Below are 57,671 nucleotides of genomic sequence, written 5' to 3' on the forward strand. Positions count from 1 at the left end.
GCTGCCGGTCGGGGCACTCGGTTGTAGTTAGAAGCCATGCTGTAATTGTATGCCCCTGTAGCCGCAACGGCTAGGATATCTCCGGCCCGACAATCTGGCAATTTGGCATCTTTAATCAGAACATCGCCTGATTCGCAGTGTTTCCCAGCAATTGTCACTGTTTCCGTTAAGGGAGCAGACATTTTGCCGGCTGCGAGGACTCGATAAACTGATTGATAGGTAATAGGACGCGGATTGTCCGACATCCCGCCATCGACAGCTATATACGTCCGCATTTCCGGAATGACTTTTTTAGAGCCAACGGTATAAGCTGTAACGCAAGCTGTACCCACGAGCGATCGACCAGGTTCGCAAAGCAATTTAGGCAAGGGCAATTGCTGCCGCTCGCAAGCTGCTACCACTGCCTTGCAAATCGTACGAGCCCAATCTTCAATGCTAGGAGGATCGTCCGCTTCAGTATAGCGAATGCCCAACCCACCGCCAATATTAATTTCTGTTGCTGGCAAACCATAACTCTGTGCTTTAGTCAAGGCCTGAACTATGACTTCGGCTAAATCGTCATGGGGTTGCAGTTCAAAAATCTGAGAGCCGATGTGAGCGTGTACTCCCACGCAAAATAACGACGGCTGTTGGCTGATGAAAGTAAATACTCGATCGAGCGAATTAGGATCGAAGCCAAATTTACTGTCGATTTGACCCGTCTGAATGTACTCGTGGGTGTGACACTCAATTCCAGGAGTAAACCGCACCATAATTCGTGTCGGCCCACCGGTTTTGCTGCTGACACCCAATTCTCCCAACTCTGCTAGAGTTTCTAAATCCCGCCAATTGTCGGCTACGGTAATGCAGCCGCTTTCTACAGCTAGGTGTAGTTCCTCGCGGGACTTGTTGTTACCGTGGAAGTAGATTTTGTCGGGGCTGACGCCGGCTTGCAGTGCAGTGTGGATTTCTCCGGCGGATACGACATCTATGCCTAAACCTTCCGAAGCTGCGATCGCGCAAACTGCCAAACAACTCCAAGCTTTAGAAGCATAGAGCACTTGAGATTCGCCCGGATAGTAACGCTTAAAAGCATCCCGGTACTGGGTACAAGTCGCCCGTAGCGTTTCTTCGTCTAAAATGTACAACGGCGAGCCAAATTGCTCCACCAAAGCTGTCACCTCGCAGCCTCCGATTTCCAACCGATCGCTGCTGTTAACACTGGCTGTCAGCGGTAACAGTTCTTGATTGGGCGATCGATTTTGCAGGGCCGACTTCGACTCAGACAGATACTTAAGTCCCGATTCGACCCCGAAAGATTGAGTTGATACCATCGCGCAATAACTATCCTAGGTTATTAGTCAGCAGTCATTAATCAGCAGTCAGCAGTCGGCAGTCATTAATCAGCAGTCATTGGTCGTTGGCAGTAGACTAATGTCTGGAGACTTGTGAGTCATGACTCAAAACTAGCAACAAACAGCTAATCGCTACTGTGTTTTCCAGTGTACAATTTACAGCCGTGCGTTTTCTACAAATTAAACATCTCGCCGCCGAAGACCTCAACAGTGCAGTCGAACTCGATCGCCTCTGTTTTGGCGGACTGTGGACTTTAGAAGGCTATGGGCGCGAGTTAGGCAGTCCTAACAGCGATTTACTGGGTTTGTGGGTATCCGAAACCGAGGTCGGCAAATCAGAAAGATTCGACAGCGAACTCGAGTCGATCGAGCCGAACAGCATTCTCAACTCAAAACCGCTGAGTGTTGAGAGCTCCTCGCCAGCAACTCCGAACTCAACACTTACCCCAACCCTGATCGGTTTGGGTTGCCTGTGGGCAATTTTAGAAGAAGCTCATATTACAATTTTGGCAATTCATCCTCGCTTTCAAGGTCAGGGTTTAGGACAAGCTCTGCTTTGGGATTTACTAAAAAAGGCTCACTATAGACAATTAGAACGGGCAACCTTAGAAGTGCGGGAATCTAATTTAGCCGCAGTTTCTCTTTACCAAAAATTTGGGTTTAAAGAGGCAGGACGGCGGAAACGGTACTACGAAGACACCGGAGAAGATGCTCTGGTAATGTGGCGCAGCGGCATAGAGAAACCAGAATTTCAGCAATATTTAGCAGTTGAGAAAGTGCAAATTTGCGATCGGCTGCATCAGAAAAACTGGCAGTTGGCGATCGATAGTTTTGAATTTTGAATTTTGAGCAGCCTACTTTGGGGATTCCATTTATGCTAAGAATTGAATTTATTCAAGCTGTATTTAAAAATACAGTTAATTAGCCAAAAGTCTGAATTTTACAGCAGATTCCACGTTTATGAAGTACCCCGCCTATCGTTATATCCCCGTAGGGACACGGCGAAAGCCTTTGTCCCTACACTTCATCAACCTGGAATACGCTGTATCTGTTCCCTAGAACGATAGCCAAACTTTTCAGCCTACTGAATGTATGACGATTAGACATCTCCGAAAATTCAACTTTGGCCCCTATGCTACAATGATTTTAGACTACTTGTTAGAGAGGTATATTGTTTAAAAAATATAATTAAAGAATAATCTTTAACCATTAGTAGCGCTCGCATTTCAGTAAGCCAAAGCTTTTCTCCTCAAGGGGTCGTCACCATTTTAGTAGAAAAGCAGACCTCAAAGTCATAAAAAATTTGGCATCAATTTATTTATTTCTGACCCCATCTTCCAGAGACTTATACTTCGACCCATCAGGCATAACAGCACCTGCGAGCAAAGCACCACTCAGGTCAGAAATGCTAACTTTAGCACCTTTTAGATTTGCACCACTTAGGTAGGCACTCTTCAGGTTAGCACCACTCAAACTAGCATTCGTCAAATTGACGCCGCTCATATTTGCGTTACTCAAGTCCGCACAAATTAAATTAGCGCCGCTGAGGTTGGCACTACTGAGATTAACCTGACTCAAGCGAGCAAAACTCAGGTTGGCATCACTGAGATTAGCACCACTCAATTTAGCCTGACTGAGGTTAGCATTATTGAGGTTAGCATGGCTCAGATTGGCATTACTGAGATCCGCTTCACTCAATTTGGTTTCACTTAGATTGGCCCGAGAGAGATTAATAGCTACTAACTCTGCACCAATAGCATCTACACCTCTAAGAGAAACACCATCCTCATTCAAATCTTGGAGTGCCAGAACTCTTGCATAGCTAACTTTTACGCCGTGCGCTGCATCAACTGTACTCCAAGCTTGGTAATGAAATTGCTTCCTGCGATCCGGCGCTTCCTTAATGAATAAAATTAAAGCAACGACCATACTAAGAGCATCAACACTCTGCAAAATCTCTCCAATCAGAGAATTATCATCTGCTGCCACATAAATTATGATGAACAGAACTGCTGAAACACTAGCCACTAACCAGGCGGGTTGTGTCCAAAAATTATCAATGAATTTTCCTAAAATTCCTTTGAGAACTTCACCCAAGCGCTGAATGAGTGATTGATCCTGAAATTTTTGATAACTATCAGTTATGTTCGAGAGGGTTTTTTGGAGAATTTCACCATCCAACTGAATTGATACTAAAGGCTTTTTCTGTTGCTCGGTTTGCGGCGCGATCGGCTTAGAGTCGTTCAGTAATTGTGTCTTTGATTCTTGTGGCTGATGGTGGGTGACATCTTTTTGATCTGGGACAACCTTTGGTGAAGAATCTGCACCTGCGCCTTTTAACATCAAACCTGTAATTGCTCTGTAGGCATCTGTCCAGGCCAGCTTTACTTCGGGAGTCCAATCTTCTTGGAGAGACTGCTCAAAAGACATCAGCAGTGCGTCTCCAACTGGCCCATAATATTTGGGAATTACCCCATAGCCGATGTGTCTGCCTCCCAAGGCGTTGAGAACTGGCCCTAAAGCTTCGGGAGAGCGGAGATTTTCTACTACCAATACCAAAGCATTTATCAGCTTTTTCTGTTGTTTTTCTAGCTCAATATTGGCAAACAGTGGTTTAAACTCTGGGTGAGCGATGAAGAGGTTTTCGTAGAAGCTAGCGGCAAATTCATCAGCACGAGGTTTGACTTTCTCGAAACTGCTTTCCAGTATCTCTACAGCTAACTCTGGCTCTTTTTCGGGAACTGGTTCTAGTTGGTGATGAGCTGCTAGAGTTACCTTTTTTTCGGGGATTATCTCTGTTTCTAATTGAACTTCTTCCGGCGTAGTTTCTACACCTGCGCCTTGTAACATCAAAGCAGTAATTGCATTGTAGGCATCTGTCCAGGCCAGCTTTACTTCGGGAGTCCAATCTTCTTGGAGATACTGCTCAAAAGCACTTAGTAGTGCTTCTCCAACTGGACGGTAATATTTGGGAATTACTCCATAACCGATGTGTCTGCCTCCCAGTGCGTTGAGAACTGGCGCTAAAGCCTCTGGAGAACGGAGATTTTCTACTACTAAAACCAGAGCACTTATGAGCTTTTTCTGTTGCTTTGCCATATCAGTTGTGGCAAACAGCGGTTTCAACTCTGGGTGATATGTAAACAATTTTTCGTAGAAGCTAGCGGCAAATTCATCAGCACGAGGTTTGATTTTCTCGAAACTTTGCTCTAAAAGTTCAACATTTAAAGACATATTGTTGTTTCTCTCTTGAAAGTTGACGATCCCTTGTCTTTAGACAAAGTTTTTTAACTATCCGGATCTGATGAATGCTTTTGATAGAGTGTGTGGAACCTGAGAGTTTCTTTGCTGACGCTAGGGCCAGATATTACAAACTTAAATTTTCCAACTCTTGCCGCAGGGTAGCCATAAACTCCTCTGCATCGTTGATGCCCATTTCTCCTAAAGCTTTCCACTCTTCACTGGTGTAATCTAAATCTAGTCCCATCACGTCTTGAGTCCAATAGGGCAAATTAGATGGGTTTTCCATTAGGTCACAGGTTATTTTTAAGATTTCTGTTCCGGTCGTCTTTTGTCTAGCTTTTGTCGCCAAGCAAAAGGAGAGCAATTTAGCCAAATTACTTTGTGGTGGAATGGCTATTAGAAATGCCATATTTTGTGCGAGTACAAACTTGTCTAACTTCATTGGATATTTTCTTCTTGCTAGATTTAAGGTACTCACGTAAGTATTTTTTTCGATCGATGAAAGCAACAGGACTTACGCTGCCTTCCTTCTATTATTATACTATCTATAGTAGTAACGTGCTTCAGACGCACCCTACAAGTAGAGTCTGTGCGTAAGTCCTCACAATTTATATTACCTCCAAATCCAAATTTTTTTCTTCTCTACCTCGAATTGTTACAGTTGTTTATCATACCAATCGTTTTGGTAAATTTTATCTGAATTAGAGTTGAGGTGGGGATTACAAGTGAGAAACTCTTCAATGTCGTATTTGATTGTGTTGCAAATAGCATCAAGAGGCAAGTCGTTCGTATCGTAGCCAAACGGGTTTTCTATTTCCAGACCAATTTCTTCAATGCCAAGTAACGTAAAAGTAATCAAACTAACAAATATGCCTGTCCCCCATCCCAAATCTTTAACTAGCTGAAAAGGTAATAACAGGCAGTAAATTAATAACAGTTGCTTGAGATGAATGGAATAAGCTAGGGGGAGGGGCGTTCTTAAAATGCGTTCGCAGTGTCCTACAGACTCCATCATACTCTTCACAGTAGTTTGCAGAAAAACTACATGACTGTAATGTAAGACAGCGTTACCACGTTGATACTGCTGTTGTAGATAATCTGCTATCCAAAAGACTATCTGTAGCGGTGGATTGTGGATCGTCTTTAGCTGCAAATACTGAGATTGAGACATCAATTCTTCTAATTCGCTATTTACAGGTTCTGATCTAAGATACAATTTACACGCTACGGGGAAAGCAGCTACCAGGCGAATGAGTGCAATTCTTTTGGCTCGATCTTCTGGTTCAACGTCGTTCATCATTGCCCCAATTTGCCAAACCATGTTACGGGCGTCGTTGGCTAAATTTCCCCATAACCTACGACCTTCCCAAAACCGTTCGTAAGCGGTATTAGTTCGGAAAACCAGTAATAAGCCTAAGACGATGCTGGGAATAATACTTCCTAAAATAGGTTGGGATACAGGGAGTTTGAAATAGTAAAGTACAGAAACAATAAAACTAAACAGACCAAACCCAATAACTCGTTGATAAATGGCTAAAATAACTGAGCCTCTGAACTGGAAAGCAAGTTTAAACCAGTTTTGAGTTTTTGTTTTCATAATTACACAACTTTATTTTTAATAAAACTATATTTTATTAAGTTTATTTGAGGAGTCAACTAGATGATTAGTTGTATTTCCCGGATAATAAATTAATGATTATCGTCATCCCTAAAAGCACCGCTTGCGCCACGCAAGTAGTGGCGCAAGCTAACAGCCTTACTCTTGCATTCCTGCATACAGCAGTCGGACAAATAAGCGGACACCATCATCATTTTTTAATGTTGCATATGATGGAGCTTCACTGTTACCGATAGCGCGCAAATCGGAGAGAAGTTCTGGATGGAATTGGCAAGTAAACGAGCGTCGAATTTTCTTAGTTTCAAAATCTTTGTAGTTAATGCAGGTTGCTGAACATTCTGTAACTATTTCACCATCTTCCTCTGCTGTTGAACAAAGAATTTCAATGGCGTCGGGCAGTTGTATTAGCCAACTCAGAGAACTACCAGCGATGATGTGCCGATAGGGAACGATAGCGTCATGAATACTGCGGAAAGCCCAGTTGGCAAACAATATTGCTTCTTCGTTGACTTCATCCGAATGAAACATCGAAATTGATACTCTGGCCTCATATTGAATTGTTGTGTCAATCACGCCTTCATGGCTGTCGGCTGTGACATCATGAGCATGGATAATTTCCCAAGGAATACCTAAAGTATCGCCGTCTGGAGACTGATAAGGCAACAACACACGATCGCCAACTTCTTTGAATTCATTCCGCGTCACGGCAAAATGCTCGTCATTCCAGCCATTCGCAACCACTCGTCCATCACGCTTTTTGACTGGGAGTGTCTTGCCCATTGCTTCAATGCGCTGGCAGACTTCTTGCAACGATCTGAGTGCTTTACTCTCCTTATCGCGTTCTAAAGATGTCATATCGAGGACTTGTTTGACTGCACGCCGGATGAGTCGGATGTGACATTCAGCAGCTAGTTGGTGTCCTACACAGATAAAGATGGCGGGGGCGCTGGTGGGCGATCGCGAAATCAGCAATTTTTCCACTAATGCAAACATATCCTCTCGCGGACACGCCGGACTTGTCCAGGTGGAGGCATCGTATGTGGATGGATCGCCACCTTCGACTACCACTGCATAACCAGAGTTAATTGCGGGAACAACTATTTCTGGATCGAGGACTCCGGTTGACCAAACAGGTAGTAATACTGAGTCCATATCGGCGACTTTCTGAGCAATGTAGGCGACATTTTTGGAAGCCCGAACATCTTCGCCAAGAGCGTTAAGGCCTACGTGTTCCCAAGGTTCGATGATGGTTATACAGTTGCGTAACAAATTGGGATGCAACAGTAGAAACTCCAAGTCTGACTGTGAATTAATCACTTTTTCTAAAGGCTTGGCGTGTCCCCACTCAAAAATGCCGTCGCTGGCAAATAGTTGTTTTTCTACCAACGGGCCTTCTGAGTTTCTATCGGCTAAAAAACGACCTAACAAAATATGTGCTGATTCAAAATCCGATCGACCTTCATGCAAGTAGCCAGAAGTGAGTCGCCAATCGGTTGTGGTGGTTTGATTATTAAATTTGATAGCTTCTACCATTTTTTGTCGAGACTTTGTAATCCGAAAGTAATAAGTTGATTGGTCACATTATGTCTTTATTCCATATTATTCTTGGAATTTTAACCAGTTAGTCAGAGCAATAGCTGTTGATGTAACAGCAGATCCCACCCTGGCCAGGAAAATTACAATCAGACAGGAATCTGGCGATCCCCTTGATAATAAACATTACCATAGTCGTCGAGGTTAAGGAAGTAATCGGTGGCGACTAAGCGCTTATCGTCTTCGGTTAGCTATATCAAATGCGCTCCAGCGTTTGCCTCCAGGTTGCCGATGACTAATATTCCAGCGATAGTATTTCGGGTCAAGCGTGGGATTTTTGCCAGAGAGCGTTTCCTCGGTAAATGTAAATAAAAGGGTAGAGTTGGTTTTCGGTTGTGAAATTTCCTAGGTTTTGTGCCTTGACTACCCCTACCCTAAGCAAAGATATTATGGCTTATTGAGCCAAAGTTTAGATTTGATCAACGTTAAGGTTCGCAACCAACCCATAGGTCACACTACGAGAACTGTTTCACCGCGTTCCAAGTGCGGTACAATTTTGTCTTCGTAGAACCTGGCAGGGCGAGAGTAAACTTGGGCAATCTTTTCGCCAGCCGGAGGTGCTTCGTTATGTGAATGCAACATTTCCTCGAACCCTTCGTAGCCAAGTGCTAGACGCAGCAAATTTAGGTTACGACCCGCAAAAATGCCAAAGGATTTCTCGCTAATTCGATGATCTATCTCAACGGGGGTATTTGGCGACTTTAGTGCTTGACTTTCAGCAAGGGGGATTTCACAGGTTTGCCGTGCGCGTCTCATGTGGGAGACATATACTGCATCAAACTTTGTACCTTTTTTCTTCAGGTCAACACCTGCACGGCGTGCCTGCAATCGGCCAAAGGATGTGAGGTCAACATCCAGAACTCCTGCAAAAATATTGCGTTCGTTACTGGTACTTTCACCGTGCCGAATAAAGTAGACACGTCCTAGCTGTTCTGCATTGAATTCTTTTGGTGAAGCTGCAGAAGTTGTTGTAGCTGCATCGTGGAATTTACTTGTAACTTCGATCGATCCATTTTCGGTACTTTCTACCTGGTCATCTAAGTTTCTAGTGTTCATTATTTACTTTCACTACGCCTTAAACAGGATTTAGATTGTTTTCCACGATTGAAGTTTCAGACTTTTAAGTCAGACGAGTTAACGACCCAAGCACTGTGCTACGAAAGCCTGGTCTTGAACCGTGCTGAGTATAGTCTGAGCCAAACTTCTCGGAGTGTAGCAACACTCACTAATTGCTCAGGAGCGATCACACAACTGACAACATGAAAAATACCCAAATATTCAACGGATCAGGGGTAATATTTTTAGATAAAGAAAGCCCAGCTCGCTCTCCCTCTCCTACACCAACAGATTCTTGAGATGGGCAGCAGCTTAAGAGTGAGTTTAGGGGATAGATCGTGCATCTAACTAATAAGTTTTGTGCAAAACCCGGCCTGTACTTCGAGAATTATCACTTTTGCACCTGCATGACAGCCAAAAAGATTGTGCTAGAATCCATCAATACGTAGTCGTAGGTTGGGCACAGGCCGAGAAGAGCAATCTTCTTGCAGTCTAGGGGAGGTTGTAGGTCAGCCACCATTTGGGTCTTCCCAGTTGAAAGCCACCCTGCAACATGAGCCTGGAATCTGCAACCGCAGCCGAGTGCGGCAGATCGGTTGGGAGTGTCGCGCTAGAATAAGCAGTACGAGTAGGGAGACGGCAATGCCGTGTCGCTACGAGAACACAAACGCTCCTTAAGTGCGAGCGTGACCTCGAAACGGGCACATAGCAGCAGGTGATGGGAATAAATCATGTTTGAACGCTTCACAGAAAAAGCAATAAAAGTAATCATGTTGGCCCAGGAAGAAGCTCGCCGCCTGGGTCACAACTTCGTAGGGACAGAACAGATCCTCCTGGGTCTGATCGGAGAAGGAACCGGGGTTGCAGCTAAAGTCCTCAAATCAATGGGGGTCAACCTCAAAGACGCTCGGATTGAAGTGGAAAAAATTATCGGCCGCGGCTCTGGTTTCGTAGCAGTCGAAATTCCGTTCACTCCCCGCGCCAAGCGGGTTCTAGAACTATCCCTAGAAGAAGCTCGTCAACTCGGACACAACTATATCGGCACCGAACACCTGCTGCTAGGCCTGATCCGCGAAGGTGAAGGAGTAGCGGCCAGAGTCTTAGAAAACCTGGGAGTAGACTTGTCGAAAGTCCGTACCCAAGTGATTCGGATGCTGGGAGAAACCGCAGAAGTCGCAGCCACTGGCGGCGGCGCTCGCACCAAAACCCCAACCCTCGACGAATTCGGCGCCAACCTCACTCAAATGGCGGTCGATGGCAAACTAGACCCAGTAGTCGGACGCCAAAAAGAAATCGAACGGGTAATTCAAATCCTCGGTCGCCGCACCAAAAATAACCCGGTGCTCATCGGCGAACCCGGAGTCGGCAAAACCGCGATCGCCGAAGGTCTCGCCCAGCGGATCGCTAACAACGACATCCCAGATATCCTGGAAGAAAAGCGCGTCGTTACCCTCGACATCGGCTTGCTGGTTGCCGGGACGAAATACCGGGGCGAATTTGAAGAACGCCTCAAAAAAATCATGGACGAAATCCGCACCGCGGGTAACGTGATTTTGGTGATTGACGAAGTACACACTTTGATCGGTGCAGGTGCTGCTGAAGGGGCGATCGACGCAGCCAACATTCTCAAGCCAGCCTTGGCAAGAGGCGAGCTCCAGTGTATCGGTGCTACCACCCTAGACGAGTACCGCAAGCACATCGAGCGCGATGCAGCCCTAGAACGGCGCTTCCAGCCCGTCATGGTCGGCGAACCCACCGTTGACGAGACGATCGAGATTCTCTTCGGCTTGCGAGAACGCTACGAACAGCACCACAAGCTGAAAATCTTGGATACAGCCCTCGAAGCTGCAGCCAAACTCTCTCACCGGTACATCTCCGATCGCTTCCTCCCAGACAAAGCAATTGACTTGGTAGACGAAGCTGGTTCTAGAGTCCGCTTGATCAACTCCCAACTGCCCCCCGCAGCCAAAGAACTTGACAAAGAACTGCGCCAAGTCCTGAAAGATAAAGACGAAGCGGTGCGTTCTCAAGACTTTGACAAAGCGGGCGAATTGCGCGATCGAGAAATGACGATCAAAGCCGAAATTCGCGCTATTTCCCAAGCCAAAAAAACCGACTCGGCCCGCACCGGCGAAACCGACCCATCGCCAGTAGTCACCGAAGAAGATATCGCTCAAATCGTGGCAAGCTGGACGGGCGTACCGGTTAACAAACTGACCGAATCCGAATCCGAAAAGCTGCTGCACATGGAAGATACCTTGCACCAGCGCTTGATCGGCCAGGAAGAAGCAGTGAAAGCCGTTTCCCGCGCCATCCGCCGCGCTCGCGTTGGTTTGAAAAATCCCAACCGCCCGATCGCCAGTTTCATCTTCTCCGGGCCCACCGGCGTCGGCAAAACCGAACTCACCAAAGCCCTAGCCGGCTACTTCTTCGGTTCCGAAGACGCGATGATTCGGCTGGATATGTCGGAGTACATGGAACGGCATACCGTCTCCAAACTCATCGGTTCTCCTCCGGGCTACGTCGGCTACAACGAAGGCGGCCAACTCACAGAAGCAGTCCGTCGCCGTCCTTACACCGTGGTGCTGTTCGACGAAATCGAAAAAGCCCACCCCGATGTCTTCAATATGCTTTTGCAAATATTGGAAGACGGCCGTTTAACTGATGCCAAAGGTCGCACCGTAGACTTCAAAAATACGCTGCTGATTATGACCTCTAACATCGGTTCTAAGGTGATTGAAAAAGGTGGCGGTGGTCTCGGTTTCGAGTTCAGCGACAACCAAGCCGATGCTAATTACAACCGCATTCGTTCTTTGGTTAACGAAGAACTCAAAAACTACTTCCGCCCCGAATTCCTCAACCGACTCGACGAAATTATCGTCTTCCGCCAGTTGAACAAGGAAGAAGTCAAGGAAATCGCGGTCATCATGCTCAAAGAAGTGTTCGGTCGTTTGACAGAACAGGGAATCACCCTGGAAGTCACCGAAAAATTCAAAGAACGGCTGGTAGAAGAAGGCTACAACCCCAGCTACGGAGCCCGACCCCTGCGCCGCGCCATCATGCGCTTGCTGGAAGACAGTTTGGCTGAGGAAATCCTTTCTGGCCGCATCAAAGACGGCGACACCGCTGTTGTGGATGTGGGCGAGGACGGAATTGTTAAGGTGCTGCAAGGTCAAAAGCGGGAATTGCTGCCCCAAGGCGCTGAATAAGATTGAGTAAGTGCGATCGCGAGTGAAGTTTGGAAATAACCAATCTCGCAGTCGCAAACAACTCAAAATCCTCAAATAAAAAAGGTAGAGAATTTAAATTCTCTGCCTTTTTTATGAGTTAATATCAAGAGGAGAGTTATGGCATAAATCTTTGATTGATAGGAAAACCACAGATGCAACGCAGATGCAACGCAGATGCTTTTCAAGATTGTTTGCGACTGCCTGCACTGCACGTCTAGTAATTAACAGTGACATACTTCAATGGTAAGCTGTATTGCATTTAAATTGTATATTTTGGGCGGGTTCGCGTGCCCAGCCCGCTCATGGTTTGATTATTTTTTGAGATGCAATTTAAATGCTGAGCGAGCTTAATCAGATAATTAATGGCAACTATTTAGCGAGGACTTTCATGACATCTGAAAAAAATAAGTTGGGTACACAAGTAGCAGAAAATCCGCCTGAAAGCTGGTGGCAGAAAGCGTGGAAGTCGCAGCGAGAAAATCTTCAGATAGTGATTATTGCTTTGAGTTTAGCAATAGTGATTCGATCCGTGGTCGCGGAACCGCGCTACATACCCTCAGATTCTATGGTACCCACTTTGCACGTGGGCGATCGCGTCGTAGTCGAAAAACTCTCCTACTACCTCGAACCTCCAAAAACTGGCGACATCGTAGTATTTACTCCCCCGGAAAAGTTGCAAGAAGAAGGCTTTACCCAAGACCAAGCATTCATCAAGCGGATAATTGGCTTACCGGGTCAAACCGTCGCCGTTAAAAAAGGTTTAGTTTATCTCAACGACAAACCCCTCGTCGAAAAATATATTGCCGAACCTCCTAAATATCAGTGGGGGCCTTATCGCGTCCCAGAAAATGAATACTTTGTGATGGGAGACAACCGCAACAACAGCAACGACTCCAGCAGGTGGGGATTTTTACCTAAGCAGAACATCATTGGCCGCGCTGTAGTGCGGTTTTGGCCTCTAGAACGCATCGGGGAAGTTTGAAGTCAGTTGACAGTTGACTGTTGACAGTTGACTGTTGACTGTTGTCATCGCAAGCTCAATGCCCCATTTCCAATGCCCAATCCCCAATGCCCCATTCCCATGCCTAATCCTGTACGGAAATTTCTACTTATTCTTGTGCCTTAAGGGGTAGGGACTTCCTCCGGCAACTGATAAAATGGTACAAAAAGCAGCGGGATTTCTCGCCTAGATCAAAATTAGTAGAATATTAAAAAATTAGGAAAGCTATGGGATTTTTTGATTCAGAAATTGTTCAGCAAGAAGCCAAGCTGTTGTTTGAAGACTATCAATCTCTCATCAAACTAGGTGGCAATTACGGGAAATTCGATCGCGAAGGCAAGAAAATGTTCATCGCTCAGATGGAATCAATGATGGAGCGCTACCGTATTTTTATGAAGCGCTTTGAGCTTTCTGAGGACTTTATGGCTCAGATGACTGTAGAGCAGTTAAAAACACAGCTCAATCAATTTGGCATCACGCCCCAGCAGATGTTTGAGCAAATGAACTCAACGCTGGAGCGCATGAAATCTGAGCTGGAAAAACAGTCTTAGTGTCAGAAGTCAGAAGTGAAGAAGGAAGAAGGAAGAAGGAAGAAGGAAGAAAAAGAAAGTATTCCCAATGCCCAATGCCCAATGCCCAATGACTAATGACTAATGACTGATAATTAAGGCCGCTCAAAAGATGAAGCAGGTTTGAAACTTTCTGCGGGAACGCCTTCCAAAGCTTGGCTCATAAAATCACGCCAAACAGGGGCGACAATAGTACCACCAGTAGCACCGTAGCTCATCGGTCTATAATTGTCGTTGCCCATCCAAACAGCCACCGACAACTGCGGTACGTAACCCACAAACCAGATATCCCGTTCTGAAGAAGTTGTACCAGTTTTCCCAGCAGCCGGCCGCCCAAGTTGAGCAGCCCTTGCCGTTCCGCTGGTAATTACCCCTTGCAGGGAGCTGTTGACAGATGCCGCAGCCCAGGAATTGAGAACTAATTTGGGTTTAGGCGTATTGTCGAGCAAGACGTTGCCGCTGCTGTCAGTTACTTGCACGATAAAGGTGGTGTCAGAATGCCAGCCGTTGTTGGCGAAGGTAGCAAAAGCTCCGGCCATTTCTAAAGGAGTCAAGTCAACGGCACCCAAGGGCAAAGAAACCACCGGTTCCATCGGACTTCTGATGCCGAGTACGCGGCAAATCTCAATCACTTTATTCAATCCGACTTCTTGGCCAAGCTTGACGGCGGGAATGTTGAGAGAGACTTCCAAAGCTCTGCGGATGCTGACTGCACCGGAGAAGCCGCCGCCGTAGTTTTGAGGGTAGTAGTAGCCGTCGCCGTCGCGGTAGCCGACAGGGGAGTCGTAGACAACTGAATCCGGGGAGTATTTGCCACTAGCAAAGGCAGCGTAGTAGATAAAAGGCTTAAAAGAAGATCCGGGCTGGCGGCGTGCTTGAATGGCGCGGTTGAACTGACTCTTTTCGTAATCGACGCCGCCGACCATTGCTTTGACGAAGTGGGTGCGGGGATCGACGGCGGCTAGGGCAATTTGACCTTCCTCGCGATCGTAAAACAGCCCTTGGTAGTAAAGCCGATTGTGCCACGCTTTGACTGTTTCTTCGGCTATGCGCTGCATTTTGAGGTCGATCGTGGTTTGAACGCGCATTCCTCCCTTAACCACGGCATCTCGCCCGAAACGCCTAGTCAGTTCCTGGACTACGGCTTGTGTTACGTAAGGAACTTGAGAGCCGCCAAAAGAGGTAATTTTGCCGAGCTTAATTTTTTCCCGGCGGGCTGCTGTCTCTTGAGCCGGCGTAATCCATTTAAGATCCTTCATTCGGTTTAAAACGATTTCCTGCCGCTCTTTTGCCAACTTGTAATTGACGAAAGGACTGTATTCTTCGGGGGCAGAAATTAAGCCGGCCAGCATCGCTGCTTCTGAAAGAGTCAAATTACCTGCTGACTTGTTGAAATAGCTTCGAGAGGCTGTCTCTACGCCGTACAAGTTGTGACCTAAGTAGATTTGATTCAGGTATAGTTGCAGAATTTGGTCTTTGTTGAGAATTTGCTCCAAGCGGATAGACATTACCGCTTCAGCTACCTTGCGGCTGAATTTTGACTGGGGAGATAGAAACAGGTTCTTGACTAGCTGCATAGTCATAGTCGAGCCGCCTTCAACGGTTCTCCCTTTCTCTAGGTTGACTATGAGAGCTCGGGCTATCCCGCCGGGGTTGATACCTTTGTGGGTGAAAAAGTTGCTATCTTCGATCGCCAGAACAGCTCGTTTCAGGTTCGGGGAGATTTGGTTAAGGGGTACGACATCCCGGTTGGCTTCGTCGTGGATGCTGGCTAGGGGCTTGCCGTTGATGTCGTAAATGTGCGTAGTTTCTGTGGGAGAGTAGGTTTGCAAGATGCGAACATCTGGCAAATTGCGGAAGCTGATCGCTAAGCCAACCAGTCCACCAGCGACTACGGAACTGGCAAGCATTGTCATGCTGAGTATGGTTCCGGCGGTCACTTTACTGACTGACTGAACAAACTCGAATACGGGGGCTGAGTTTTCCGTGTTATTGCGGACTGCGTTGGTTGACACGTGGATTTCACTTCCTCACTCGATTTGGGGTTTAAGACTTTTAATTTTAGATGCGAACCCTAGAGACTGTCAGCTAATGAAAGCCGGTCAGCTTTGGGATTATAGTAGCTTGATAGTTATGTTTTTATGCGTCAACCAGTGAGTGTAACTAATTCTGCTGCACTTTGGCAAAATATGATGGACGATCGCTCCCCGATGATAACTCCTAACCTTTCAGCGCTTTACCGCGGCGTCAGCGAGATTTTTCCAGATCGACCTGATTCTAGCAACCCTGACGAAAATTTAGCCCAACTGCTGGCAAAAGTCGATCGACCGTTGCGCGTCAAACTCGGAATTGACCCGACAGGGAGTGACATTCACTTGGGCCACAGCATTTGCGTCCGCAAGCTGCGAGCTTTTCAGGATGCCGGTCACACAGCCGTACTGCTGATCGGAGATTTTACCGCAAGAATTGGCGATCCGACAGGGAAATCCGAGATGCGAACCCAGTTGACGGCCGAACAAGTGGCGGAAAATGCCAAGACTTATTTAGACCAAGTGCGTCCGATTCTAGATTTTGACACACCCGGGCGTTTGGAAGTTCGCTATAACTCCGAGTGGTTGTCAAAATTGGACTTGGCGAAGATTTTGGAACTGCTGGGGACGATGACGGTGCAGCAGATGCTCGCTAAAGAGGGATTTGATAACAGGATGCAGCAGGAAAATCCAATTTATCTGCATGAGTTTCTGTATCCACTAATGCAGGGTTACGATTCGGTGGCTTTGGAAGCGGATGTTGAGTTGGGGGGAACTGACCAAAAGTTTAATCTTGCGGTGGGAAGAGATTTGCAGCGACATTTTGGGATGAAACCGCAGTTTGGTTTGCTGATGCCGATTTTGATCGGGACTGACGGGGTGCAAAAGATGTCGAAATCCTTGGGCAATTATGTGGGTTTGTCGGAAGACCCGCTGACTATGTATTCTAAGTTGGAGAAAATTGCTGATAGTTCGATCGCCCAATATTTTGAACTATTGACAGATTTGCCACTTGATGAATTGCCAGAAAATCCGCGAGAAAAACAGAAACTTTTGGCTGTGGACGTGGTGCGCCAGTATCGCGGTTCGGAAGCGGCCGATCGCGCACAACAAGATGCAATTGCGCTGGTTAAAGGTGCCGCGGGACAAGCTGATGCAGTGCCCGAGTTTTCTTTAGCAAGTGTGCAGTTTCCGGCTAAGTTGTTTTATATTCTGAGTGCTAGCGGGCTTTGTAAAAGTAGCGGCGATGCCAGGAAGTTGATGCAGGGCGGCGGGGTGAAGTTGGAGGGCGATCGGGTTTCTGATGTTAATCTTACTTTTGAATCACCTGCTGATTTAGGCGGTAAGGTTTTGCAGGTTGGAAAGAATAAGTTTGTGCGATTGGTGTCTTGAATCTCTTTTTTAACTGCAGATGAATACTGAAGATGAACCCTGATGAACGCTGATAATCGAATTATTGTTGCTTTGGATGTTTCGAGTCAAGAAGAGGCGATCGCACTTCTTGACAAACTGCCTGATGTATCTTTCTGGAAAGTGGGTTTGGAACTGTTTGTGAGTTCCGGGCCGGGGATTTTGGAAATTTTAAAACAGCGGCAAAAACGGATTTTTCTGGATTTGAAGTTTCACGATATCCCGAATACTGTGGCTGGTGCTTGTCGTGCTGCTGCTAAGTATAATGTGGATTTATTGACTATCCATTCTACTTGTGGTAAAGATGCTTTGAAAGCGGCACAGTTGGCTTTGACTGAAGGGGCGGCGGCTGTGGATAAACCGAGTCCTAAGTTGATTGCTATTACTCTGTTAACGAGTTTGAATTCGCGACAGTTGGCTTTTGAGTTGAAAATACCTTTGGAGTTGCCGGAATATGCTTTGCACATGGCATTGTTGGCTAAGGAAACGGGTTTAGCTGGGGCTGTTTGTTCTCCGCAAGAAGTGGAACAGTTGCGGATGAGTTGCGGGGATGATTTTCTGTTAGTTTGTCCCGGTGTGCGTCCGAAATGGGCCGATGGAGGCGATCAAAAGCGATCGATGACTCCAAAGGCTGCTTTGAAAGCTGGTGCGGATTATCTGGTGATTGGGCGGCCGATTACTGCTGCGGACGATCCGGTGGCGGCTTTTGCGCGTATTTGTGAAGAGTTGGGATAAAAATAGGAATGTGTTTTTTAACCGCAGATCAACGCCGATGAACGCCGATGGAATTTTATCTACGTTCATCTGTGTTTATCTGCTGATATCTGCGGTTGCAACTCCGACTTTGGCAGTTAATTTGGTGACAAATCATGCTAACAGTATAAATGCCAGTCGGTATGATTTGTTAGTGCGCTCGCCCTGTCCCGCTGATTTAGAAACTTTGGTCGATCGCCTGTTGCAAGATTTGCCGAGTTATGCTAATCGCGTAATTGTGCGATCGCACTTTTCTCCTAACACTAATACACGGCCCGGTTACGCGCTGCCTCAAATAATTTTAGCGGGGCGCCCGGAGTTTGAACCGTTACCTTTAAATTTTGAAGATGCGCTTCCTGACAATGCCAGTCAAGTTTTTATTACTACTTTGGAACGGCAGTATCGCGGGGGAAAACGAGTCGAGATTCAGCAGTATCATTGGTTATTTTTAACTAAAACGGAAAACGGTTGGGAATTGGCAAAAATTGTTTCTCGGTTTGGTGCGGTGGCGGATGTTCGTCCGCTGTTGCCACCAGAGGACGAGAGAAGCGCAATTGCTGAGGCGATTCGTTTGTGGTTGCGAGATTGTCGTGCAAAATGAGAAGTGTAAAGGGCTAAGAAGTCCTCGCGGCAACACAAGCCACCCGAAAACCGATGTTGTTGTTGCGGGTAGACGGCTGATACCAGTGGCGAAAGGCCGCACGACAGTACCCCGGATTGCTGTACCACGAACCACCGCGCAAGAGCCGAGCTTTGTTATCATTTTTAGATTGGACTAATAAATCAAGATAATTTTTATAACGATGATCATTGCTATTCTCATCCCATACGCTGCCATCAGTCGGTGCTCCGTGATAGCTATCATGCCAGGGGTCAGCGCACCATTCGTAAACATTGCCGTGCATATCGTATAAACCAAAAGCATTGGCGGGAAAACTGCCTACATCTGTAGTTTGTTCTCTATACTTACCCTTTAGTGAATTATGGTAAGAATAGTTGCCGTTATAGTTCACCTGATCAGTAGTAATTGTTTGACCAAAATAGAACGGTGTAGTCGTACCAGCGCGACAAGCATATTCCCATTCTGCCTCACTGGGTAAGCGATAATTGTGTCCGGTATTTTTAGAAAATCTGGCACAAAATTCCACAGCATTGTACCAAGAAACTTGTTCTACTGGTCGATTATTACCTTTGAATCTAAAGGGGTCTGGGTTGAGCTCATATTGAATCTTTGGCAATTTAGCTACAGCTTTCCACTGTGCTTGAGTAATAGCAAATTTACCCATGAAGAAAGGTTTAATTGTTACCCGATGTTGCGGCTTTTCGTTATCAAAGCTTTGTGCTTCAGTTTCTGGCGCACCCATTGTGAAAGTTCCACCGGGAATAGCAATCATTTCCAAATTTACGCCATTACCCAAGTCTTCAGTAAAGGATTTCAACTGAGAAGCCTTTGGTTGAGATTTAGCTGATATTTGAGTTGGTGGTACTGGTGGTAAAGGCTGAAAAGGTTTTGCTTGTGGTGGCGCTGATATTTTAGTAGGTACTACTGGTGAAGGCTGAACAGGTTTTGCTTGCGGTGGAGGTGCTGATTTTTGAGTAGGCGATACTGAGACTGGATTAAGAGCTTGCAATACTTCTGCTGCTGATTGATAACGCGCACCCACTGGAAACAATAGCATTTTATCTAATACTTTCCCCAATTCATTGCTGATGGAAACTGCCTGATTTCTCCATACCCATTGCATTTGCATCGGGTCAAAAAGTTCGTCAACCGAAGTTCCATTTTTTTCTTCCAGCAAACACTCGGTTAATAACCTAATGCACGTTACACCAAGACTGTAGAGATCACTCGCTGGAAAAACATGACCTTGCATTTGCTCCGGTGGCGCATAACCAGGAGTACCCGTCACAGTTGCCACTCTAGTTAAAACAGTACCGCTCAATTCCTTGGCAACTCCAAAGTCAATCAAGACTAAAGAACCGTGATTATTTCTAATGATATTTTCCGGCTTAATATCTCGGTGAATTACATTTTGCTTATGCACAAAATCTAATATCGGTAGCAATTCTGTTAGTAATTGCTTAATCTGTTTTTCGCTAAACTTTCCCTGCTGCTGTAATTGTTTTAATAAATCCTCACCGTCAATAAATTCTTGTACTAGATAGAAGCGTTTATCTTGTTCAAAAAATGCCAATAAATCAGGGATTTGAGGATGTTTCCCTAAGTCTCGCAGTCTCACCGCTTCTTGTTTGAATAACTCTGTCGCTTTCTGGATGGCAGCACTCCCTTGTAGTTGGGGGAGAAATTGTTTGATGACACAGATTGTATCGAGTCGATGTTCGTCTACGGCTTTGAATGTACGGCCGAAACCTCCTTCGGAAATGTATTTGACTGCGCGGTATCTGTCTCCGAGTAGCAGTTTGTTGCCGCAGCGTTGGCAGAATTTTGTGATGGGTGGGTTTTGATGCTGGCAGTCGGGATTAAGACATTGACTCATAAAATTTTCTGGTTTGACTATTTTAAGACTAACACAATTTACCTATTGTAATACAAGTTCCCAACCAGCTATGATTAGACGATTAGACCCTCGATCACCCCTAGCCCCCCTTAAAAAGGGGGAGACAAGAGTGAGCATCAAAGTTCCCCTTTTTAAGGGGGATTTAGGGGGATCGAGACTCGGGTAAAAGCGAGATTTATCATGTTCTCTTTAACTTACTGTTTGAAATTCATCTAATTTGGCTTTTATTGCCTGCATATCTTGCCACATAAACCATTTTGGTGTCTCCGGTTCACGGGAAGGATTTCGCAGCAAGTAAGACGGGTGAAAAATTGGCATACACAAACGATTTTCCCATTCAATCCATTGACCTCTAATTTTACTAATTGGCCGCTTGTCGCTTAGCAAACCTTTGAGGGCTGTTGCACCGGTTAATAAAATAATTTTGGGGTCTAAGATGCGAATTTGTTCGAGCAAGTAAGGTTTGCAAGCTTCGATTTCTTTTGCTGTCGGAGGGCGGTTGTTGGGAGGGCGACATTTGATGACGTTGGCAATGAATACGTCGGTTTCTGCACTCAATCCCACGGATTCTAAAATCTTATCTAACAGTTGGCCCGATCGCCCGACGAAGGGCAATCCGGTTTCATCTTCGTTTTGTCCGGGCGCTTCTCCCACAATCAAAATTGAGGCTTGAGGATTGCCGCGCCCGATGACAGCGTGAGTGCGCGTATTGCCCAATTCGCAGCGGTAGCAGCGGTTGCAGTGCTCGCCGATTTGTTCCATATTTTGATAAGTGCCGGGAGGGATGGGAATTTTGGCATTTGCTGGTATTGAGTCTGTTTGGAAAGTGGCACTTTGATTGTTGTCAAAAAGGCTGAGTTGCAAGTCGCTGGACATACATTTTACAATTAGGGAGAGATTTTGGAGTCTAGAGTTTATAGTTTAGATCGGGTTTGGTGATTTGAGATTGGCTAGGTGCTTGTATGGGATGCTGTCGATTCCCTACGGGATAGCTACGCTTCACGCACAATCTCCAATTAACACAGGCACAATCTCCAATTTTTTGGTTGAGCTCGTACAGGCAAAAATATGTTCTCTAACCCGTTTTTTGACGATCGCGCCGATGCTGGCGAAAAACTGGCCGAGGCAGTTCTGGGCGAGCTCGGCAAGTTGAATTTAACGACACAGAAGGCGGTGAAACCGATTGTTTACGCCTTGCCGCGGGGGGGTTTGCCTGTTGCTGTGCCGATTGCGCGCCGCTTGGGCTGTCCTTTGGATGTGGTTGTCGCCAAGAAAATTACTCGCCCAGATAATTTAGAATTGGCGATCGGGGCTGCAACTGCTGACGGTCACGTCCTCTGGGAAAAGCAAAAGCAGCACAATTTACGCTTGCAAAAATCAGCCCTGCCCCGGGCTCAAAATAATGCTCAATCTCTGCTGGCAGATTTGTCTCCTGGACGCCCAAATATCAGCGCGGCTGGGGCTTTGGCGATTTTGGTAGATGACGGCATTGCTACGGGGATGACGATGGCTGTGGCGGCTAAGGCTTTGCAGTCGCAGCAACCGATGGCTTTGTGGATTTGCGCGCCTGTCGCCCCGGCAGATTTGATGGGATTTTTGGCCGGAATGGGCGATAAGGTGATCGTCCTGGAGACTCCTCACCCTTTTTACAGTGTCAGCCGCTTTTATGGGCAATTTCCGCAGGTTGAGACGGCGGAGGCTTTAAGGTGTTTGCAGCAACAAACAGAATGGCGATCATAGGTTAAGCTAGAAGGCTAAATCCAAAAGCTTGATCGCTAAAACATGAGACCTTGGCAATATTGGTTGGACACTTTGATTCTGTCTACTCAGCACAATCCGCCTCGCTTTGTTGAGCTGGTAATGTTAACTTTGGCGATGATTTTGCTCGGGCTGTGGAGTGTAACATTACAGTGGCAGTATTTAACGCTGTCTCTGAGTTATATAATTGGTTCGTCTTTTTCAATTTTGGTGCGGGAATCCCTCGGCCCACGGCCTCAATTTCAACTAACTCATCTGACAGCATTATTGTTATTAATTATCAGTTTTTATAGTTTTGCTGAACTGATGAGATAGTTAAGGTCGTTTTGAGTTTTGAGTTTTGAATGGTCAGTGCTGGTTTTATACCCAGTCCGCCTTAAATATCCCCTTGATTTATTAGCCACTCTGAGTTCGGACGAAAAGCAAGTGTAGTAGTGATTGAAATCGCCCAGTCTTCTCTACAGTCTCTACGGCTGATTGGATTGATGTAAAATTATGCGGTTGCCGGCAGGATCGAAGGCATAGATTTCTAGACCGTGAGAAGCTTTGATAATTTCTCCGCTGGGCGGATAACCTAAAGCCCAAATTCTGGCGATCGCAGTTTCGAGATCGCTGACTTCCAAACATAGACTCATGCCTGTTTTTGCTCGATTTGCAAATTCCGATTTGTGGGAATCTTTGGGTTTGAATATGCCGAGTCTTAAGCCTGGGAGTTGAAATTCAGCATAAGTATCGGGAATATAAGGGGTTGGTTCTATGTCTAGAAATTTTTTGTAAAATTTAACGAGAACTTCCTTATCAAGGTCGGCTAAAGTCACTAGGGCGGCGCTGTATTGGAAACTCATATAAATTGGGAATGGGGAATTGGTAATGGGAAATTAACAATATTATAACTTTCTATCTATTTAAAATCCTCCAATTCGTCCGACTATTTGGATTTTACCTTGTCGATCGCTTTTGAGAATCACAGCTTCGCCGCTTTGCGGTACAATATCAGTGATAGCGGTAATATTTACTTGATGAGTTACCATAATAACCGCGCCTTTAGTGTTGCGGTTGTCAACAATTAATTTGCGGATGGTCGCTGTTTGTCTGGCTTCTGTGCTGCTGTCGCTAAAGAACGAGTTCAGCGCTGGGAACGGTTCGACTTTACCTATATTTATCAGTTTTGCTGTTTCCAAACACCTACACCACTGACTCGATAAAACTCTGGCAACTTTGATGTTGCGGTTGCGAAATTCTGCTCCAATTTGCTTGGCTTGGGTTCTTCCCTGTGCTGATAAATTGCGCTGGGTGGAACAGTCACCCAACTTAAAGTTAGCAGGATCTCCCGTACCTGGGGCGATCGCGTGTCGCATTGCTACCACCAACCCCGTCTCCCCCCGCTGCAACAATTGCCACCCTGCTTGAGTTTGCGCGTTGGTTGCTGCGTCAGAACTTGCAGTTGCAGTAATTAAGCCGATCGACAATACTAAAGCTAGCGATCCGAAAAACCATTTCCAGTTGAGGTCAATCCGCGCAGCCATTGTTCCAGAACTTATAAATTATCTTATCATATTATAATACAACAAATATTGCTCTATGGAACTCACCAATTTTATTGCTCTGTCTGTCATTATTGCCCTCGTGCTGGGAATTGGGTTGGGAACAATGACTTGGGCTTACTTCGGCAAGGGCAGCATTTCTGTACTCTTTAAAGAACCAATTTTAACTTACCCAGAATTTCCAGATACCGACAACGGCAGTAAAGCTTCCGTTTATTTTCAACAAGGAATTGAGGCTTATCAGTCAGGAAAGTACCGCAAAGCAAAAGATAAATTTACCAGCGCTTTAGAACAAGTTTCAACTTTAGCAGAAGCTTACCACAATCGTGCATTGGCTGTTGCGAATTTGCGATCGGATGACGAGGCTGTTGCAGATTTTATCCGTGCCAGCGAATTATACCAACAGCAGGGGGCTGGATTTGCCCTCGACACGATTAAACAAAATCTTGCAGCCTTGAAGCAGCGCAAGTTAGAACGAGAAAAACAAAAAGCAGTAGCGACCTAAATTATTCTGTTGGGCGAGTGGAACTCAACCCAACCCTAGAGTTGTGGTCGGAACAACCCGGTTTCTTGAGTGTGGTTGGGAGAAACCGGGTGTGTTTACAGAATTATTATTAAAGTGGAAAATCAAGATTTAACATTCTCCATATCAACTAAATTTTTCTGGCATCTTCTATTTGGTTGATTTTAGAAATCATCATTTCTCGGCTTGATGCCACCACTCGATAATTAGTAATGGGATCGTAAGCTTCCCACTCTTGAGTCACTTCGCTGTCTTCCCACAAAAACCATTCCCGATAAATTTCGCCGTCATCAATGTCGCCGCACAAGGGAAGCCAATCATCTCCTCCCAAGCTCTCAAAATCTCCTCCTACTAAGTCAATCCAAGCTGCAACAATACAAGATTCCATAACACTATTGTTAACAGTAACTGCGTTAGACTGAAGAGAAGTTTCGGGAAAACAAAGTGTGGATTTCATAAGCTGTACCTGAATGTTATGTTATTAATCTATAAAAAATTACTCGCCGGCAGTGAAAGCAGAATGCCGCTATCTCAACCTCCACAGTTCCCACCTGGAAACACCTTGACAACCAAAGCGCTCAAAGGCTTCTGCTGTATGACTTGAGAGCGCTTTGAGTCAAGTCGCTAGAGAGGCTAAATTGAGCCACTTTGCCAACTGGCATAGAAGAAAGCCCGATCGACCAAATATTGCTGGCGAAGGAGCTCGCGCATTGGGGAGCGAAGACAGTGCAACTGGCAATTCTATACTGGGTAAGTTGGCAACTTTCAGTACAGTTTTTGTGATAAAATTAGCAGTAACCGGACTTTCGTACCGACAGCCTGGTTTGGTCAAAAGCTTTCCAACGAGCTTTCCAACGAGCTTTCCAGCGGCGGTGCGATCGCCAGTTTTGATTTATTGTTAATTTTGTGAAGTCCCGATCGACTGTTAGGGAAAAAAATTATGCAAGCAACCAACCAAGAAAGAGTTATCGATCTGACAATCCACTATACCAACGGCAAACAGCAACACTTCCAGTTCATTGCGCCAGAGGGAACAGTAGGAGAGCAAGCAACTTTAGGCACTCGCCTGCACAAAATGTTGACAGCAGACCCGATAATTCTCGAATTGGCAGATAAACTGGTAGTTATCCCAGTTCACAACATACAAAGTATTGAAATATCGCCGATTCCTTCCAAATTGCCAGAGGGTGTCCTTCACCCAATGCGAGAAATCAAGAAATAGTTAAGGTACTCTGCATCTAAATTCAACTGAAAAGGCGGGTTGAATACCCATGTCATGCAGAGTTTGAAGAAGCATAAATGTACCAATTAAAGGCGCAACAAGTTATTACAAATAACGAGGAAAAAATGTTGCTGACAGTGAAACCTGTTCCGAAAAAAATGCACCTGTAGACAAGATCGAAGCCCTGATAGCATCACTCATTCCCAATCTAAAAGCTAAAATCTAAAATCTAAAATTGTATGAGGATATATCTCACATGAGTGAGGGGAATAATTGCAGGTTTTACAGACTTTAACTTACCAGAAAAAATGCTAGAGCTCCACTGTCACACTACTTATTCCGACGGCACTCTCACCCCTGCCGAACTCGTAGCTGCCGCCGCGTCCTCGGGGGTTCGCGCCTTGGCCGTCACGGATCACGATACGATGTCGGGTTGGGATGAAGCCTTCGCCGCCGCTGCTTTGCACGGTATCGAAATAGTCCCCGGACTCGAACTCAGCACCGTTCACAACGGCCGATCGCTGCACATTTTAGGTTTTTATCCCGATGCGAATAAGTTGCGAGTTCCTTTGAACGATCGCCTGGAAGGAAGGTTTCGCCGATCACAGGAAATGGTCGAAAAATTAGCAGCAATGGGATACGCGATCGAACTGCCAAAAACATCCCCAGGAATGGCACCGGGAAGACCTCATATTGCCTCTGCACTTGTAAAAGCGGGTCACGCGAAATCATCGCGGGAAGCATTCGATCGCTGGCTGGGAGATGACGGCCCGGCTTATGTGCATTACGAGAAATTTTCGATCGTCGAAGGCATTGATTTACTGAAGAGTTGCGGCGCAGTACCAGTTTGGGCTCACCCTTATTTATTTCGCGGCGGCGCTGTTGAGGAAGTCTTAAAAGAATTAGTAGATGCTGGTTTAATGGGAGTTGAAGTATACCATCCCAGCCACAGTTCTAGCCAAATCCAAAAGTTGAAAGATTTGTGTCTTCATTACGGTTTGCTGGCAACTGGTGGCAGCGATTATCACGGCCCCGATCCGGAAAGGAAAGCGGCAGATAGCACCCAATTGAATATGCTGCATTTGCCGTTAGAATTACTGGAACCGATTAAAGTTGCTGCGGCGAGTTTGAAATAGTTTTTTAGGACGAATATTGCCGACGTATACATTTGTAAAAAAAAGGAATCCTTCGCTTTTTGAGGGAGGAATTTGCGCGCAGTAAGTCATCAGAAGAAAACCGAGGTCAAGCAGAATATAAATTAATATGAAGTTAAAGGCACTTGCAGGCGAGTTGATTTTACAATGTTACTAAAGGAACTTGCCAAACGGAGCTTATTATGAGTACAGAAGACAGAGCTAAGGCGATCGGCAAAAATTTAGAAGGCAAAGCTCAGGAAATTTTCGGTAATATCACCGGCAACAGAAAAGACCAGGTTGAAGGCAAAGCCAAACAAGCCGAAGCTGCCGCCCGCCACGCAGCAGAAGATGCTAAAAATGCGGTGAAAAATCTGGCAGATAAAGCCAAAAGGTCGATCGACAAATTGTAGAAACTGCGTTATACCAAATCCGCGCTAATAGAATTCGCTTCATATCACATCCTTTGCTATCAATAGGGTTTGATATGATTTATTTTTGGAATGTGCATAAACTGGGTCACTCCTGCGATATCTCTTCAAAAGCGCAATGGAGAAGTCCCTATAATTGCTAATTTTACACCGGATGAATTTCGTAGTAAGGACTTCAGTCCTTATCCCATTGCCTTTACGAAAAATTTTTGCTCAATTCTGCATAAAGCCGCTAAAACCTGCGATATCAGAGTATTAACACGCAAAAACTGGACTATGACGAGACATGATACCCCCGTCGAACCCTTAGCAGGTTTAGTTCCTGTAGCCGCAAGTTTCAACTTGTTGCTTCCACCCACGGGTTGGGAACTCAAACCGATTTCCTTGACTTTGTTATTGCTGGCAGGTTACAGCGCTATTTTCCCTGGGAGAACCGAATTATCTCGATGTCATCCGAACGTGCCTGTGAACACCGACGAACAGTTACGCCAACTTCTACAACTCTTGAAAGACTCGCAAGAGGGTAGTAAGGAACAAGAAAGACTCAAAAATCAATTGTGCCAACTCATTCCCCATTTGCCCGGAATTCGCAAGCATCCTTATCCTAATATTGATTTAGAGGAAATGATGCAGGAAGCTTATTGCGGTTTTCTCAAAACGCTTTCGGCATTTTTGAGGGGAATTGACCTCGACAATCTCGCTGCTGATGTGTTGCGAACCCGAGTGGTTCAGCGGTTCAATAAAACTCTCAAGAACAAAGTCTATGAGCAATATCGCCGGATGCAGCAACAGATTTTTAGTGTTAGTTTTGATGCTCCGATTACGAGCAACCGAGGTGAAAAATTTGAGGCTCAAGAACCGATAGACCATACCACTAAAAATGGAATTGAGCAACTCATCGAGAGAGAACAAGCTCAAAATAAGCAGCGCATCGGCCGCAAACTATGGCAGTGTATTGAAGACGATCCGATGGGAGAACTGCGAAACAGTTATCCCAATGAAAAAATAGATAAGAAGAAGCCAAATAATCCCGAAAATCGCCGCCCTCGACCGGATGCCAATTCTCACGTACTGGCACTGCGATTGCTGTTGCAAGACCCTCCAGATAAATTGTCTAAAATTGCCAGAGAGTTAAACATTGACTATCAAACTCTCAACTCTCACTGGAAAAGAACAGGTTTGGCTCTCGTCAAAGAGATTGCACTTAAGTTTGGATATCAACCCGAGGAATAATGGTGAATAGCAGAGATACTTATTTGTTAGAAATTCCTCTGGAGCCAACTGCCCGCAATTTGGCTCTGCAATTTGCTTCAGAGCAAGCTAATCCGCAAAAAGGCAAGCGGGTTTATTTCAATACCCTGGCGGTTTGGGCGGTTAACTATTTCTTGGAATGGATGGAAATGGAAACCGATATTGATAGCGGTGATAGTTGGAATCCAGCAAGGCGGGCGGTTGTGGATGTGGGCGATTTGGTTTTGCCGGGGATTGGCAAGATAGAATGCTGTCCGGTTCAGCTCGGAGAATCGGCGATTTCTCTGCCGGAAGTGCGGGAAAATCGCATTGCTTATATCGCTGTTGGGTTTGCCGAACCTTTCGATAAGGTGAAACTTTTGGGCTTTATTCCGGCTGTGGAAATTCTGGAGGAAACGGAAGAAATTTCTCTAACTAATCTCAAACCAGTTGAGGAATTGTGGGATTATTTGGATCGGATTGAGTTGGCAATTCCGCTGTTGCAAGGTGAAATTGAAGAGTTGCTATCTGATTTGGAAGAAGATGACCCCGTACAAGCACAAGTTCGGGATAAATTGCAAAACAAATCTATTTCTGAAATTGTGGCAATTTTGAATAAAGTTTTGCACAGTAGTGAGAAATCTGACTGGGGATATGAAGGGGGGAAGGCTTTAGCGGGAAGTGGTTCTAGCAGTGGAGGTTTGGGAAATAGAGATATATCTTTCTCTCGTGATAAATCTTCACCTGTTGAGAAAGCTTCAGATATTGACGAGGATGTGAAAGCGGAACTGAATCTGATTGCTGAAGATTTGTTGGAGAAGTTAGCTGAGATTTGGGGAGATGGTGATGATTTTGCCTTGTCATAAATCGGCAATCTCCCATAAATCTGGATAAATTTCCATGACTTGTAGGGGCGGGTTCACTAACCATATCTGATAAAAATCAACAATCTAAAAAACCCGCCCCATCCCCGCCATCTCTACGAAAAAACAATTAAAATATTGCGTTTTTGGTTTTTTTGCATGGGGTGGGGGCGGGTTTTTGAAATTGTTTGTTTTTGGCGCTGATGGTTGGTGAACCCGCGTCTACAAAATGGGAAGGATGTACATGAGATTTCTCGTTGGGTGGGGGCGGGTTTTTGAGTTTGTTTGTTTTTGGCGCTGATGGTTGGTGAACCCGCCGCTACAACATTCCCAAGACAAATATCTAGAATTTTTCAGGAATCTGCATAATTCTCCCCCAAATTGCCGATCGATATATATACAGAATAAAGGGAAACTCTAATGGACGAACAACGCATCGTCGCCTATCTGGAACTGATTCAAGCCGTGCTTGAGTGCCCTAGCGGTACAGTAAATGATATTATTAACGCCAATCGAGACTTAGTTGATGCCAATTTTGTGCAAGTCATGGCAGCGGAAGCGGAGAAGATGGCAGCAGAGGGCAACCCCAAGGCAGCTTGGTTGCAAAATCTAGCGGCACAATTGGCTAACTTTATTGCCCGTGCAAATTCTCATACAGATTATTTAAAATTCTTGATGGAGGTGGTGCTGGCAATGATAAAAAGTGGTGGGAATCCTCAAGTTGTCTATCCTATTTTACAACTAAATTTCGATAAATTGGATTTGCAATTTGCTCAAATATTACAAGCTTGGACTACATCAAAATTCACAGAAGTTGCCTCAGAACAAGCTGCATCCATCGCAGCAGTTATTGGCAAGTTTGGCTACTTAATTAATAAGTTTCCCATGGGGCGGCGGGCCTGGAATTTAGAAATAGGTATTGCTTGTTATAGCGCAGCATCAGAAGTCTATACCCGCGAGGATTATCCCGAACGATGGGCAACGGTTCAAAATAATTTGGCCCTTACCTATAGTGAGAGAATAAAAGGAGTCAGGGCAGAAAATATTGAAGGGGCGATCGCCTGTTATCGGGAAGCATTAAAAGTCCATACCCGCGAGGATTATCCCGAACAATGGGCAGGGGTTCAAAACAATTTGGGGATGGCTTATAGTGAGAGAATAGAAGGAGTCAGGGCAGAGAATATTAAAGAGGCGATCGCCTGTTATCTGCTAGCTTTAGATGTCTATACCCGCGAGGCTTATCCCGAAAAGTGGGCAATGACTCAAAACAATTTGGGGAATGCCTATAGTGACAGAATAGAAGGAGTCAGGGCAAAGAATATAGAAGAGGCGATCGCCTGTTATCGGGAAGCATCAGAAGTCTATACCCGCGAGGATTATCCCGAACAATGGGCATTGACTCAAAACAATTTGGGTACTGCCTTTGACGGGGTGACAACCCCGTCAAAACATTGATAAAATAAAGGACATAGCCCTTAGACCCCTCTGAAAAAACGGTAGTTTATTGCGCCTAATTCTCATTAATTCAGTAATAATATCTTGACAACATTCCCTGCCAATTACCCAAGATTGACCGTACAATCCTATCCAAAAACTACTATGACGACGTATCGAGCGCCCGCACTCTGTTACCCGACCTACATATTTTTGCACTCCCATTTTCTTGATTTTTTGACCTTGTATTATCGCACAACTGTAGGCGAGCGCTCTCAATAATATTAAACTGCTTAATCGTTGGTTATTAGCGTGACTTCTCTCGCTCATTATAACCACCAGTTTTACAATCTTTAAACATCGCTTCAATCCCACTGCGACATTTGAAAGTATCGATCGATTGTTTTAAACTGCCGACATTAGTCAAAAGATACCAACGCAACATCTTCTTGTTTTCCTCGATATTTTCGTCGCCAATAACCAGCGAGATCAAAATTCCCAAAACCTTTTTGTTTGGTAAATTTTGTTTCGACTAAATAAAAGCTTGTTCCCGGCACTAAACCCCTGTCAGATAAGCGAATGTAATCAGAGTTCTCCTCCTGGATATAGCGCCCTTGTTTGACTCTAAAAATAAACTTTACTTGTCTCTCACAGAGCCACGATGCGAGCTTGACACTACCAAATTCCCGATCGCCTAACACAATCACTTCATAATCTGATAGCAACTCTAACACAGGAGTGAGTAGAGCTTTTTGTTCGTCAATATTACTACATCCTCTTTTGTCTAGCAATCGCCAGTATAAGGGGATACTTCGTTTTTCCCAAATTAGGCTAACCATAAATACATTATGCGCTCGCCACTGCGTTCTATCGATCCCAAGTTTCAAAGGTTGAGATTTGTTAAATTTAGCTTGTAAATTTTCTTTAACAAGTGGAAACCATAGGCTTTCTATGTTCAGGGAGTCTAATTTCAGAAATCTTTGTAGGCTACGCCTCCGACTCTCAAATTGAATCGGATAAGGCCTATTGAAGCCAATAATTCAATACTACGCAAGTTTATGGCTCTGCAACAGATATACCAGAGCTTTGAGCGTATGGTACTCTGTCGGTTTGAGTTGTTTTTCTAGATGGTTTTGGTAAAATTGAGGAAACATAATTATGTAGATGGGGACGCTTAAACAACGGAGACCCCATCTTTTTTTAGCTCAAGTTGGCCAAATCCGCCACCGGTGTTGCTTTTGACGGGGTTGTCACCCCGTCAGGTACTGCCTATGGTGACAGAGAAGGAGTCAGGGCAAAGAATATAGAAGATGCGATCGCCTGTTATCGGGAAGCATTAAAAGTCCGTACCCCCGAGAATTATCCCGAAGATTGGGCAGGGACTCAAAACAATTTGGGGAATGCCTATAGTGACAGAATAGAAGGAGTCAGGGCGGCGAATATAGAAGAGGCGATCGCTTGTTATCGGGAAGCATTAAAAGTCTATACCCGCGAGGCTTATCCCGAAAAATGGGCATTAACTCAAAACAATTTGGGGACTGCCTATAGTGAGAGAATAGAAGGAGTCAGGGCGGCGAATATAGAAGAGGCGATCGCTTGTTGTCGCTTAGCATTAAAAGTCGCTACCCGCGAAAATTATCCCGAATATTGGGCAATGACTCAAAACAATTTGGGTCTTACCTATAGTGAGAGAATAGAAGGAGTCAGGGCGGCGAATATAGAAGAGGCGATCGCCTGTTTTCGCTTAGTATTAGAAATTCGCACTCCTACTGCTTTCCCTTTAGACTGCTTGCAATCAGGTAGAAACCTCGGCAATACCGCTTTCACTGCTGGTTTTTGGGACATCGCGCTTGAAGGCTTCGAGAAAGCAATTCAAGCGGTAGAAAAAACCAGAAGTTGGGCAATTTCCGACGATATCCGCCAGCAGATTTTAGCAGGATCGATCGATGTTTACGAAAAGGCAATTCAAGCTTGCGTCAACAACAACGAACTGGAAAAAGCCATAGAATATTGCGACCGAACCCGGGCTCAGCGTTTAGTCGATTTAATGCACAGCAATGATTTGTATGCTAGCGGCCAAATTCCGCCCGCAGTGCAAAAGTATTTGCAGGAATTTGAGGCGAAGCAGCGGGAAATTGACGCAGAAGTTGAACAACTCCGCAAACCTTCTGAAGGCAATAAAGAATTAGCAGGTGTGGGGAGTCAGTCGCGCAGTCGGGCGGATACTTCTGCTTACACGGAGAAGATTCAAGAATTGGAAAGGGAAAAACAGCAAATCTGGGAAAATATTCGCAGTTTAGATCCTGTTTTAGCTGGACAAGTTCAAGTCGATCCGATGCAGTTTGCGGCGATGCAACAATTGATTGACAATTCAAAGACGGCGATTCTCTGTTTTTACACGACGGATGATGACACTCATGTTTTTGTGATTTACAAGGATAAAGCGCCGCAGATTCATACTTGTCAGGGAGAGGGTTGGGGAAGTTTCCAGAAGTGGATTCGCGAGAGTTGGTTGTTGCCTTATTTGCAGGATAAGAAAGCTTGGCAACAGGGGATGGGTGAGTTTTTGTCTCAGTTGTCGCAGCGGTTGAAAGTTGATGAGTTGATTGGTAATTGTTTGGATGGAATTGAGGAATTGATTGTGATTCCGCATCTGTTTTTGCATCATATTCCGCTGGCGGCATTGCCGATAGAACCCCCCCAACCCCCCCTTGCTAAGGGGGGGCTTAAGAATCTCGATTCTGGGCTTGCTAAGGAACAAGAATCTCTTCTTTCTCCCCCCCTTAGCAAAGGGGGGCCGGGGGGGGTGCTTAGCAATTATTTCCTGATTCGTTACGTTCCCAGTTGCAGAATTTTGGAGTATTGCAGTAAAGACGAAACCATCGAATCGCCCACATACGGAATTGTGGAAAATGCCACTGATGATTTGTACTTCACTCCTTTTGAGTGCGAACAAATTGCCGAAATTGTGACCAAACCTGAGCGGTTAAAAGGAAGTCAAGAAGCAACAGTCGCAGCCTATCGAAACCTCGCCCAAAATGTGAATGTAATCCACTCCAGTCACCACGCTGTCTCGCGTTTGGACAATCCTTTAGAATCGCGATTGTTTTTAGGAGACGGGAGTATCACGTTAGGGGAATTGATGACACCGGGTTGGCGCTTGCCGCAGTTATCTGATGTGTTTATGTCCTGCTGCGAAACTAATTTAGGAGGGACGGAAATTACCGATAATCTTCTTAGTTTGGGAACGGGGTTTTTGTGTGCGGGGACGCGGAGTGTGGTCAGCACTTTGTGGGCGGTGGATGATTTTGCTACTTCGCTGTTTTCGATTTTTTACTATCAGTATCGTCGGGAAGGTTTGAGTCGTCCAGAGGCTTTGCGACGGGCACAGGTGAGGTTGCGGACAATTTCGGGTGCGGAGTTGCAGCGGCTTTATAAACCGCAAATCGATCCGTTGCTTCAGACAATTATTGGGAAGTTAGAGGAAGAACTGGCTGCGGTTAAAAAGGAAAAGGAGGAGTTAAAATTGCGGCAGAAACCATACAAGAGGGGGACGGATGAGTTTAAGGAGTTGGATAAGAAGTTGAAGGAAATAGCGAAGCAGGAAAATCAGATTCAGGAACGGAAGAAAGGATATGAAAGTTTGGCAAAAAATCTTTACACTAGGTCAAATCCTTTTGATGATTTGATTTATTGGTCGGGGTTTATTTGTCAGGGTTTGCATTGATTTATGGTGTTTGATGGTGTTAACAAACACGTCTGACACACATTCCGGCGGGGATTGAAATCCCCGCCTCATAGCGCAAGTCCTCTAAAGAGGACTAATGAATTTAACAGTCCTCTTCAGAGGACTTTCGCTATGAGACAGGGAATTAATTCCCTGTCGGACTTTCGGTTTCACCTGCTATTTCACCTACATTAATCCGAGTTTATCTCCGCTTAAAAATCGGGTTCCGCAGCTAAAAGCTCGATCGACAAATCCATCTGTTCCTTCCCTCGCGCCAAAAAGCTTTCGCACTCCAGCCAACACTCCACAGCCACCCCAAACTGCTCGAAAACCTCTTCTAGAGGCAAATCTCCTGATTCCACCCGATCGATAATCGCTTCAATTCGATCGACCGTTTCCTCATAATTCCAGTCAGACTGGCGCAACTGCGAATCAATCATAACTTTTCTTCTGCATCCAATACTTCTACAATCTTAACTTTCAGCACGCCCCGACTCAACCTCACAGTCAATTCCTCTCCCCATTCCAAACCGTCAGTTGTGCGGACGATCGTACCGTCACTTTGGATTACCGCCGCATAACCCCTTTGCAATACTGCTGCCGGATTCAGTGCGGATAACTTTTCTTGCAATACTTCCAGTTTACCAGTTGCTTGCCGCAAAGTTCGAGATGTCGCAGGCAAGCGTTTTAATCGATTTTGTAACAGTTGCAAATGCTCTTCTTCTGTCTGAAATCTTGCCCGCACAGCACTTGCTAAATTGACCATTCGCTGCTTGTGTTCAAAATAAAGATCTGCTAAAATTGGTACAGCTTGAGCCGCCGCCGCAGTGGGAGTGTGGGCTCGTTTATCTGCTACTAAATCGGCGAGAGATTCGTCTCTTTCGTGCCCAATACCAGTGATAATTGGAATCGCACAATTGGCGATCGCCCTGACAACTCTCTCATCATTAAAACAAGCCAAATCTTCCGCAGAACCGCCGCCGCGCCCTAAAATAATCACATCCGCCCTACCGTCCAATTCTACCCGGGCGATCGCCCTAGCAATGGCAGCAGCAGCCAATTCTCCCTGCACTCCTGTCGGCGACAGCAACACCCGCAAACCTGGATATCTTTGGGCTAGAGTGCGCTGAATGTCTCCCCAAGCAGCCCCAGTATCTGATGTCACCACGGCCACAATTTGCGGGTGTGCGGGAATCGGGCGCTTTCGGGCGGGATCGAAGAAACCCTCAGCATCCAAGCGCGATCGCAATTGCTGCAACCGCAAAGCCTGCAATCCTTCCCCAGCCGGTAGCGATTGCACAACAGTCAACTGGTACTCGCCGCGATTTTTGTAAACCCGGATGCTTCCCAAAACCAGCAACTGTTCTCCTTTTGCGGGTATTTGCACCAATTTTTGCCGCTGAGAATTCCACACCACGCAGCGAATAGCAGCGCTTTTGTCGGTGTCGCACAGAGTGAAAAAGCAGCCGCTGGGGTGGTGCGAAACGTTCGACACCTCGCCTGTCAGCCAAACTGATTGCAGGTTGCGATCGCCCTCCAACAAGTCTTGCAGGTATGATGTTAGTCCGGCCACAGATAAAGCTGTATCGGGAAGAATTGAAGTCATCCAATTTTAGATTTTAGATTTTAGATTTTAGATTTAGGCTACTATCAATGCTTCGGACAGTGTGTGATTGCCAAGGGTAAAATAAGGGTTTCAGGGCGATTGCAGAATCGACTTGCTAACGGAAAATCAAGGGTTGCCGACTAGGATATCAAAATAGTCCGGACTATTGTAGTATATCTAAGGTAATTTATTTGTAGGCTGAGCGGGCGATCGTAAATTTAACTGCAAACAAACTAATGATATCAGATACAATGACTTCGATGAATGTGCTGCGCCAAGAGGCTGCGGCGATCGGCATTACTGAGGAAGAAGCCAGAAAATATGGCGACCTCCGACATAAAAGAACTTGGTCTTTGGCGATCGAACATCACCTCTCAATGCAAGATTTTGCCGATCGCATAGAACAATCCTTCACAACTTCCGAACCCGATTCCTCCAGCGCACTCAACCACTCTCAGACTGCGGAGTCGAAAGACTATGGTATTCAGCTAACTGCGAACCTAGGCGAATCTAGAGTAACCAGGGAGAACCAAACAGCCTTTGTTGCTTCGCCACAACAGCAAGCCGTAGCAATCGGGCGATCGCACGGTAATTCCGACCCCCGCAGTAACCAAAACCGAGGTTTTAAACAAGTAGTTCAAAATCATATTAAAGCATTAACAATTGCATCCGCCTCGCGCACAAATCTGCCCCATTCACAACTGGGCAATTGGGTTTGTCCTGAGTGTGGGCCGGAGGGCGAATTGGGCTGTCACCTTTGCGCCGGAGAAGGCAATGTAGGGGATATTGCAGCTATTGGGTGGACGCTAGCTTATATGGAAATGTTGGGCTGTTCTCCTCGCGAAATTGAACCGTTGAGAAAAATTTCGCCTTCATTGAATATTCTGGAATTGAATTTAAAAGTTTGTGTTGCTATCAAACAAAGTAGCGAAGTTTTAGCCAGGACGGAGAAATGGGTAATTAGTCATTAGTTACCTGAAAGCTCACCCAAATTAAGTATTGATTCTAGCTTTTTCAAAGCAACTTCCAAATCATCATTAACAACTTGGAAATCGAATTCCCCCGCCGCTTCAATTTCCTCTTTAGCCCGCAGCAACCGACGGGCGATCGCAGTTTCGGAATCTTGACCCCGACTCCGCAGGCGCCGTTCCAATTCTTCCCAAGAAGGAGGTAAAATAAAAATTCGCAGCGCCTCGGTAAAATTATTCCTAATTTGCCTAGCCCCTTCCAACTCAATTTCGAGGATTACCCATTTTCCCTCACCAATTCCTTGCTTGAGACCAAAATAAGGAGTACCGTAAAAATTACCGGCAAACTCAGCCCATTCCGCCAACTCTCCAGCCTCAACCATTTGTTCAAAGCGGCTGCGGCTGACAAAATAGTAGTGCTGTCCCTCAATTTCTCCCTCACGGGGCGATCGAGTTGTCACCGATACCGAAAGATACAATTCGGGATGGCGATTGAGGAGCGATCGTACTAGGGTGCCTTTCCCCACACCGCTAGGCCCCGTCAAAACAATTAATTTACCGGATTTCATTTTTAGAATAGAAACGTGTAACAATTCAAGTTTCCGCTTACTCTAAACTGTAAGCGCTCAAATTGCAACTGACAAACCTCAATCATCCCGACCTTGACCGTCTTTGCTGATCACAAAACGATTAGCAACCGTTTCCGGCTGAATCGCCGAGAGGATGACGTGACTCGAATCTGTAATAATTACCGCTCTCGTGCGGCGGCCGTAAGTTGCGTCAACAAGTTGTCCCCGCTCCCGCGCATCAGTAATAATCCGCTTAATTGGCGCTGACTCGGGACTGACAATGGCAATCACTCGATTAGCAGACACAATGTTACCAAAACCGATATTAATTAATTGAATATCCATGAAAATTTTAATCTGTAGGTGAACGATTGACTATCAATCCTTACTTTTTATCATATAATATACAAAGATTTTTTCTGAGAATCCTCCAATTAATCCCAACTAAGTTTTTTAGTTTCTACCTAAATTTTTTACCATTTTGACGCCGAGTACCCCGTTCTTTATCAAAAATTTAAAAAAGACTCGCTGTTGCCACTCTATCTTAAAGATTCCGTAAAAGCATCTATTTTTAGTTGCAAATAAAAGCATTAGCTGTATCGATAAAACAACCCGTAAATGTTGCGAAATATAAAGTTAATTTCCGGGAGAGGGAAAGTTAAGTATAATTAGTGTTAAATGACAAAAAATATTCGCCAATGCTGCTTGGATGAGCCTTCAACCTAAACTAAAAGCTGCTGGTGATCGCACTTTTTGCCCGATTTTTTACCAAAAGATTGGGGATGATGTGCCAAACTACAGATGTTTATTGCATGATGTTCTACACTAAAATGGGTTTGTAGTGATAATTTTAGTCCTATTAATATTAATACAAAAAAGTCTGGCTCCAATTATCAATTTTATAACAATAAAACTTACGCAAAAAGTTGTTTTACGCATAAATTATAGCGTATTCCCGCTTTATGAAGTTTAGGGACACGGCATTGCCGTGTCCCTACGGGGAACGAACGATCTGTTGTGTACTTCATAACCCTGGAATCTGCTGGGTAGGGGTAAGACTTCATCCACACCGCACCCTACACATACAGGATATGTATAAATCTTATTCAACAAAAAACAGGGATTAATGCAGATAAATTCACCCGCATTAATCCCCAGTAATTCCACACTTAAATTAAGCCGCAACTAAACCGCTGTGTCTCAACAAAGCTTTAGTGCTCGGTTCGCGTCCCCGGAAAGTTTTAAACACTTCCATCGGGTGCAAACTGCCGCCCAATCCTAACACTGTATCTCGGAAGCGCTTGCCTGTAGATGCGATCGCACTTTCATCTTCCAAACCCGCTTCCTCAAACGCCGCAAAAGCATCAGCGCTGAGCACTTCCGCCCATTTATAACTGTAATACCCCGCCGCATAGCCGCCCGCAAAAATGTGTCCGAAAGCGCACAAAAATGCGTCTTCTTCCAGAGGAGGCAAAACAGTCGTAGTTTTAGCGATGCGGTTGCGGACATCGGCCACAGTTTCGCTGCCGCCCGATCGATAGCGGTGGTGCAATTCGATGTCAACGCTGCTAAAATGTACTTGCCTGAGCATGACGGTGCCGCTCATGTAGTGGCGCGCTGCTAGCAGTTTTTGGTAATAGTGTTCCGGCAAAGTTTCCCCGGTTTCGTAATGCTTTGCCATCCCGAACAAAGTCGCGCGGTCGTAACACCAATTTTCCATAAATTGACTGGGCAATTCCACCGCATCCCACTCAACATTATTGATGCCCGAAGCCCCCGGATAGTCTACCGTTGTCAGCATATGCTGCAAACCGTGACCGAATTCGTGAAACAAAGTTTCGACTTCCCCAAAAGTCATTAAACTCGGTTTGCCGTCCACAGGAGGACTTTGGTTGCACACCAAATAAGCCACCGGCAACCGCGTGGTTGTCTTGGACGCTTCCACAAATTTAGCGCGCACCACGCACTCGTCCATCCAAGCACCGCCGCGCTTTTCCTCGGGGCGGCTGTAGGGGTCTAAATAGAAATTGGCGATCGCATTTCCTGCTTCATCATCTATTTGGAAATAGCGCACATCTTTGTGCCAGACAGGAGTTTGACCGTCTGCCGCAGTTACTGTCACGCCGAACAGCCGCTTTACTAATCCAAATAACCCCTCTAATACCTGCGGCAAAGCAAAGTAAGGGCGCAATTCTTCGGCACTAAAAGCAAACTTTTCTTCCCGCCGCCGTTCCGACCAAAAACCTACATCCCAGTGCTTCAAATCCCCAGCTTCCGGCGCGCCTTTTTCGGCAGCAAAAGCTTTCAAATCTTCTAAATCTTTGACAGCAGCACTGTAACTAGCTAAGCGCAATTCTTCTAACAAAGCTTCCACTGCTGCAACGTCGGGAGCCATTTTGCTCGCCAAGCTCAATTCGGCATAACTGCTAAACCCGAGCAAAGCAGCTTTTTCCTGGCGCAAAGCTAAAATGCGATCGGTCAACGGCCAGTTATTCAATTCTCCGCTACTTGCTCTGCCTATAAAAGCTTTGTACAACTTTTCGCGCAAGTCGCGGCGCGTGCTGTGCTGCATGAAAGGGCCGTAACTGGGAAAGTCTAAAGTAATCCGCCAAGGGCCGTTTTCGGCATCCGCATTTTCTTCGCCGGCGCTGCGAGTGGCTTGAGCTGCTAAACTCAACAAACTCGGCGGCAAACCGTCAATTTCGTCTTTGTTTGTGAGGGTGAGGCTGAATGCTTTGGTAGCGTCGAGGACGTGATTGGAAAATTGGGTAGTAATTTCGGCCAATTCTAATTGAATGGCATTAAAACGCTCTTTTTGCTCGCCTTCTAAACCGACGCCGGAGAGTTGGGCGTCTCGGAGAGCGGCTTCGACAATTCGCTGTTGAGCTGACTCTAAGCTGTCCCAATTTTCACTAGCCCGCAGCGCTTTAAAAGCTTCGTAAAGCGGTTTGCTTTGACTGAGCTTGCTCCAGAATTTTACTACTTCCGGCTGCACTGTTTCCTGAGCCGATCGCAGTTCCGGGCTATTTTTCACACCCATCAAATGTCCGACAATGCTCCAGCTCCAATTTAAACGCTCTCCGAGCCGCTGCAAGGGTTCTACTAAGCCGCTCCAAGTCGGCTCGACAGACGATTCTAAGGCAGCTAGCGAGGCTTCTAGTTCGGTCAGCAGTTGGGTGAGGGCGGGGACGACGTGTTGTGGTTCGATCGCGTCAAATGGAGGCAATCCTTGACCGATTAGTAACGGGTTATCAGCAATAGTTACGGTTGCAGTCATTTAATTTTCTTGTAACAGGTTGAAAACAGGTGAACTAGACAGATTAGCTTTTCATTTTGTAACACAATTGCCTTTAAAAGTTCGACTCGATCGGGCGAGAGTCTGAGAGTATGTGAGTGTCTGAGTGGAAAAATCTTCCTTCTGACTGATGACTAACAACTAATGACTAATGACTACTCTCTTGTGTGTGCTGCAACTCCCTGACAACCGAGATTAAGCGCTTGAGGTGAGGTTTGACAACTTCTTGCTGCTCGTGTTCCAAACGGTGGATTTGAGCTTGGACGATCGACAAATCCGGAGTCGATTGGTGCGCGGGAGCTTGCAGTTGGCTTTGCAAATTGGCCATGACTTTCTGGATTTCCAAAAATCGAGTATTTACTACTTCCCAGTCGTCTCGGCTGATAGAAGTTTCTGTCAAGCCTTGGGTCGCGCTTTGCAGTTGCTCTATAGCCTGTTCCACAGCTTGGAGATTCGCCCGTTGGCTCACCGATAAATCTTGCAGTTGTGCGTTCACCTGCTGGCGGACATCGAGCACAGCAGACGCCACGATTTCTTGCAAAGAAGCTACCGACTCTCCTAAACTCAGCAACTGCCGCTGGATATCGATCGACTCCTCAAAGCCCTCAGCCCTAGGCATTGTCGCCATTTGCTGGCGCAGCGCTGCAATATCTGCAGACAACTGCCTGCGTAATTTAACAATTACCGTCACCGCCGTTTTTTCGACTTTATTGACAGACTTTTGGACTTGGGCCATTTCCGAATTTTGATGCAGGCGCACTTGCTGCTCGAAGCGATACCGGTTAGCAACATTCAGCGACAAAGCCAAAGTTAGGGGAGCCACCCCGTAAAAAGCTTGGCCCGACACTGCCACCGCCAGGGAACCCACACCAGAGGCCGCCAGAGAGGCGTACTCTGCCAGCTCCAGCCAGTGCCTTTGAGGAAAACTTGGTCTCAAGTGGTTTGCAACAGAGGGTTTTGGCTTCCGCACGGCTCTTTGGGTCATAGTATTTGCTCGTTGTTGGTAAGGTTGCGAGACTGGGTGGAGCATCGATTTCTATCCTTATTTTCAGTTATATGTTTTAGATTATTTCTTGGCACTCTTCTATTTTTACCTTTGTGAGTAAGTTAAGGATGACTGCCATATTATTATGTATTTGGGAGTCTGTGACGATCGCGCCCAATTCAGGCTGTTAAAAGGTTCGCCCCAACGCGCCCTCTATTTTACAGGAGTTAGCGCCATCGGGTTCGGGCGATCGACAATAGCTGTCCAGGTTAACCGAAAAATGCCTAAGACTATTTTAGATTTTAGATTTTAGATTAAAAGTTAAAAAAAGGCGACCTACTGAGGACGATCGTCGTTTGGAGCTTGTCGGGAGTTGCCTTTCTGTTCGCGCATTGGTATAATTTACTATTTCTCAATGACCCGGAGCAAATTTACTGTAAAAATTGACCAATGAACTCAGAAAAACCCGGAATTGGCGATCGGCTAAAGTCTATTTTCAGTATCGCCATCTTTATCCTTCTCGTACTCGCAGTAGGCTTTTTAAGCATTAATTTTATTTCAGCTCTCTATGCAAAACTTTCTTAAAATTAGGACTTACGCATGGGGTTCAGAAACCGTTTTTTTTACAAAAATACTTCGTCGCAGCCTGCTGACTCGGTAAAAAACCCGGTTTCTTTGGTATTTATGCGTCCAGGACTAATTTGGTTATAACCCGTTGATATATTGCTTCAGTACAGGTGGCAAAGTGTAAAGACTTTCCTGTTTTTCGATTAAGCAGCGCCGCGATAGAGATTGCAAGGCGTTTAGCAAATCTGATGATGATATTTGTCCGTTTTGTAGCAATTTGGCAAGCTTTACTGGATGGTTTTCTGTCGCCAACAATGACATAACTTGTTTTTATAGTTCGGAAGTGGGTAGTCCTGCATAGTCATGAAAAAATAAGGATTTCACTCTATAGATAAACAGGCATTCTACTCATGGACAAAATACCAGATTCCTCCAATATGATTGGAGAGTTTTTTAGAAAAGGAAAGAGTTTTTCTGACGAGACGAGATATTCTTTGTCTCATCGTATTGTTAAATCTTTCTCTATAGGAAGTTTTGCCACTTTTCTTGACTACTTATTGCTGTCTCTTTTTTGGAAAAACTCTCTGATAAGCACTCCAAAAGTCGGTAAAAAAACAAGCACATTGACTCTGGAACTGCCGGTAGAGAATCCCACCATCCTTGAGATCCTAAATGCTGACTAATGACTGATGACTGATGACTGATGACTAATGCAAAAACTTGCGAACTTGATATTCGCGACTTTCGGCGATCGCAATTTGCAAATCGCCCATTTTGGCATCCAACTCGTCGATTGTGCTTTGTGGCACCGCCTTCCACTTCTCCCTAGTTTCCCAGCGAATCAACATCACCACCTCATTTTCCACCGGATCTACCCAAATTTCTTTGCCTAAAAAACCGTCCCAACTTTTTAGTCCCGTCGTCCAAACTTCCTGATCTCGCTGAATAAACTGCTCCCACTTTTCTTGAGGTACTTTAAATTTAAGCCACTCAATAACCATATTATTTCCTATCCGTAAACAGCTAATTAATCGTTGCCGATGGCAATTCTAATTATCAACTCTGTTCCCTCTCCCGGACGCGAAACACAGTGCAACTTACCGCCGTGCTTTTCTACTACTAAATGCTGGGATATTGCTAGACCCAAACCAGTGCTCGTGTCTGGACATTTAGTGGTAAACAAAGGGTCAAAGATGCAGTCGAGGACTTCTTCAGTCATGCCAGGGCCGTTGTCACTAATGGCGATCGCAACTTCGTTTTCCCCTACCACGGAGGTCCGAATCCGAATTTCGGGAGTGAATATTTCAGAGCTCGACCTGGCTGAAGACAAGTAAGACTGATTTTGATTTTTACCATACTTTGCGTGATGTCTCCCCCCTTCTTCCAAAGCGTCGATCGCATTTGTCAACAAGTGCATGAACACTTGGTTTAAGTGTCCCGCATAGCAGTGAACTTGCGGCAAATCTCCGTACTCTTTAACTAGAGAAATCCCCGGCCGTCCCCCTTTAGCTTGCAGGCGATTTTGCAAGATCAGCAAAGTGCTGTCCAAACCTTCATGGATATCAGCAGGCTTCATTTGGGCTTCGTCGGTACGCGAGAACAAGCGGAGCGATCGCACGACATCGCGAATCCTTTCCGAACCGACTTTCATTGAATTTAGCAGTTTTGGCAAGTCTTTTTTGATGAAGTCTAAGTCTAATTCTTCCATCAAATCTTGAATTTCCCGCACGGGACGGGGATAATACTTTTGGTAAAGGTCGATCGCTCGCAGCAGTTCTTGAATGTAGCCGGTGGCGTGGCTGACATTGCCGGAGATAAAACTAACTGGATTATTAATTTCGTGCGCTATTCCTGCTACCAACTGCCCCAGGGATGACATCTTTTCTGTTTGAACCAGTTGAGTTTGAGCTCGCTGCAAAATTAACAGCGTTTGCTCTAATTTAGCCGCTTGTTGTCGCAAGCGTTCTTCGGATTCTTGCAAAGCTAAAAGAGACTGTTTGCTTTCTGTAATATCCAATCCGACAAATACCGCCGCCGTACTGTTATGGTATTTTTGAGCGACAATGAGATAAGTTTTATTTTCTCCTCTGATGCTCGCTGTTACTTCTTGAGATGTCTTCTTTTTATGGTTTGCAAAGAAATCGTATACTAAATCGTTAAATTTGGGACTTGTATCTAAAAAACCTACTTTTTGACCGATAAATAGTTCGGCAGGCATTTTGTAAGCGCTAGCTAAATGTCGGTTTACTCCCAAGTAGCGCAAATCGGAACTTACCCAAGAAACTAATCCCGGCACGGCGTCCAAAACGGCTTGAAGTTGCTCTTTCGCCTCTAAAAGCGCTGATTCTGCTACTTGGCGAGCCGAAATGTCGCGGGCGATCGCGCAGCGGTATTCGCAACCGCCGTATTCTAAATAATTGACTTTAACTTCAACGGGAAAACTGGGGCCGTCTTTGGTTTTGTAACTGGTTTCAAAAGTGAGGTTGGTTTGCTGCTTCAGTTGAGCCCAGTGTTCTCGCCAATCCGATGCTGACAACTGCGAATCGATGTCGCTAACCCTCATGTTTAGCAGTTCCGATTCCGAGTACCCGAAAAGATGGCAAGCAGCTTTGTTCGCGTAGCAAATTTGACCGTCGGAGGTAGTAAAAAAGATTGTATCAGCAGCATTTTCGAGGGCAATTTGAGTTAGTTGTGGTATAGTTTCTAACTGCGTGATTTTGACCTCGGACTGAAATTTATTAAAGCAATTAGTTTGAGCGGGAGCCTCAGCTATCTTAGATGCAAACAAAATCAAACCGCCGATCGCACCTTCGCTATTTGTCCAAGGCTGAAATACCCATTTGACCGAGGCACTCAAAGAGTCGCTTGCGATTTTTCCTGATACAGATGCGATCGCTCGCCCTGCCACAAACTCGCTGTATTCCAAAACTCCCGTCAAACAAGCCTGGGCATTTTGCTCCCAATATTCCGGGAGATTCGGGAACAGTTCCCAATGAGATCGGCCGATGGCCTCGCCGTCGCCCAACCCGCAATCTGTTTCCCAGCGACGAGAAACCGACAGATAGCGCATTTCACAATCTACCATTGCCACGGCCTCGGCGGAGCGCTCGACAAACCGCCGAAATCGGTCTTTACTCTCGGACACGGCTGCCTCTGCGGGTTGTTGGGCGATCGGGACAGTCCCGTCAACGTACCTTCCCAGTCCCTGACTTTTTTGCTGAACTGGCTTAGTGTGCACGGTTTGGGATTTCCTCCATAGCTGTCAGTTTGAAAAATTCTGTTTGAGACCAAAAATGCTGTTTTCCCCTGATGTGCTCTCTCGGTCGATATCCTTAGAGGGTCTCACCCATCATTGATATCATTTTTGATGGGGATATGTCTATAGGCATTGCTATCAAATTAAGACCAAAGCTAGTGCCCGCTTGCTGTTTGACCATTAGGCATAGATCACGCCGGCGCCCCCGAATAGTCGGAGGAGACTGGAGTGATCTCTTGCCTGCCCCGACTATGCGGGGGCGCAAGAGGGCAGCGACACTAGGCAAAAAACGAGAGAGACAAAGGGTTTTAGGCGATTGTTGACACCCTTGGTCTATAGGTACTCAAGAAAGTTTCCCCCAAACTTTGATATTCAGAAGATTTCCTGGTGATTGTTCGGTATTTTATACAAGTTCCCAAAAGAAAGCAACTGTAGGCCCGTGATCCAAACCATGAGCTTCCTCAGTCCTTCCCAATTCTTTAATTGAAAATCCCACATCGAACATGGTATGAGATCGTGTAGCGAGTGCGATCGCCAGATAGCTTGAGAATGCAAGAGAGCGCTCAAACAAATTTGTGCGTAAATTCACTGGTAAAATCCACTCTGCCTTTCCGTAACATTGCAGGATCTAATCTTTCAGTGGTGTTGCAAGTCATCAAAACTACGAGTTTTTGCTGAAATTGAATGCCGTGTTCGTCGATGACGCTTTGATACAAAGTTCCATCCAGCAAACTCAAAATGTGTTCAGTTTTGTTAGTGCGTTGGGCTTCTGCGGTCGATCGATCTTGAGCCAAATTATCAGCCTCGTTGATAATAATACAAATCCGCTCTAAATAACTCGGAGGCACAAAATTTTCCACAGCATCGTGGTCTAAGATAAAAATTACATAACCCAGGGGCACTAAAATTTCCTTTGCTACCGCTTGCGTCCAAGCAGTTTTGCCCGTTCCCGGTTCGCCACTAACCAAAACAGCCAACTGATTTTTATCGAGAATTGCCTGCTGAACTGTATCGGTAAAACTTTGAACCTCCGCAGAAAACGTGCGAATTGGGAACTGGCTGTGAACCTGTCCGACGCGGCTTTTGTACCCGCCCAGAATCACCGCTAAATTATAAGTTGCCTTGCTAACGAGCGGCGCAATATCTTGGCAAATTAGAGTGTAGCAGCGTCTTCCCCTGTCGTAGCTGTCAATTTGCAGCCAGCAGCCGAATCGGGCCCAAGAAGCATAAACAGTACCCAAAACTTCCAAGCGTTCCCAGCTAACAAACCGCTCCGGGGGATAAGAAAAATGTCGCTCCATAAAAGACTGGGTAATTGCATCCGGTTTCCCTAGCAAATCCAGAACTTTGAAAACAGTAATCTCTTGGAGCTTATTGAGAACGTAGTCGATGGGAATGCTAGCGCGGCTGACCAATTGCACCACAGGCGTTTCGGTAACTAAAACGTCTTTGTAGCGGTAATCCGGGTAAACTGGCTGCGGAGTAATGTAATCCCAAAATTCATCAATTTCGTAGCGAGTATTTTCCGAGAATACATTTAAAATATTTGCCCACCAAGTATATTGGTGTCGTCCCATTGCGTCGGCAATGTCGCTAGCTGCCCCTAAAGTTTTTTGAGCTAGTTCTAAGGGATCGCTAGACGCTAAATGTACCACGTGTTCCCAATCAAATTGACGGTAAAAAGGTCGCCAACCAGAGCCTAGCAGACCTCTATTTGGAGAATTGTTTTGATGAAAATTGTTTTCGCGATCACCCATGTCTTCCGCACTCATTTTGCAAAACTCCTACTTACTCTTATTTTACAGTTTTTGTGGTACACCTTCTACAAAATAAGTGAAAATTATCCACTTATTTTGAGATAAGCGGGCGGCACAAAATCTACTAACCAAACTTTGTTTGCCGAGCAGTAAAATGTATGACCATCACGTTGCATGGCGGCGGCATCTACAGTAAAGACTGCCGGGATGCCATGTCTTGCACCTACTTGGCGCGCCGTCTGGATATTCATCGACAAATGAACATGATGCCGCGACATTTTCCTAATTCCTTGAGTGAGAATAGACTCCACAGCAGTGCTACCTGTTCCGTGATATAAAATATCCGGGGGAACACCGGGTTCTAACTGCAAGTCAACCTCTACGCTGTGTCCTTGGTTAGCACGAATTAGAGTGCCTGTAGAGTCAAATGAAAAGCGCTGCTTGTCGTTTTGCGCGACTACTTCCTTGAGTTCTGCAAGCTGAACTGTAAAGTTATTTTTTTGGCACGCCTCGAGGAGTTTGCTAACAGGAACCCAGCCACCGGGAGCGAGTTCAAGGCCGATGCGCGAGGGCGCGTGACGCAGGTGTTTGCTGAGATATCGGCTGATTTTTACTAACCGAGAAGCGTTGATCATTTTACTTTATTTATTGAGCTTTTAAATCACCTTTCCCAAAATGTCACTAGCGAGTTATATCGTTGATTTTAGGCGGGTTGGTGGAATCGGCTTGCACTGCCAGAGGGCGTTTGAGTGAACCCGCCTCTACAGGTTTTCGGACAAGGATTTCCGGAGGTAAAAAATAATCTTACGCGCGAATTATAGCGGTAATATCCGCTCTTAAGCACCTACATAATTAGGTTCGGTGTCCGGAAAATAAAAAGTGTTAACTGTGCGATTTATCACGAGCTTTATCTTTTAATAATTATCAAAAACTCTGCATTCTGCCCAATGCCTTCTACCTTGGGATCACTCCGCCAAAAACAGCAAAATTTAGATAGCGCCAGTGACATCCAGCGGAGGCAAAACCAGCTTCTGCAAGCCACTTTGTCTGCTCTTCCACAGAGGAGGGAATATCTTCTTCTCGATATTTTTTAAACCAGGCGGCATCGTCTTCTCCGTTAGCTTTCATGTACTGCCGCCACAACTGTTCGTATTGCTCAGTCAGCCGGGGAGTAGCACCTGTCACAATATCTCGAATTAGCAAGATTCCCCCTGGATTCATCGAGTGGAAAAGTTTGTGAAATAGCTGTTGTTTGCCTGCGCTGTCGAGGTGGTGAATTGCTAAGCCTGAAACTACCAAATCGTAACCGCTGCCGAAATCATCTTCGGCAAAATTTCCTTGCTGCAAGGTCAGCCGTTCTCGGAAAGCGGACAAGTTTGTTTGGCAAATTTTCAGCATATTTTCCGCCATGTCAAAGGCTAGGACATTTGCTTGAGGAAATGCTGACAAAATCCTTGCAGACAGTATGCCTGTCCCCGCCCCTAAATCCAGAACTTTTATGTTAGCATTAGTTTGAAAAGGGATTAACTGCAATATTAAATCGTGTTGTTCGCGATAGCGCGGAATGAGGCGAGGAATTAAGCCGTCATAATCAAATGCTCTTTGTTCAAATTGCTCGCGTACAGTGTCTAAATTCACAGACTATTTTCCTGAACTTGTTAATAGTTGAGTGCGCCAATGCAGTTTGGCTGTTCTATCGTTTGAGGTTATATTACATATCATAATACAAAAAAGGTACAGACCTGTCAAGATGTATAAGAAAATAATTTAAAAGAAGTTACGGACGATCGCCAGACAGGGACTTTGTGCGCCCAAACCCGCCCCTGAGCTGGGAACTGTCTAGCCCTGCACCTATATCTCCTTTAGTGCAGATGAGGCAGAATGCCACAGACTCGAAAGCCTGCCGAAGACGAGACTTTGTGCCAGATACTAGGAGTAATTGTGAGAAAAAAGTTGACGCTTATGATACCCGTTTCAAACAAGAATGCAACTGTCGGTGTGTGCTCCACACCATAAATTTCTCCGTGATTCCCCCTAGTAAAATATAAAAGATAAAAACGAAGGAGCCACCAGCCGATCATCGGCTAGATCTGAAAAAATCAGTCCTCAGATTGACAAACTTTAGCCAACTATAAACAAAAATTGAGTTGACTCCCGAGTGGATGTGGTACCTGCCAATTTTTCAGGAAGATGAAGAGATACAAAATATTACACCCGTCGGTGCGGGAAAGAAAATTGTGATAATGAATCAGGGTGCAAGTAGATTAGGTGTCAGCCGTCAGGGGAAAATAGAAGTTATGGAAATCCAACAACGGAGTAAGGATAAGCCCGATCGCCAGCAACAAAACGCGTCCGATCAGCTCGATCAACTTTCTACGACCAAAGAGCTAGATTCGTTGCTGCAAGAATGTTTAGATTTTAAAAGAGTGATCAACCGATCCGCACTTGCGGTGAGGACTGACGCGCGAGGAATTATCAACTATGTCAGCGAACGAGTTTGCTCCCTCTCCAACTATTCCCAGGGCGAACTAATCGGCAGCCACTTCCGCATCCTCCATTCGGAATATAAATCTTCGGAATTAATCAAAAATCTGCTGTCAACTGTTGCCAAAGGTGAAGTTTGGCAAGGAGACATTAAGAATAAAGCCAAGAATGGAACTGATTATTGGGTGTACGCAGCAGTAGTTCCACTGTTGGACTGTAAGGGAAAACCCTGTCAGTATTTGGCGATCGGATTCGACATCACCGATCGCAAAGCCGTTGAAGCCGCCCAAGTCGCAGCCAACCGGGCAAAAGACGAATTTCTGGCGATGGCATCCCACGAACTGCGATCGCCCCTGAGCGCGATTTTGGGATGGGCGCAGCTAGCTCGATCGCGCAATTTCAACGAAGCCACCACCAGCCGCGCTTTGGAAATCATCGAGCGCAACGCCAAATTACAAAACCGACAAATAGACAATCTCCTCGACCTCTCGCGGCTGCTGCGGGGGAAAGTGTGCCTGAACATCAGCCGAGTTCACCTCCCGTCGATCGTAGAATCTGCGATCGATACCCTCCGTCCCGACGCCCAGGCTAAAAATATCCGCGTAGAAAAACATTTCGACCCCGCCGTCGATTACATTTGGGCAGATGCAGAACGTTTGCAACAAGTAGTCTGGAACCTCGTTACCAACGCCATCAAATTCACCCCAGAATCGACACCAAACCCAGTTCAAGTGCGGATCGAGCCTAGTCCGTCCGGCGTCTTGATTCGGGTCAGCGACAGCGGTTGTGGCATCGACCCCAAATTTCAGCCACACATCTTTGACTACTTCCGCCCCGCAGACAGCTTTCAGAGCAAGGAACAGCACCGGCTTGGGCTGGGGCTCTCAATTGTGCAGCAGTTGGTGGAACTGCACGGGGGAAGTGTTTGGGTTTCGAGTCCGGGTATCGGTCAGGGGGCGACCTTTGGGGTGCTGCTACCGAGTGCCAACAAAAATGCACCCGATGATCGCACTGCTGCGATCGCCCAAAGTGAAAGCAGACCCGGATCGGTTTCCAAACCCCTAGCCGGAAAGCAAGTCCTGGTAGTGGAAAGCAGCGCCGAGATCCGGAAATTTCTCAAAACTGGCCTGGAAGCATTTGGAGCCAAGGTAACAGCGGTGGGTAGCGCCTGCGAAGCGATGGCGGAGTTGCAACAGTCGCGGCCCGACGTGTTGGTGAGCGATATGACGGTATCGGGAGCAGATGGCTGCGATTTGATCCGCCGCATCAGAGCAATGGAAATGTCCGAGCACAGGGAACTGCTGCCGGCCGTGGCGCTGACGGAAGGCATCGAGGAAGAAGATTCGGCATCGGCGCTGGAGGCGGGGTTTCAGAGGCATTTGTCGAAGCCGGTGGAAGCGAATCAGTTGGTGAGCGCGATCGCCCAATTGGCTGGACTGACTGGATTCGGCGCCGGAGAGTGGGATTCGGGAAATGTCGGGGCGAGCCGACCCCAGACCCCGCTGCCGGAACCTAACAGTTCTGACGACAAAAATAATGGGGAACTATTAACAACTGACAGCAGAGAATTACCGCTGTTGCTGGTAGTAGAAGACAACAATTTTTTGGTGGCTTACCTCCAAACTTTATTAACTCCTTACTATCGAGTCGCCGTCGCGAGTGACGGAGTTGAAGGTTTAGAAAAAGCCAAAAGTTTGCAGCCAAATTTGATTGTGAGCGACCAAATCATGCCCAGACAAAACGGTCTGGATTTGCTTAAGGAGATTCGGAACACGCCAGAATTGAAATCGACTCCGGTAATCTTTTTGACAGCGCGCTCGGGGATGGAAGCTCGGATCGAAAGTTTGGATGCGGGTGCTGATGATTATATTTCAAAGCCTTTTGACGAGAGGGAATTGCTGGCAAGGGTGAGAAATTTGTTGCGATCGCACTCAGCCGAACAGCAGTTGGCGGAGCTCAACCGTCAGTTGCAGCAGCAGAAAAAGCAGTTAGAAACGGTGAATAGAGCCTTGCACTATTTGGCCACTTACGACAGTTTGACTGAGGTAAGAAACCGCCACTCTTTTAATGAATACCTCGAGACGGAATGGCGGCGTTTGGCAAGGGAAGAAGCACCGCTGTCTTTGATTATGTGCGACATTGATTATTTCAAACTTTACAACGACACTTACGGTCACCAAGCGGGGGATGAATGTTTGCGGAAAGTGGCGGCGGTTATCCAACATTCGGTAAAGCGACCGGCAGATTTAGTAGCGCGTTACGGTGGAGAAGAATTTGTAGTAGTTTTGCCGAATACGGATATTGAAGGTGCGACTTGCGTAGCTGAAATGATCGCACAACAGGTGCGGGGTTTGCACATACCTCACGCTAAGTCTGCTGTCAGCGAATACGTGACGCTGAGTTTGGGTGTAGCTTGCTGCATTCCGGCGCCGATCTCGCAGCCGGGGGAGCTAATTGCGATCGCCGATGAGTCGCTTTATCGGGCGAAAGAAGCAGGGCGCGATCGAGTTTCGGTGGCCACAGTTGAAGGATAATATAATAGTTAAATCAACTTGTATGATGCCTCTGACATCGATCGTTTCGATTTAAACAAGTTTTTGGCATCGGACGCACCATACCAATGTGCTGGTAAACTTGTGCGAATTCAAATTGCTATAAAATAGTTAAAGGAGGTCGTGCCATGACAGCAACCTTAGACAAACCAAAAGACCAGCGCCTAATTCACTCCGGGATTGATTGGCAACAATTCAAGCTAATCGAGCAGGGGTTTTCGGATTCCCCCGGGATTAGACTGTTTTATTTCAAAGGTGAGGTAGAAATCTTGGCAGTTTCGCAAGAACATGAATCTTTCAGCAGGACGATCGCAAGTTTGCTGATGGACTACTTTGTGGAAAAAGAGATTGAATTTAACCCGTTGGGTAGCTTTACCCAAGAGAAGGGACAGGAAGTCTCAGTACAAGCTGATGAATCTTTTTTAATTGGCAAGTCAACAGGTATTACCCCCGATCTTGCCATCGAAGTAGTGTTTACCAGTGGGGGAGAAAGCAAATTGAATCGCTACCAAGCATTAGGAGTCCCCGAAGTTTGGTTTTGGGAAGACGGAGTATTTGGCCTGTATCATTTGCGATCGCACGGATATGAAAAAATTGACCAAAGCGAAGTTCTGCCCGGTTTAGACATCAACCTGCTGTCTCGCTGCTTGCTGATGGCTTCTAGGGTTGAAGCAGTTAAGGAGTTTCGGCGCGGGATTTCTGCGGTTTAGAGAAAAAGTGGTTTGGGCGATCGCTCCCCCATTTATAAATATATTGTTAGGATACAATACTAATCTTTGTCTTCTTTCATTTGCTGGCGAATGGCTGCCTCAATCTTAGTATGGAAATCCGAATCTCCCACTTTCGTTATGATTGAATTCGATCGCTTTTTCCGCCTGTATAAGTAGGCTTGCAGGGCAGCTTTATCCCCGCGATTTTTAAGAAAATAACGCTTCAATTCTGCATATGACATTGCAGTATAATCTACTTGGCTCATTAAAATACCTCCCCATTTGGAGCAATTTTAATCTCAATTTCCTCCTCATATCTAGCCAATACGAACAAATTTTTGCTGTTGTCAACACAGACGAGGTGAATAGGTGGCAATGCCAAATAGGTCAAGTAATAAGTGATTCGATACAAACCCTCTAGCACCAGGTAGGTAGGCATTCAAACCTAAAAGTTTCTCGAAACTAACCTCTACTTTAGCATTTCTGTCTGCGATCGCACTTTCACCTTCCCAGATAACGTCGGTCAGTGCAGCAAAGAGTTATGGAATTTGGTTTGTGGCTGTTGACAGCCATGTATTACGAATGTAGTATTAAGTTACGGTAGAAAAGCTCGATCGATCGACACCAGTAAACAAAATTTAGAAACAACCTATGCAACCCATCCGACAAGGCGACGTAATTCTCACTCCCGTACCGAAAATCGAAGGAGAAAAAAAACCTCACCTAACTCTCGCCGAAGGTGAAGTCACGGGACATTCTCACCAGATTATTGAGGGACAAGCTGAACTTTACGAAAAAGACGGCACTCTGTACTTGCGGGTGCTTTCACCCACAGCTTTATTGAGTCACGAAGAACACCATGCGATCGCAATTCCCGAAGGTAATTGGATGGTGCGAATTCAGCGCGAATATGAGCCGCAAGGTTGGAGGTATGTCGCAGACTAAGGTTAAAAAACTAACGCCAGAACAAGCAGCTTTCATTCCAGTTTATCGGGAAAAGTGGAGAGCGATCTCGCTTTCCACTGGCCCGATAAATCGCTCGCAAGCTGCGGAAACAATAAAATCGGCTTACAGTGCGATCGGCAAAAAAGCACCGGAAATCATTTTTGTCGATCGCCCGTACGAAGCTGCTGATATAATCCTCAGTCAAATTGACAATCCGAGGAGCTTACTGCGGAGTCAATTCGAGACAAAACTGCGGAGCGAACTAGAAAAACAACTGCGGAGTTATCTGCGGGGTCAATTAGAAAGCGAACTGCAAAATCAACTGCAAACTCAACTAGAAGATAGACTTTATACTCAACTGCAAACGCAATTGTGGGAGCCGCAGCGCAATTATTTAGCGGGCGAAATAGCAAGCCAATTGCCGCCGCAACAGTTGATCGATGAGCGGAATGAAGAAATCCACTGGGAGATACTAGGAAAACAACTCAATAATTGCATTCAACCAGAATTGTGGGCTGGTTGTGGCAGTTTGTTAGATTTTTGTATTTCCGTTCTCAATTTACCTCATTCTTACGGCAGAAATTGGATAGTTTTTCAATCTCTTGTGCGGGATTGCGGCTGGATTTATCCCTTCGAGCGAGTTTGTGTTGTGTGCGAAAAGCCGATCGCACTTTCTGCAGACAGCAACCACCGCTTGCACGCCGAAGGAAAACCGGCGGTACAATTTGCCGACGGTTTTTCGATTTACGCCTATCACGGCGTGATTTTGCCCGAATGGTACGGTAGGCTGCACCCGCACCAGTGGCAGTCTAAGTGGGTGTTGAAGGAACAGAATGCAGAAGTTCGGCGCGCGTTAATTCAGGGAATTACTTACGATCGCATTTGTCAAGAATTAGCGGTGACAGAATTAGATAGTTGGCAGGAATACACTCTATTAAGCATCGAGTTTGACGATGATTTTGATTGGGTGGGTAATGCAAAGCCAGTTTATTTGTTAAAAATGACTTGTCCGAGTACGGGACACATTCACGCTTTGCGAGTGCCGCCTGATGTGCGATCGGCTCTTGAGGCAATTCGCTGGGTAAATTGGGATATTGACCCAGAGGATTTTTCCGTGCAAACCTGAGTAAGACCAATTTAAAAAAGTCTGCTGGCTACCATCATCAGTCTTATACCAATTGTTAAAAGTCACAGAACCCCGCGCCGGACTTAGGATCAGCCGTTTCCCTACCCGATCCTCTGTACTTTACTCAACTGAAAACCGCTATATTGACAAAAGCCTTAATTCATGAAACACCGATAAACGTTCCCACAGTGTGCCAGTTCAAAGGGTGGAATGCACAAACCCTCGATCGCCCAAAAACTGTTAATAACATGAAGAAGAAGCCCACCCTCGATCGAAGGTGGGCTTTGTTCATGCCAGCTTACCGACAGCTAGGCAATCGGGTCTCTTGGCTGGTAGACGTAAAATATCGGAAAAAGATCCGAACGTCCGAAAAAACTTATCGCCCACCATTAAGCTTCAGTTTACCCAACCGGATCGGGAAAATTGCGCCCCTAGCGATGTTCCCCTGAAACCGGGGAACACTGAGGCTTCAACTTTTCAATAGACTTCTGCAAAAAAGTTCGTCTTTCGCCGGCAGGATGCCCAACCCCTACTCCGCACAAGAATTAAAATTTTTCGAGAAGTCTTATAATTCTCTTCTTTAACTGGGATTTCCCAACTGATTAGGCATCGTGATCGTGTGCAAAACGACGGAACAGGAAATCTAGGGCGTAGTTCCGCAAATTGTAGTATTCCGGATCTTCCATCATTTGAACCCGATCGCGCGGACGCGGAAAAGGAATCTCCAAAACTTCGCCAATTGTCGCCGATGGGCCATTAGTCATCATCACCAGTCGATCGGCCAAAAACAGCGCTTCGTCAATATCGTGAGTAATCATCAACACCGTACAGCGGTGATCGTTCCAGATTTTCAGCAACTCTTCTTGCAATTCCTCCTTAGTAATTGCGTCCAGAGCACCAAAAGGTTCGTCTAAAATCAGCACTTTCGGGCGAATTGCCAAGGCGCGGGCAATAGAAACCCGCTGCTTCATCCCACCCGAAATTTGCGGCGGTCTTTTCTCAGCAGCTTCTGTCAATCCCACCATCGCCAAATGCTCTTTGACGATCGCATTTTTTTCGACCTTCGACTTATTCGGAAATACAGCATTAACAGCTATATAAACATTTTCAAACACCGTCCGCCAAGGCAGCAAAGCGTAACCCTGAAACACCACCATGCGATCGGGGCCCGGCTTTGTAATCCGCTGCCCGTTAATCGTCACGGTACCGGAGCTAGGATGGCTAAAACCCGACACCATATTTAACAGTGTTGATTTGCCGCAGCCCGAGTGTCCGATCAGAGTAATAAACTCTCCCTCAGCTACATTCAGATTGACGTTTTCTAAAGCCCTGTAACCGTTTGGATATTCTTTGTAAACACTGTCCATCACCAAAAAAGGTTGGCGGTGGTCTTTTCCCGGCTGGATTTGAGTTTTGGTGTTCGTCTGGTTTTTAGCGGTGTTGAGCATGGGTTTAGGAAATTGTGAGTGGGTGATTCGCAAAGAAAGAAGGAAGTTCGGCAACGAGCAATGTACGGGATTTAACGGATGTAACGGAGGTCATGAAGAGGGAATTGCTCACTAGCAATTAACAGCTAAAAACCAACAACTAACAATTAGCAATTAGCCTGTTTTTATCCAACGAAAAACCGCTCTAAGCAGCTCTGCGACCGGAATCGAGTACAACTTCCGCCATCGTGAAATCGCGTTTAATCGCCAGATTGTTGAGATAGCCGATCGGATCGTCAGCATTAAACACCGAGCCGTCAAACAAGCTGAGAGAACCGCGAGTGTAAGTAATATCAGCCATCCCCAGCTCTCGCGCCGCCGTGCTGAACGCACCGACTCGCACCACCCGCTCCAGAATTTCCACCCAGTTGCGCGGGAACACAGTATCGCCCCAGCGCGCCATCTGCACCATGTGCCACAGTTGTTCGGTGCGGCTTGGGCGATTCACCCCCTCTCCAGAAAACAAGTGGTGGGCGTATTCCCGCATCGGAGTATCGAGGTTGCAAGCAACAGATTTCGGGTCGCCGAGTTGGATGTAACTCTTATCAGTAGCGACGTATTCCCTTCCCGCGACAATTTCCGAAACCTCGGCGGCGTGATTTGGATCGGCGCAATAGTGGCAAGCTTCGAGCAAAGCTTTGACTAGAGCAATGTGAGTGTTGGGATAAGCATTTGCCCAGTCTTCCCGCACCCCCAGAATTTTCGCGGGGTGTCCCGGCCACAGTTCCAAATCTGTCGCCACCGTAAAGCCGACTCCTTCCATCGAGGCCCGCAAATTCCAAGGTTCGCCGACGCAGAAACCGTCAATAGTGCCGCCCTGCAAGTCAACGATCATCTGAGCCGGTGGGATATTTTTCAGCAACACATCGCGATCCGGGTCAATGCCGCCGGAAGCCAGCCAGTAACGCAGCAACAAGTTGTGCATCGAAGAAGGATGGACGATCGCCATACGGTGCGTTTGCGCGGGCGTTCTCTGGAGCATTTCTTTAAAGTCTGCCAGAGTGTAGATCCCTTGGTCGTAAAAGCGCCTCGCGAGGGTAATTCCGTTGCCATTGCGGCTCATGGTGAGGGCTGTAACCGTCGGAATCGGCTTCTCTTGGTGGCCCCCCAAGCTCAACCACATCGCCATCCCAGAGGGCATTTG

The 57,671-nt window shown here is 46.0% G+C and carries 48 protein-coding genes and 4 pseudogenes (2 of these 52 running past the window's edge); 23 read left to right on the forward strand and 29 right to left on the reverse strand.

Features of this window, described 5'->3' with window-relative positions:
* A protein-coding gene (lysA, locus tag D0A34_16945; GenBank protein ID UNU20336.1) for a diaminopimelate decarboxylase crosses the window boundary here: on the reverse strand, window positions 1-1,313 show its 5' portion. The gene continues 121 nt to the left of window position 1, outside the view; 1,313 of the gene's 1,434 nt are visible here — the first part of the coding sequence; its start codon is at window positions 1,311-1,313; the stop codon falls past the left edge of the window.
* A 185-nt stretch (window positions 1,314-1,498) separates the two neighbouring features.
* Here lysA and rimI point away from each other — a divergent pair, with 185 nt between their 5' ends.
* Window positions 1,499-2,176 (forward strand): ribosomal-protein-alanine N-acetyltransferase, encoded by a 678-nt coding sequence (gene rimI, locus D0A34_16950; protein ID UNU22341.1) that lies wholly within the window; start codon window positions 1,499-1,501, stop codon window positions 2,174-2,176.
* Window positions 2,177-2,648: 472 nt separating this feature from the next.
* Here the strand turns inward: rimI and D0A34_16955 are convergent, their stop codons facing one another.
* From D0A34_16955 to D0A34_16975, 5 genes and pseudogenes are all read right to left on the reverse strand, one after another.
* A complete protein-coding gene (locus D0A34_16955; protein ID UNU20337.1) occupies window positions 2,649-4,568 on the reverse strand; it encodes a globin in 1,920 nt (639 codons plus the stop codon).
* A gap of 133 nt (window positions 4,569-4,701) precedes the next feature.
* Entirely contained in the window at window positions 4,702-5,019 is a 318-nt protein-coding gene (locus D0A34_16960) for a hypothetical protein (GenBank protein ID UNU20338.1), read from the reverse strand.
* A gap of 213 nt (window positions 5,020-5,232) precedes the next feature.
* The gene (locus tag D0A34_16965) at window positions 5,233-6,174 is read right to left on the reverse strand and encodes a hypothetical protein (protein ID UNU20339.1); all 942 of its coding nucleotides are present in this window, start codon (window positions 6,172-6,174) and stop codon (window positions 5,233-5,235) included.
* Window positions 6,175-6,333: 159 nt separating this feature from the next.
* Window positions 6,334-7,728, reverse strand: a complete 1,395-nt coding sequence (locus D0A34_16970) for a hypothetical protein (GenBank protein ID UNU20340.1) — start codon at window positions 7,726-7,728, stop codon at window positions 6,334-6,336.
* Between the two features lie 513 nt (window positions 7,729-8,241).
* Window positions 8,242-8,844, reverse strand: a pseudogene (locus D0A34_16975) (phosphoglycerate mutase family protein).
* A gap of 731 nt (window positions 8,845-9,575) precedes the next feature.
* Here D0A34_16975 and D0A34_16980 point away from each other — a divergent pair.
* The 3 genes from D0A34_16980 (at window position 9,576) to D0A34_16990 (ending at window position 13,625) form a co-directional block, all read left to right on the forward strand.
* Window positions 9,576-12,053: an ATP-dependent Clp protease ATP-binding subunit gene (locus D0A34_16980; GenBank protein ID UNU20341.1), complete on the forward strand. Its 2,478-nt coding sequence runs from the start codon at window positions 9,576-9,578 to the stop codon at window positions 12,051-12,053.
* A gap of 409 nt (window positions 12,054-12,462) precedes the next feature.
* Window positions 12,463-13,056 (forward strand): signal peptidase I, encoded by a 594-nt coding sequence (gene lepB / locus D0A34_16985; GenBank protein UNU22342.1) that lies wholly within the window; start codon window positions 12,463-12,465, stop codon window positions 13,054-13,056.
* A gap of 245 nt (window positions 13,057-13,301) precedes the next feature.
* Window positions 13,302-13,625, forward strand: a complete 324-nt coding sequence (locus tag D0A34_16990; protein ID UNU20342.1) for a DUF1825 family protein — start codon at window positions 13,302-13,304, stop codon at window positions 13,623-13,625.
* Window positions 13,626-13,738: 113 nt separating this feature from the next.
* On the opposite strand, the gene D0A34_16995 is transcribed toward D0A34_16990, so the two are convergent.
* Window positions 13,739-15,658, reverse strand: coding sequence for a penicillin-binding protein 1A (locus D0A34_16995; GenBank protein ID UNU20343.1), 1,920 nt, complete (start codon window positions 15,656-15,658; stop codon window positions 13,739-13,741).
* A 126-nt stretch (window positions 15,659-15,784) separates the two neighbouring features.
* On the opposite strand from D0A34_16995, the gene D0A34_17000 reads away from it, so the two are divergent.
* From D0A34_17000 to D0A34_17010, 3 genes are read left to right on the forward strand one after another with little or no spacing between them, the layout of a single operon-like run.
* Window positions 15,785-17,065, forward strand: coding sequence for a tyrosine--tRNA ligase (locus tag D0A34_17000; protein ID UNU20344.1), 1,281 nt, complete (start codon window positions 15,785-15,787; stop codon window positions 17,063-17,065).
* Window positions 17,066-17,107: 42 nt separating this feature from the next.
* Window positions 17,108-17,818, forward strand: a complete 711-nt coding sequence (locus D0A34_17005; GenBank protein ID UNU20345.1) for an orotidine-5'-phosphate decarboxylase — start codon at window positions 17,108-17,110, stop codon at window positions 17,816-17,818.
* A gap of 37 nt (window positions 17,819-17,855) precedes the next feature.
* Window positions 17,856-18,437: a hypothetical protein gene (locus D0A34_17010; GenBank protein UNU20346.1), complete on the forward strand. Its 582-nt coding sequence runs from the start codon at window positions 17,856-17,858 to the stop codon at window positions 18,435-18,437.
* A gap of 13 nt (window positions 18,438-18,450) precedes the next feature.
* Here D0A34_17010 and D0A34_17015 read toward each other — a convergent pair whose 3' ends face one another.
* Together D0A34_17015 and D0A34_17020 are read right to left on the reverse strand one after the other, a co-directional pair.
* Window positions 18,451-20,334, reverse strand: a complete 1,884-nt coding sequence (locus tag D0A34_17015; protein ID UNU20347.1) for a serine/threonine protein kinase — start codon at window positions 20,332-20,334, stop codon at window positions 18,451-18,453.
* 210 nt (window positions 20,335-20,544) lie between these two features.
* Window positions 20,545-21,231 (reverse strand): uracil-DNA glycosylase, encoded by a 687-nt coding sequence (locus tag D0A34_17020; protein UNU20348.1) that lies wholly within the window; start codon window positions 21,229-21,231, stop codon window positions 20,545-20,547.
* Between the two features lie 192 nt (window positions 21,232-21,423).
* Here D0A34_17020 and D0A34_17025 point away from each other — a divergent pair, with 192 nt between their 5' ends.
* Window positions 21,424-22,095, forward strand: coding sequence for a phosphoribosyltransferase (locus D0A34_17025; GenBank protein ID UNU20349.1), 672 nt, complete (start codon window positions 21,424-21,426; stop codon window positions 22,093-22,095).
* A 42-nt stretch (window positions 22,096-22,137) separates the two neighbouring features.
* Window positions 22,138-22,428, forward strand: a complete 291-nt coding sequence (locus tag D0A34_17030; GenBank protein UNU20350.1) for a hypothetical protein — start codon at window positions 22,138-22,140, stop codon at window positions 22,426-22,428.
* A gap of 152 nt (window positions 22,429-22,580) precedes the next feature.
* Here D0A34_17030 and D0A34_17035 read toward each other — a convergent pair whose 3' ends face one another.
* Window positions 22,581-22,958, reverse strand: coding sequence for a VOC family protein (locus tag D0A34_17035; protein UNU20351.1), 378 nt, complete (start codon window positions 22,956-22,958; stop codon window positions 22,581-22,583).
* Between the two features lie 60 nt (window positions 22,959-23,018).
* Window positions 23,019-23,639, reverse strand: coding sequence for a histidine phosphatase family protein (locus tag D0A34_17040; GenBank protein UNU20352.1), 621 nt, complete (start codon window positions 23,637-23,639; stop codon window positions 23,019-23,021).
* A gap of 55 nt (window positions 23,640-23,694) precedes the next feature.
* On the opposite strand from D0A34_17040, the gene D0A34_17045 reads away from it, so the two are divergent.
* Window positions 23,695-24,162, forward strand: coding sequence for a hypothetical protein (locus D0A34_17045; GenBank protein UNU20353.1), 468 nt, complete (start codon window positions 23,695-23,697; stop codon window positions 24,160-24,162).
* A gap of 148 nt (window positions 24,163-24,310) precedes the next feature.
* Here the strand turns inward: D0A34_17045 and D0A34_17050 are convergent, their stop codons facing one another.
* On the reverse strand, window positions 24,311-24,637 hold the full coding sequence (locus tag D0A34_17050; protein ID UNU20354.1) for a hypothetical protein: 327 nt from the start codon (window positions 24,635-24,637) through the stop codon (window positions 24,311-24,313).
* Window positions 24,638-24,791: 154 nt separating this feature from the next.
* Here D0A34_17050 and D0A34_17055 point away from each other — a divergent pair, with 154 nt between their 5' ends.
* The 7 genes from D0A34_17055 to D0A34_17085 all read left to right on the forward strand — a co-directional run bounded on the left by D0A34_17055 (window position 24,792) and on the right by D0A34_17085 (window position 30,514).
* On the forward strand, window positions 24,792-25,082 hold the full coding sequence (locus D0A34_17055) for a hypothetical protein (protein UNU20355.1): 291 nt from the start codon (window positions 24,792-24,794) through the stop codon (window positions 25,080-25,082).
* 38 nt (window positions 25,083-25,120) lie between these two features.
* Window positions 25,121-25,402 carry a hypothetical protein gene (locus D0A34_17060; protein ID UNU20356.1) on the forward strand — a complete coding sequence of 94 codons (282 nt, stop codon included), beginning with the start codon at window positions 25,121-25,123 and terminating at the stop codon, window positions 25,400-25,402.
* Window positions 25,403-25,710: 308 nt separating this feature from the next.
* Entirely contained in the window at window positions 25,711-26,538 is an 828-nt protein-coding gene (locus D0A34_17065) for a PHP domain-containing protein (protein UNU22343.1), read from the forward strand.
* Between the two features lie 200 nt (window positions 26,539-26,738).
* Window positions 26,739-26,948 carry a CsbD family protein gene (locus D0A34_17070; GenBank protein UNU20357.1) on the forward strand — a complete coding sequence of 70 codons (210 nt, stop codon included), beginning with the start codon at window positions 26,739-26,741 and terminating at the stop codon, window positions 26,946-26,948.
* Window positions 26,949-27,242: 294 nt separating this feature from the next.
* Window positions 27,243-28,199, forward strand: coding sequence for a hypothetical protein (locus D0A34_17075; protein ID UNU22344.1), 957 nt, complete (start codon window positions 27,243-27,245; stop codon window positions 28,197-28,199).
* Entirely contained in the window at window positions 28,199-29,062 is an 864-nt protein-coding gene (locus D0A34_17080) for a DUF1822 family protein (protein UNU20358.1), read from the forward strand. The genes D0A34_17075 and D0A34_17080 overlap by 1 nt, the downstream gene beginning before the upstream one ends.
* Before the next feature lie 417 nt (window positions 29,063-29,479).
* Window positions 29,480-30,514 carry a tetratricopeptide repeat protein gene (locus tag D0A34_17085; protein ID UNU20359.1) on the forward strand — a complete coding sequence of 345 codons (1,035 nt, stop codon included), beginning with the start codon at window positions 29,480-29,482 and terminating at the stop codon, window positions 30,512-30,514.
* Here the strand turns inward: D0A34_17085 and D0A34_17090 are convergent.
* Window positions 30,503-31,647 (reverse strand): annotated as a pseudogene (locus tag D0A34_17090) (IS4 family transposase). The gene D0A34_17085 and the pseudogene D0A34_17090 sit on opposite strands and share 12 nt — an antisense overlap.
* A gap of 56 nt (window positions 31,648-31,703) precedes the next feature.
* Here D0A34_17090 and D0A34_17095 point away from each other — a divergent pair.
* Window positions 31,704-34,220 (forward strand): CHAT domain-containing protein, encoded by a 2,517-nt coding sequence (locus D0A34_17095; GenBank protein ID UNU20360.1) that lies wholly within the window; start codon window positions 31,704-31,706, stop codon window positions 34,218-34,220.
* Between the two features lie 212 nt (window positions 34,221-34,432).
* On the opposite strand, the gene xseB is transcribed toward D0A34_17095, so the two are convergent.
* Complete coding sequence (gene xseB, locus D0A34_17100) at window positions 34,433-34,660, reverse strand: exodeoxyribonuclease VII small subunit (GenBank protein UNU20361.1); 228 nt, start codon at window positions 34,658-34,660, stop codon at window positions 34,433-34,435.
* Window positions 34,657-35,826 carry an exodeoxyribonuclease VII large subunit gene (xseA, locus tag D0A34_17105; protein UNU20362.1) on the reverse strand — a complete coding sequence of 390 codons (1,170 nt, stop codon included), beginning with the start codon at window positions 35,824-35,826 and terminating at the stop codon, window positions 34,657-34,659. Before xseA ends, xseB begins: the two co-directional genes overlap by 4 nt.
* A gap of 251 nt (window positions 35,827-36,077) precedes the next feature.
* On the opposite strand from xseA, the gene D0A34_17110 reads away from it, so the two are divergent.
* A complete protein-coding gene (locus D0A34_17110; GenBank protein UNU20363.1) occupies window positions 36,078-36,797 on the forward strand; it encodes a hypothetical protein in 720 nt (239 codons plus the stop codon).
* Here D0A34_17110 and D0A34_17115 read toward each other — a convergent pair.
* From D0A34_17115 to D0A34_17165, 11 genes and pseudogenes are all read right to left on the reverse strand, one after another.
* Window positions 36,794-37,363 (reverse strand): guanylate kinase, encoded by a 570-nt coding sequence (locus tag D0A34_17115; protein ID UNU20364.1) that lies wholly within the window; start codon window positions 37,361-37,363, stop codon window positions 36,794-36,796. The genes D0A34_17110 and D0A34_17115 overlap by 4 nt on opposite strands.
* 78 nt (window positions 37,364-37,441) lie before the next feature.
* Window positions 37,442-37,708 (reverse strand): DUF370 domain-containing protein, encoded by a 267-nt coding sequence (locus D0A34_17120; protein UNU20365.1) that lies wholly within the window; start codon window positions 37,706-37,708, stop codon window positions 37,442-37,444.
* 829 nt (window positions 37,709-38,537) lie between these two features.
* Window positions 38,538-40,640 (reverse strand): M3 family peptidase, encoded by a 2,103-nt coding sequence (locus D0A34_17125; GenBank protein ID UNU20366.1) that lies wholly within the window; start codon window positions 40,638-40,640, stop codon window positions 38,538-38,540.
* A gap of 166 nt (window positions 40,641-40,806) precedes the next feature.
* Window positions 40,807-41,688 (reverse strand): hypothetical protein, encoded by an 882-nt coding sequence (locus tag D0A34_17130; protein UNU20367.1) that lies wholly within the window; start codon window positions 41,686-41,688, stop codon window positions 40,807-40,809.
* A gap of 660 nt (window positions 41,689-42,348) precedes the next feature.
* Window positions 42,349-42,552, reverse strand: a pseudogene (locus D0A34_17135) (ATPase).
* 62 nt (window positions 42,553-42,614) lie between these two features.
* Window positions 42,615-42,879: pseudogene (locus tag D0A34_17140) on the reverse strand (IS1 family transposase).
* 38 nt (window positions 42,880-42,917) lie between these two features.
* A complete protein-coding gene (locus tag D0A34_17145; GenBank protein UNU20368.1) occupies window positions 42,918-43,211 on the reverse strand; it encodes a TIGR03792 family protein in 294 nt (97 codons plus the stop codon).
* Window positions 43,212-43,237: 26 nt separating this feature from the next.
* A complete protein-coding gene (locus D0A34_17150) occupies window positions 43,238-45,448 on the reverse strand; it encodes a PAS domain-containing sensor histidine kinase (protein ID UNU20369.1) in 2,211 nt (736 codons plus the stop codon).
* Between the two features lie 581 nt (window positions 45,449-46,029).
* Entirely contained in the window at window positions 46,030-47,238 is a 1,209-nt protein-coding gene (locus D0A34_17155) for an AAA family ATPase (GenBank protein UNU20370.1), read from the reverse strand.
* Window positions 47,239-47,306: 68 nt separating this feature from the next.
* Window positions 47,307-47,855, reverse strand: a complete 549-nt coding sequence (locus D0A34_17160; protein UNU22345.1) for an RNA 2'-phosphotransferase — start codon at window positions 47,853-47,855, stop codon at window positions 47,307-47,309.
* A 322-nt stretch (window positions 47,856-48,177) separates the two neighbouring features.
* The gene (locus D0A34_17165; GenBank protein ID UNU20371.1) at window positions 48,178-48,861 is read right to left on the reverse strand and encodes a class I SAM-dependent methyltransferase; all 684 of its coding nucleotides are present in this window, start codon (window positions 48,859-48,861) and stop codon (window positions 48,178-48,180) included.
* 524 nt (window positions 48,862-49,385) lie between these two features.
* On the opposite strand from D0A34_17165, the gene D0A34_17170 reads away from it, so the two are divergent.
* Together D0A34_17170 and D0A34_17175 are read left to right on the forward strand one after the other, a co-directional pair.
* Window positions 49,386-52,241, forward strand: coding sequence for a diguanylate cyclase (locus D0A34_17170; protein ID UNU20372.1), 2,856 nt, complete (start codon window positions 49,386-49,388; stop codon window positions 52,239-52,241).
* A 146-nt stretch (window positions 52,242-52,387) separates the two neighbouring features.
* Window positions 52,388-52,969, forward strand: coding sequence for a Uma2 family endonuclease (locus D0A34_17175; GenBank protein UNU20373.1), 582 nt, complete (start codon window positions 52,388-52,390; stop codon window positions 52,967-52,969).
* A 59-nt stretch (window positions 52,970-53,028) separates the two neighbouring features.
* On the opposite strand, the gene D0A34_17180 is transcribed toward D0A34_17175, so the two are convergent.
* Window positions 53,029-53,235 (reverse strand): hypothetical protein, encoded by a 207-nt coding sequence (locus D0A34_17180; protein UNU20374.1) that lies wholly within the window; start codon window positions 53,233-53,235, stop codon window positions 53,029-53,031.
* Between the two features lie 385 nt (window positions 53,236-53,620).
* On the opposite strand from D0A34_17180, the gene D0A34_17185 reads away from it, so the two are divergent.
* Together D0A34_17185 and D0A34_17190 are read left to right on the forward strand one after the other, a co-directional pair.
* Window positions 53,621-53,914: a hypothetical protein gene (locus D0A34_17185; GenBank protein ID UNU20375.1), complete on the forward strand. Its 294-nt coding sequence runs from the start codon at window positions 53,621-53,623 to the stop codon at window positions 53,912-53,914.
* Window positions 53,901-55,040: a hypothetical protein gene (locus D0A34_17190; GenBank protein ID UNU20376.1), complete on the forward strand. Its 1,140-nt coding sequence runs from the start codon at window positions 53,901-53,903 to the stop codon at window positions 55,038-55,040. Before D0A34_17185 ends, D0A34_17190 begins: the two co-directional genes overlap by 14 nt.
* Before the next feature lie 602 nt (window positions 55,041-55,642).
* Here D0A34_17190 and D0A34_17195 read toward each other — a convergent pair.
* Together D0A34_17195 and D0A34_17200 are read right to left on the reverse strand one after the other, a co-directional pair.
* Window positions 55,643-56,488, reverse strand: coding sequence for an ATP-binding cassette domain-containing protein (locus tag D0A34_17195; protein ID UNU20377.1), 846 nt, complete (start codon window positions 56,486-56,488; stop codon window positions 55,643-55,645).
* Window positions 56,489-56,672: 184 nt separating this feature from the next.
* Window positions 56,673-57,671, reverse strand: the end of a protein-coding gene (locus tag D0A34_17200; GenBank protein UNU20378.1) for an ATP-binding cassette domain-containing protein. It continues 1,002 nt past the right edge of the window; only the last 999 of its 2,001 coding nucleotides appear in the window; the start codon falls outside the window, past its right edge; the stop codon is at window positions 56,673-56,675.

The organism is Microcoleus vaginatus PCC 9802, assembly GCA_022701275.1.
GTDB lineage: Bacteria > Cyanobacteriota > Cyanobacteriia > Cyanobacteriales > Microcoleaceae > Microcoleus > Microcoleus vaginatus_A.

Bases quoted from the DNA above. Each gene is read 5' to 3' on its own strand.
- D0A34_16955 (UNU20337.1), bottom strand. From the start codon at position 4,568: ATGTCTTTAAATGTTGAACTTTTAGAGCAAAGTTTCGAGAAAATCAAA.
- D0A34_16960 (UNU20338.1), bottom strand. From the start codon at position 5,019: ATGAAGTTAGACAAGTTTGTACTCGCACAAAATATGGCATTTCTAATA.
- D0A34_16965 (UNU20339.1), bottom strand. From the start codon at position 6,174: ATGAAAACAAAAACTCAAAACTGGTTTAAACTTGCTTTCCAGTTCAGA.
- D0A34_16970 (UNU20340.1), bottom strand. From the start codon at position 7,728: ATGGTAGAAGCTATCAAATTTAATAATCAAACCACCACAACCGATTGG.
- D0A34_16980 (UNU20341.1), top strand. From the start codon at position 9,576: ATGTTTGAACGCTTCACAGAAAAAGCAATAAAAGTAATCATGTTGGCC.
- lepB (UNU22342.1), top strand. From the start codon at position 12,463: ATGACATCTGAAAAAAATAAGTTGGGTACACAAGTAGCAGAAAATCCG.
- D0A34_16990 (UNU20342.1), top strand. From the start codon at position 13,302: ATGGGATTTTTTGATTCAGAAATTGTTCAGCAAGAAGCCAAGCTGTTG.
- D0A34_17000 (UNU20344.1), top strand. From the start codon at position 15,785: ATGCGTCAACCAGTGAGTGTAACTAATTCTGCTGCACTTTGGCAAAAT.
- D0A34_17005 (UNU20345.1), top strand. From the start codon at position 17,108: ATGAACGCTGATAATCGAATTATTGTTGCTTTGGATGTTTCGAGTCAA.
- D0A34_17010 (UNU20346.1), top strand. From the start codon at position 17,856: ATGAACGCCGATGGAATTTTATCTACGTTCATCTGTGTTTATCTGCTG.
- D0A34_17015 (UNU20347.1), bottom strand. From the start codon at position 20,334: ATGAGTCAATGTCTTAATCCCGACTGCCAGCATCAAAACCCACCCATC.
- D0A34_17020 (UNU20348.1), bottom strand. From the start codon at position 21,231: ATGTCCAGCGACTTGCAACTCAGCCTTTTTGACAACAATCAAAGTGCC.
- D0A34_17025 (UNU20349.1), top strand. From the start codon at position 21,424: ATGTTCTCTAACCCGTTTTTTGACGATCGCGCCGATGCTGGCGAAAAA.
- D0A34_17030 (UNU20350.1), top strand. From the start codon at position 22,138: ATGAGACCTTGGCAATATTGGTTGGACACTTTGATTCTGTCTACTCAG.
- D0A34_17035 (UNU20351.1), bottom strand. From the start codon at position 22,958: ATGAGTTTCCAATACAGCGCCGCCCTAGTGACTTTAGCCGACCTTGAT.
- D0A34_17040 (UNU20352.1), bottom strand. From the start codon at position 23,639: ATGGCTGCGCGGATTGACCTCAACTGGAAATGGTTTTTCGGATCGCTA.
- D0A34_17045 (UNU20353.1), top strand. From the start codon at position 23,695: ATGGAACTCACCAATTTTATTGCTCTGTCTGTCATTATTGCCCTCGTG.
- D0A34_17050 (UNU20354.1), bottom strand. From the start codon at position 24,637: ATGAAATCCACACTTTGTTTTCCCGAAACTTCTCTTCAGTCTAACGCA.
- D0A34_17060 (UNU20356.1), top strand. From the start codon at position 25,121: ATGCAAGCAACCAACCAAGAAAGAGTTATCGATCTGACAATCCACTAT.
- D0A34_17065 (UNU22343.1), top strand. From the start codon at position 25,711: ATGCTAGAGCTCCACTGTCACACTACTTATTCCGACGGCACTCTCACC.
- D0A34_17070 (UNU20357.1), top strand. From the start codon at position 26,739: ATGAGTACAGAAGACAGAGCTAAGGCGATCGGCAAAAATTTAGAAGGC.
- D0A34_17075 (UNU22344.1), top strand. From the start codon at position 27,243: ATGACGAGACATGATACCCCCGTCGAACCCTTAGCAGGTTTAGTTCCT.
- D0A34_17080 (UNU20358.1), top strand. From the start codon at position 28,199: ATGGTGAATAGCAGAGATACTTATTTGTTAGAAATTCCTCTGGAGCCA.
- D0A34_17085 (UNU20359.1), top strand. From the start codon at position 29,480: ATGGACGAACAACGCATCGTCGCCTATCTGGAACTGATTCAAGCCGTG.
- xseB (UNU20361.1), bottom strand. From the start codon at position 34,660: ATGATTGATTCGCAGTTGCGCCAGTCTGACTGGAATTATGAGGAAACG.
- xseA (UNU20362.1), bottom strand. From the start codon at position 35,826: ATGACTTCAATTCTTCCCGATACAGCTTTATCTGTGGCCGGACTAACA.
- D0A34_17110 (UNU20363.1), top strand. From the start codon at position 36,078: ATGACTTCGATGAATGTGCTGCGCCAAGAGGCTGCGGCGATCGGCATT.
- D0A34_17115 (UNU20364.1), bottom strand. From the start codon at position 37,363: ATGAAATCCGGTAAATTAATTGTTTTGACGGGGCCTAGCGGTGTGGGG.
- D0A34_17120 (UNU20365.1), bottom strand. From the start codon at position 37,708: ATGGATATTCAATTAATTAATATCGGTTTTGGTAACATTGTGTCTGCT.
- D0A34_17125 (UNU20366.1), bottom strand. From the start codon at position 40,640: ATGACTGCAACCGTAACTATTGCTGATAACCCGTTACTAATCGGTCAA.
- D0A34_17130 (UNU20367.1), bottom strand. From the start codon at position 41,688: ATGCTCCACCCAGTCTCGCAACCTTACCAACAACGAGCAAATACTATG.
- D0A34_17145 (UNU20368.1), bottom strand. From the start codon at position 43,211: ATGGTTATTGAGTGGCTTAAATTTAAAGTACCTCAAGAAAAGTGGGAG.
- D0A34_17155 (UNU20370.1), bottom strand. From the start codon at position 47,238: ATGAGTGCGGAAGACATGGGTGATCGCGAAAACAATTTTCATCAAAAC.
- D0A34_17170 (UNU20372.1), top strand. From the start codon at position 49,386: ATGTGGTACCTGCCAATTTTTCAGGAAGATGAAGAGATACAAAATATT.
- D0A34_17175 (UNU20373.1), top strand. From the start codon at position 52,388: ATGACAGCAACCTTAGACAAACCAAAAGACCAGCGCCTAATTCACTCC.
- D0A34_17180 (UNU20374.1), bottom strand. From the start codon at position 53,235: ATGAGCCAAGTAGATTATACTGCAATGTCATATGCAGAATTGAAGCGT.
- D0A34_17185 (UNU20375.1), top strand. From the start codon at position 53,621: ATGCAACCCATCCGACAAGGCGACGTAATTCTCACTCCCGTACCGAAA.
- D0A34_17190 (UNU20376.1), top strand. From the start codon at position 53,901: ATGTCGCAGACTAAGGTTAAAAAACTAACGCCAGAACAAGCAGCTTTC.
- D0A34_17195 (UNU20377.1), bottom strand. From the start codon at position 56,488: ATGCTCAACACCGCTAAAAACCAGACGAACACCAAAACTCAAATCCAG.